Source organism: Ensifer adhaerens (genome assembly GCF_020035535.1).
Taxonomy (GTDB): Bacteria; Pseudomonadota; Alphaproteobacteria; order Rhizobiales; family Rhizobiaceae; genus Ensifer.
In genome coordinates this window covers 1,379,610-1,437,280 of sequence record NZ_CP083350.1, presented here as the reverse complement: position 1 = coordinate 1,437,280, position 57,671 = coordinate 1,379,610, and the positions used below count along the sequence as shown (strand labels likewise).

The window sequence follows — 57,671 nt, the reverse complement described above, 5'->3', positions numbered from 1 at the left end:
TCCTTTCGCTCTCTCCTGGTACAATATGATCCGCTGGTGTCGGATGGGCTGACGATAATCGATGCGATCGTAGTTCATATGGACACACCAGTCGAACTCGACACACAGCCCAGAACCTGGGAGCTGCCTGCATGCTATGACGAAACGCTTGCGCCCGACGTCACGGATGTCGCCGATCGCCTGAACATGTCTGTCTCACAAATCATCGATCTGCACAGCGCGCAGGACTATTCCGTCTATTTTCTCGGTTTTCTGCCCGGTTGCGCGCTGATAGGCGACCTGCCGAGCGAATTGGAATTGCCGCGCCGGACAACGCCAAGAGTTCGGGTGCCCGAGGGTTCCCTGGCCATCGCGATGCGACTAAGCATCGTCTATCCTCTGGTGAGCCCCGGTGGGTGGCACCTTATCGGCAATTGCCCGTTGCAATTCTTCGACCACCGTGCCACCCCGCCGAGCCTTCTTGCTCCCGGTGACAAGGTACGTTTCAAACCGATTTCGCTGAGCGAGCATGCCGCGTTATCGCAAGAGCGATCCACGGGACGCCTCTTCGCGGAAAGCGAAAGGTTCTTGAGAGCGTGAAGGCAAAGATCGTCATAGATGTGCCGGGGCTTTCCACCACTGTACAAGATCTCGGGCGATGGGGTCTTCAGGGGCTTGGCGTACCCTTGAGCGGCGCGATGGACCCACTCGCTCTTGCCGCGGCGAATAGCCTGGTCAGTAATCTTCCCGATGCCGCGGCGCTCGAGATCTCCTACGCAGGACCGACCTTTAAGGTTCAGGAAAACAGCGTTCGCTTGGCCCTTGTCGGCGCCGGCGCCTGTTTAAAATTTGATGACGGCAGGATCATTCAGGCCAATCAAAGCGTGACGGCCCATGCCGGCGACACAGTATTCGTGCAGGCTTCCCGCGCGATGCCCTTTACAATCCTCGCGGTCGCCGGCTGTCTAGACTTGCCTGAAACGCTGGGAAGCCGCTCGACCTACGCGCGCGGTGCATTTGGCGGATTTGAGGGCAGAGCGCTGAGATCCGGCGATATCATAACTGTCACCGGATCAATTCCGGATCCGACGGATATCGAACTCTCCGGCAACATTCCTTATGGCGAGGGTCCGATAGGTGTGTTGTTGGGTCCGCAGGCCGATTACTTCCATGCCGAAAGTATCGCGCAGTTCCTGTCGAGCGAGTACGAGGTCACCACAGATAGCGATCGTATGGGCATGCGACTGACGGGACAACCACTCCAACATGCGCGTGGGTATGACATTGTCACGGATGGCGTGGCCAACGGCTCCATTCAGGTCCCCGGTAATGGCCTGCCGATGATACTCTTGTCCGACCGGCAGACGGTTGGAGGCTATCCGAAGATCGGCACCGTGATATCGCGCGATCTTCCTCGTCTTGCTCAGATGCGCCCCGGCCGCAAGATCCGGTTTCAGGCCGTCTCTTTGGAAGAGGCAATTGCTGCGCGGCGGGCACAGGCGAGGAGCATGGATATGCTGGTGCAAGATACCAGGCCGGTTGGCCGTCCCGGAACGGTGAACATCCCGCGGCTGTATACGGACAACCTCATCAGCGGCGTTGCAAATCTCGATAGTGATTATCATCGCCTTGGCCACGTCGAATAAGCATGCGCGAGTGCAGGCATCGACCCTGGAATGACTTGAAGTTTTCAAACAGATCGGAATTGCAAAGCGATGACTGAAAACCCGGAAACCGAGACCGCCGGTCGCGTGAAGCGCCTAGAGGCAGCTGTCGAGGCGCTGGTGCGGAGGATCGAACCGGCGATCCTGAGGGCTCGCGAAAAGCAAGCTTCAACCGAGGGGCTCGGGCAAGCCGAAAGCCATGGCCTCGCCTGGTTTGCAACGTACGCGTCGGCACTGAGGGCGATCGTGCAATATGGTCTGGCGCTCGAGCGATGCACGCGTTTGACGGAAATCGAGAGCCTCCTCATAGCGATCGGCGGCGGAGAATATCTCGACCAAGTCCTTGGTGGTATTCCTATGAGCCAGAGCGAATTCGCGCGCACACGCGATCTGCTCTCTCCTGATATGTTTGAGGCGCTTCTTGCGGACGATGACATAAGGAATGCGATCCAGCACGGAAACACGCCAGCGAACAGATCACGTCTGGTGACAATATGGCGTGAGGCAAATACCGATCCTCACCTCGGTGATCCTGCCACGGACGATACTGTCGAGGCCATCCGATTAGAAATGCGCAAGTTCGTCGCCAACGAGATTTCCCCGCATGCGCATTTCTGGCATTTGAACAACTCCTATATTCCGCAAGACGTGCTAGATCAACTCGGGGCGCTTGGCGTATTCGGCCTCACCTTGCCGGAAGAGTATGGCGGCTCGGGTCTGTCGAAGGTCGCCATGTGTGTGGTGACCGAAGAACTGTCTAAAGGGTATCTCGGCGTCGGTTCACTCGGCACGCGGTCGGAAATTGCCGCTGAGCTGATATCGTCTGGCGGGACGGAAGAACAAAAAAGAAAATGGCTTCCGCTAATCGCATCCGGCGCATGTGTTCCGACCGCCGTATTCACCGAGCCGGATGTCGGGTCTGATCTCGCATCCCTGAAGACAAGGGCATCGCTCAAGGACGGCTTCTATGAAGTCACCGGAGCAAAAAGCTGGATCACCCACGCCGGCCGGGCGAACCTGATGACCCTGCTTGTTCGAACGGATCCGGACGACAAAGGTTATCGCGGGCTGTCGCTGCTGCTAGCGGAAAAGACCGCTGGAACAGTCGACGCGCATTTCCGGGACGAAGGCTTGTCTGGCAGTGAGATCGAGGTGCTCGGTTATCGGGGGATGAAGGAGTTCGAGTTGTCCTTCGATGCTTTCCGAGTGCCCATGGCCAATCTTTTGGGAGAAAGGGAGGGCCAAGGTTTTAAGCAACTGATGCGCACCTTCGAAGCCGCTCGAATACAGACGGCCGCACGTGCCGTGGGGGTCGCGGAGGCAGCGTTCTCGCTCTCCTGGCGATACGCAACGGACCGGGTGCAATTCGGACAACCTATTGTGCGTTTCGATCGTATTTCCGACAAGCTCGCGATGATGGCGGCAGAGATTTTGATCTGCCGCCAATTGGTCTACGCTTCCGCGCGACAAAAGGACGCGAACATTCGATGCGATGTGGAGGCCGGCATGGCGAAGCTTCTGGCCGCTAGGGTCGCATGGGCCTGCGCTGACAGTTGCGTCCAGATCCATGGCGGCAACGGCTTCGCTCTCGAATTCGAAGCCAGTAGACTTCTTTGTGACGCAAGAATCCTGTCCATATTTGAAGGCGCGGCGGAAATTCAGGCAGACATCATCTCACGTGGTCTTCTTTCGACTAAGTAAGCGCTTCGCGCCCTCGATATGCTGGTTTCCCTTCGCCGATGGTCACGACATTCGGCAGGGGTATCCGTCTGTCACCACTTGTAAGTGCGCGAAAGCGGACCTCGTCATTACCCGGCGGAAATTCCGGCTACGCTTTTCACTGGACCGCAAGCGCCAACCAGCCCTAGATCTCCTCGTGTTTCCGACTGTCAACCCATAGCCAAAAAGCGCTTCCATCCACAGCTCAGCAAAGCGTTCTGCGCTAATCACACCTTGCGTCACCAACTCGTCGGTAACCAGGTCCAGCAGCAACTGCTGATCACTCAACAGGCTGTTGAGGGGGTGCCCTTCGCCGGGGCGCGCGAGCCACCCGGCAACTACGGCCTACAAGGATTACCGCGATGTTTTATCAAGAGAGCGTGCAATGTTGAGAGACTAGCAAGCAACCACACTGGTAACTCACAACTAAGACAGGCGACACGCCACAGAATTTCGCCGCAAACTGCGTTGACCTCCAACTCTATTGCAACCCAACGCCCTTGGTTCATTTCGCGACGGGAACACTTCTGTCGTTAAGTCCGCGTTCGGCCGATCTAGCGCATGTCGTTACCAAGCAAAAGTGCCGGTCTCACCGTCTTTACGGAGCAATAGCGGTTTATTAGCCGTCAGACGTGGGCGGTCACACTGAACGCGTATCCGCCTCTTCAATATCCACCGGGCTCTCTGGATAGTACGTATTGTGAAGATCAATCAATGCTTTGCGGAGTCGTTTTTCATCAGCCTGAGTGCCGTATGCAAACAGCAGCGGCTGCAGCCAGTAGCCGATGGCCTCCCCGAACTCCAAGCGAGCGTTCTGCAGATGAATTTGATGACTCAGCTGGATACGGCTTAAGCGAAGAAAGAAGTGTGCGACCATAGAAATGTAGATCCACTGGTCCATTCCCTTTCGACTAGAAAGATTTTCCCGGACCTCCACAGCTTTTTCGCGGCATTCGCTGATTATAAGGTCGGCCCAGTTCCGCGCGGTGATAAACTCCTTTGAGTTCCATTCGTGCGAAAGCTCGATAAGTCGAGCCTGTAATACGTACTGCGCCTGAATTACATTATTCTCTTTATTAGTTTTATCAAGATGATCAAGATTCTTTCTTGTGAAACGAAGATTTTTTGACGTATACCACAGACCAGCTGCGACGAATACCGCCATAGCTATCTGACTCCAGAGGTAGGCTTCATTAAGAGGCATTATCACTCCCAATTTTTATAACTGCGACTAGGAGAATTTTCTCTTGATAATTTTCAGACAATAGGGGCGGTGATGAGTGAAAAACTGCACAAAGGAGATCACAACCATTTTACGTTGTAAATGAAAATCCAACTATGGAAGGTTCAATAATTGCGAATTTTCGCTTGCAGGTGTCGCGACCGAATTTTTAAATCGCAGCTGTAAACGTTTCAGGTAGAAATAAGACGGTCACTCAACTTGGCAATCATTGACTGCGCTCGGCGTTTTCCGAGACCGTCCAGAAAATTGAAGCCGGGGACGTCCAAAGTCGCGGGCGGGTGAGCAAGCGTCGGAAATGGCGACTTAGCTCACTAGAGACTCGCCTCAAAACGTTGGGCGAAGTTACCTCTTTTCCGAAACGCCGAGCCGCCTGCCTACAAAAGATAATTTTGCATGAGTATTTTTATTCGGCAAGCGATCGACAGTGTGCAGAGAAGTCCGGCAAAATCTAAGATCTTCTACCGCCTGCTCGCACGCAGTAGCGCGGCATACGTCGGGATCGGCCGGTCGAGCAAACGAATGTTTAAAATGTAGGAATGGATTTGTAGGCCGGTAAGGATGCCATTGGATTGAGAGCGTCCGGCAGATTAAGTTCGCCGGCCCAAGCGAGCGCCATTGAAGACGAGGGGTCTGCTGCAAGAAAGGATAGCCTCGACCAATGGGTCTTACGGCTCGGCGAACGGTTTCGAGAATTCTGCGAGAAACTCTTCCGCCCGGTACTGTGCTAGGAGCGCTAATAGGCGGACGTCAGTTTTGATTTTCGGCACTGTGGCGTTCAAGCTCAAAAGCGTCTGCACGGCAACCTCCTTCGAATAGGTTGGTACGCCCCTAGGGGAGAGCTCGCAAGCCGTCCTCAGGCTCTCGGTAACCGCGCTGAGGCGCTGATTGACATCGAACGGCAGGTTCCGCTTCATGTCCGGCTCATTAAATGGTTTCAAACTCTCATACAAAATGTGGAGGCCATTTAGTTTCCAGTTTCCGGCGCTCGTTAATTGAACCCGACCGTCGCTGAGCAATGTATACAACTCGCCGCTAGTATGCCGGTCTAGCATCGCAATATTTGGCTCCACACTCCTGGACCAATCGAGTAGTGCGCGTGCGGCACTAATTTCCAAGGCGCGCGCATCCCTGCGAGCCTCAATATGCAGCTGTCTTCCTTGCAAATCACTGTCGCGCATCTGCCGCACCGTCACCCAGGCCGCGCCGACGGCCAATACACCGGCAATCAGCGTTTGAAAGTCGTAGATCAGGTTGCGCAATGGATCCTCTCCGTCACGCTCGTGGGTCGCCGGTCGATCGCCAAACAGCACCGGAAACACTAGCAGGCCCCCTGTCACGCACATTGCCGCGCCGAGGAAAGCACCTTTCACCTTTTTCATAAGTTCCTCTCCAGTTCGGTTTTTCACGATGAACGGGCGCGCGCAGGCGCTATGATTGGGAGACGAATTTTGAATCGCAATAGCCAGGCACCCGAAGTGGATAATGTTTGGGTTTGCATAAGTTCTAGCTTCGGCTGTGAAATGGTCAGAACTTTCTCAGGAGAGAAAGGGCGATCCCGCCTCGGGTGAGCGGGCCTCCGTTACTGGTCTGCAACGTCACGACGTCTGATGCGTATCTCAATCCGTCTCCGGGTTTCGACATCGCCAGCTTCGCCGCGCGTCAGTGTGTCGCCGGGCAGGATCAGTTGGGCCGCCGAAAGGGGAAGCACAGTGATCCCATCTAGCGACTTGTTCGATTTGAGAACGTTCGCGACCGAGATCGCTCTCGCCAGACCTAGTCCCGCGTTGTCAGCTGGCTCTAGCGACGTTACGTTCTTGTGAGCCAGGAGCACGTCGATGGCGTTCTTATCCATGTTCGATCCTGCACGAGAAATCGGCTGTTCGTCCGTGTGGCCAATGATTTCCACGATATCCGCGCCGTAGGCCTGCAAGTTGCTCGCTATTTGGTCGGCGATGGAGCTGTTCAATTTGGTCGCGAACGCCACGGTCAACTCGGCACTGCCTGAGCGGAAGTAGTTGTTGTTAGCCTCGCTGAGTGTGATGATTGGCGGCCACTCGTGTGGCTTCGAAGGCTTTTCAAGCGACGCCAGTTCTTTCGCTTTGGAATCCAAGTCCTGTCGCAACCGAGAAATTTCAGCCAGTGCCTTCAGATGCTCGTCCTGCAGACGCTTTTGAGACGGAATGGCCGCCTGAAGTTCTCGGTAATCTTCGAGCATGTCAGTGACCTTGCGGACGATCTCCTTCGGGTTTTTGTCGGAAAACTTCACAGCCAACGCTTCGACGGCTTTTTTGGCGAGCACCAGCTCACGCCACTCGTCGTCGGACTGGTCTCGTCCGGCGGCGGCAAGCTGAACCTGCATCTCTTTGATCTGTTTCTGCAGCTCTTCGGCATCGTGGCTCTTGGCCAGAACCTGCTCCTCTGCACGGGTCGCTCGCTGCTCAGCCTCCGTCGCGCGCTGCCGTTCCTTCGAAATAATCGCGGCGGCCACAAGCAGCAGGCAGAACACGACGAGCAGCAACGATTCCGCCATTGTGAAGCCAAGGATGAGCCCACGATTGTAGCCGCGCCCTTCGGCACCTGCGATGGTGTTGCTCATCGGTTCCAGATGCTCCACCGCGACTTGTCAGGCTGCGGTTCTGCTGCCTCAATGGCGGCGGTGGTCATCTCCGGCACCGTGATGGCGTCCTCTCCAGCCGGCGCCGGCATGATCGGCCTGGTTTCCGTCGAATCCGCCGCGGGCTTCTCCAAGGCTTCTACAGGCTCATCCACTACTGACGCGGACTCTGCGACAGCAGGCACGGCGACAATGGCTTCGACCTTCGCCAGCGCTATTTCGATACGGTCGCTCTGAACTGCGCCCCGCTCGTCGCGTTCCGAGCTGCGAAGCTCGAGAGTGTTCACCACGCCGGCGAGATTCCTAACCTGCTCAGCCGTGTTGCGCTCCGCATCAAGCATGGAGCGGACTGCGTCCATTGCCTCCCGGATCTGTTCGGACGCCTTGCCCAACGCCTCGGCGGACGAACCCACTGCGGCGGTGGATCCCTTAATGTCCACGGACAGCGCGTTTAGCTGTGCTGCCACCTGCTTGAACGGACCGATGGCGGTGATCACCTTTTTGGCCGTATCGCGCGCTGCCACGGTGTTGGCTTCGATCGACTTCACGTTGCCGTCAACCAGGTCTTTCAGAGCTTCGATCGCGGGAGTGACGTCTACGCGCAGGATTTCGTCGGGAGACCTTGCGATCGAAAACTTTGCCGTCAGGCTTTCCATCGTACTCGAAAGGGCATCGGCGCGCTGGACGACTTGCCCGACCGACTTGTCCACCTGTTCCGCGACCCGCTCGACCGTCTTCACATTCTTGTCCGCGAGTTCGGCAAGTTGTGCGTGCGTCTTCTCGAGCGTTGCCAGCAATTTCTCCGAGGTCTCTTGAATAGTCTGCGTAGCCTTGACGGACATTGCTTCGATCGACGCCCTGACGGCTTCCCCGTTCCTTTGCGCCTGCCTGGCGATCTCCTCGAAGCCTTCCGACAGCATCTGGTTGCTGGTGCGGCGGTAGCTAGAAAACTCGAGTGCAGATGTGTCGAGCTCGGTCCTGACGCGCCGCGTCATCTCGGCAAGCTCGACGCGCACTGCCGTTTCGATGTCGGCCGGATCTCGCCGCATCTGGTTGTAGAAGATGCGAAGCGCGATGCCCGTGATCGTCGACACGATCGCAATGCCGAAGTTGCGCACGACGTCCTCGATCGAGGCCTCGCCCGTGAACTTGTAGAGCGAGATACCGAGGCTCGCGAGGGTGAAGATGAATCCCATGTAGTAGAGATTGTCACCGGCCTGTTCGCTGCGAACCCTGAGGCCGGGCAGCAGGTTGAGCACGAGATAGACGAGCATCAAGACGATCGGTATGGTGGTGACGATCGAAATGTCCAAGTCGTATAGTTTGCCAAACCAGATTACAGCCGCCCCTATGATCGTCATCAAGACGAAGAGACAAATCGGTCCGTGATCGCGGACGAACGTCCTCATGTCGATGTTACCCATCACTCAATCCCTGCAAGTCGCTCGTAGCCGATGAAGCCGCCGCCGTTCGCTTTCACCCAGGCCACCCAAAATTCCGGAAGGTCTTTCACTTTGGACGCTGCCTCCCGCTGAAATGCCCAAAACTTGACATCGATCCCGTCGAGCGGGGTCCTGAACCTGTCGCGCGCGGGGCTTTTACGGAACGCCTCATAATCGGCACCCGATTCGTAGATCGAGAACGCGTCCGTGTTTTCCATCATGTCGGAAGCCACATAAAGTTGCTTGGAGGTGCCTTCGAGCTTGGCAGCTGAGAAGCTCTCGATCACGATGCGCTGGATGCCTGCCAAGATCGGCGACGACTTCGACTCGCTGCCATTGCCAATGGTGTCGGACAGATCCCGCAGTGGCTTGTTGAAGGCCTCTTCCCAACGCTGCTGCTTCTTTCTCGGGTTGGATGTCCAAGGATCCGCGGTTGCACCGTCGCCCGGGTTGCATCCCCGGTAGGTCCGCTCGAGCTTCCCTTCCTTGTCTGTGAGAGCGTAGACCTCCAGCAGCCCGCCGACTTCGATCTCCGACACTGTCCGTTCGAACTGGCGCTTCAGGTCAACTTGCGTGATTTCCGAGATTGGATCGGTCAGGTCGAGCAGTATCGCTCTAACGGACACCGGTCCTGTCGCGGGGCATAGATCGTCGTCAAGCGCCACAGCTTCTCCAGCCCGGATCTTGAGCATCGCATAGCCTGCAACGCTCAGGAACACGAAGGCCATCAGGCCGATGATGCCGACTATCGCCCACGGCGACCCGTCTTTTCTTCTACGCCTGCGCCGGGCCATTGATCGTCTCCGGGAAAAGATTGTCCAGTTGGTGATAGGCGGTGACTGCGGCTTCGAATTCCGCGCTGATGCGCTTCATCTGGTCTGCCATTTCGGCTTGAGCTGCTTTGATGCGTTCGCCCAGTTCCTTGTCGCTCCAGTCGTCCGACTTATCGATGGCAGGCTTTCGCCGATCGAGGCTGTACTGCGTCGAAAACCGTTTGGGCTGATGTTCGGTGCGGGTGGCTCGGTTGGCCTCCCTATAGGTAGCGAACAGGCGCCGACCAGAGACTTCGAGATGGTTCTGGTGCTCCGAAAACTGCTTGATCATCCTCGTACGGCTGTCGATGATGGCAGCGCATTCCTTCCGGCGTTGAGAAAGAGCAAGGATGATGCCGTCGACCTTCTGATTGTGGTCGTCGCGGATGCCCTTCAGCTGATCGATCAGATCCGCCTTCCGATCGATGTAGTCGTCGCGCGCGTCGATGTACCGGGTGTAAGTGTCGGCATAGCCCGGATACGGGTCCTTCATCAGAAGAGAGTCGATCAACGCGATCGTAGAGAAGAGGACGCCGCTGGCAAACAGCACCCACGAGTCGATATCGTTCATGACCAGTGGCGCATTGGTCAGGCGCTCCATGACAATGCGGCCGACATCCTCGAACGCCGTGGCGGAGACTTCACGATAATGGGCCATCACCAGATTCAACCCCAACGCCACCGTCAGCCAGGCGGCGATGCCCAGCAGGCCCACCAGCTTCCACCAGAGCGATCGGTGCACGATCCGCGGCACGACGAAAAGACCCAGCACGACTGTCGAGACCACGTTCGCGAACGCGAACGCAAAGGCGTATCCGATGCCGCCGACAAGGCCTTGGTCGTTGCCCTTAGCGAGGTAGATGCCGTTCACCATCGTTTCGACGATCAAGAGGGCGAGAATGACGCACCACTTGAGGATGGTCGCCATCCGCCCTTTGGTGCGGGCAACCCTCAGCTCAAGACCGTTCAGCTTGCGGAAATTGGCAAGCTCGACATCCGACTCTCTCAGATCCTTCCGAAGGCCATGAAGCTCGTCGCGCCCCGTGGCCACGTCGGCACGGAAGTCATCGACGCTCGCATTGTTGACAACTTGGATTCTGTTGAAGTGGCCGTCGAAGTCGAGGTTGCGCAAACGCGTACCGTAGGTGCTTAGATGCCCCTCCAGTAACTGGTATGCGTCGTCCCGCAAGCTTTCGATCCGTTCGGCTATGCCCCTCTCGACTTCGTCCTGATCGCGCGAGTCCTCTTTCGGCGTGTTTGCTTTGCCGTTCCGCGTGCCTTTTTCTTCAAGCTCCAGGGTCCGTTCCAGCTTGTCGACGTCGAGCGGCGGGAACGGATCGGTGGTGACGCGGAAATCGTGGTTCGATTCCCGGACGCTTTCGAAGAGCTTGTTTAGCGAGTCAAATCGAGGTGCCATTATGTTAATCCTAAGATAGAGGTGCGGCTACCGCCCCCACATTGGAGGCCGCCAACCGGCTGAAACGGCCTCGTCCTCCGAGCAGAACCAGCGTTCGCCGCTGGCGGTATTGATCTTGGTTTTGGCGTAGTCCCGGGACCATGGCGCGTGATAGATGCGCTCGCCCTGACGATTGACGTTGCCTTTGATTGGGCACGCCTGGTTCGGCGACTGAGATACTGCAGAAGCCCACTTCGAAGCGCGATAGTCCCAAGGTGTCTCGGTTTCGGCCTGCCAGACGCCCACTTGGGCCTGCCGGGCCTCTTGCTCTATCTGAGCGTAGTCTTCGGAGTACTTCCGGAATGCCCAGGCCAATCCAGCGCGAACCATGGCGGAATTGATTTCGCTCCCGTCGGCGAAGCAGACGGCTATCACACGCCCGTAGGTATCGCGGCCTTTGGGTTCACATGTGACATCACGGCCCTGGACGAGATCTTCGATCTGGCGGATCGCGTCTCTGCCACATGGCCAAGTACCGCCGCCCGTGGCGCTGCAGGCTTGGCCTGCTTCCGGTGCATCAATTCCATGAAGCCTGTAGCGAATGCCACCGATGTCCAAGGTGTCCCCGTCAACAACCCTGGCGGCATCGCGTGATGCCGCGGTGGACGCGGCAAGTGCCCATATGGCGATCAGTAAGAATCTACAAATTTTTTCACGCCCCTATCCCTTAGAATTGGTGGTTACTGCAGGACGCGGGATTTTTCAACTATAAGTAAATTAAGATTTTGTTTACGGTAAACGAAAGGGCCAACGAGCCGAACGGGGCTGCTCCCTAGAGCGCGTAAGGATGCCCCCATGCCGAACCGACGCCCACGTCTTCAGAGGTCCGACAGGGAGTAGCCTTCCTGTGAGCTCGACCCGTCGCTGAAAATCTGCGAGATCGTCAAGGAGTTCCCGCTCAGACTGAAGCGGACAATCTCGTCGGCTGGATTGTCCCGCCACCTGCCCGTATCACTGGCCCAGATCACGCGATCTGCACTGAGCTTGCAGCGATACCGCCAAACCGAGCCGTCGTTCGAGCGGGTGTAACTCACCCCGACGACGCCAGTCTCGAGCGGTCGCGTCGAGATAATCGACGGCGGCCTACCCATGATGGCGGCGATGGATGCTTTGCATACCGCCTCGGTATGTTCAACCGTGATGACAGGCGCAGGCAGGATAGTTTCGGCGGCAGCAACCTTCACACTGGCGGGATGCACAACATTCCTGCGAACGTCCTGCGAATTTGTGTCCTTTCCAGTGAGATATCCGCCGACGATCATCAGACCGACAACTCCCGCGGCCACCCGCCACCAAGAAGGGAATGAATCCTTCCTGGGCATAGGCCTGCTGTTCGTCACAGGCACTTTTGCGAGGAGAGTACCATGCTTGAGCAGGTGCGATTTTGCAGCGACGTATTCGTTAGGGGAGAGTTCACCAGCCTCCCGCAACTCTAACAATTGCTCGAGTTCTGCGAGCGTCTGTCCGCTTCGCCTTACTCCTCCGTGTGAAGATCCAGCCATACGAATGTGGTCAGCGCCCTTAACGAGGGATCGCAGGTCTTCGGTATCGAACGACTTAAATTCTAGATGGTCATGGCTCGTGTGAAAAATCGCCACCGAGCGGGTCATTTTCGTTTGGAACTCAACCGAGTTGATGCGGTCGAGGTTTATTGCCTGAAAGAAGGACCCGACAAAGCCGCTTCGTACAAACGAAACTCGATGGTCTGTGAGTACGAGGATGCCGTGATGCGCGGGCCCCTTACCAAAAGTCGCCCCGATCCAGCCATCGACAAACCCGATCACTTCCTCGTTCGGCATTTTGTGGTGTTCTCGGAAAAAATCGATGTGCTTCATCGGGCGCTCCAGTGCAATCAGAAGATTGTAGAGTCCGAAACGAAGCAACTAGTTAACGGCTACACAGTACGCGGTGGAAAGCGACCTAAATGCCCCACGAACAACTGGCGTCATCGTTCATATAGTGGCTCAAACCAATGTAGCCAAACATCTGCGTTTTAGGGCGGCGAGGCTCGGATCACTGCGGTCTCGAGGCCGAGGCAGGCCGACCTCTACGACGTCGCGGATGCGACCAGGGTTGGCCTCCATGACGAGAACGCGATCCCCTAGGTAAAAGGCTTCTTCGACATCGTGCGTCACGATGACGATCGACACCTTGTTCTTTTCCCAGATCGACAGCAGTTCGTCCTGAAGCCGCATCCTCAGGATGGAATCCAGCGCGCCGAACGGCTCGTCCATGAGCAGGACTTCCGGCTCCTGTGCCAACGCACGGGCTATCGCCGCCCGCTGGGCCATACCGCCGGACAGCTGCCGGGGGTATGCCTTTGCGTAGTCAGCCAAGCCGACGAGGCGAAGATAGTGGTTCGTTCGATCTCGGCGCTCTGCAGCCGAGAGGCCGGAGTTGTCAAAGGCCAGGTCAACGTTTCCCTGGACCGTCAGCCATGGGTATAGACGGTGGTCTTGAAACACCATCCCAACTTTGGAGAAGGAAGTCGTGCTCTGGTCGCCCCAGGCGATGGTGCCTCGGTACTCAGCATCGAGGCCGACGACCAGCCGGAGGAGTGTGGACTTGCCGCACCCGGATGCGCCAACGATCGCGATGATCTCGTTGTGTTCGACCTGCAGATTGATGTCCTTGAGGACCTGACGCTCGGCGCCCTCAAAGAAGTAGCTTTTGCTGACATGCTCAAGCGCAAGGGCGTTCATCGGGCTTCTTGGCTCCATGGTGATACTTTGCCGGTTGCGAACCGGACTGCAGCAGATAGTGCGACGCCGCCTGCAGCGAGCGCAAAGACGCCAACGAGGACGATGTCCATCCTGAACTGATCGCGAGCGCTTGCGATGTAGCTGCCCAGCCCGAGGCCATTCCCGATAGCATATTCAGCACCGACGGTTCCTATCCACGCAGATAGGACAGCGATCTGCAGCCCAACATAGATGCTGGGCAGCGCGGCGGGCAGGTAAAGCTTGCGCGCCCGGGTCCATGGTTTGAGCCTGAGCGTGTACGCCGCTTCGACCAAGGGCACGGGAGCCTGCCTGACTCCGTGTTCCGTTGCCAGGAACAGGGGAAAGAACGTCGACAAAGCGGTGAAGACAAGCTTTGTGCTCTCGCCGTTTCCAAACCAAGCCGTAAGCAAAGGGATCCACGCAAATAAGGCGACCTGTCGGATCGTATGAACGGTTGGCGCCAGTGCGAGGGCGGCGGTCCTGTACATCCCCGCAACGTACCCCAGCACCAAACCAATAACGCCGCCAAGGATTCCTCCCGACAGCACACGGGCGATGCTCGCGATCAGAGCCATCCAGAGTTCCCGACCAGAGTGATCGACGAAAGGGGTGGCAACGACTTCGAGGGGGCTTACCGCCATGGGGCCGGACAGAATCCCGGTCGATGAAGCGATCGACCAGATGAGCGCAACGACCAAAGGCAGAACTGCGCCTCGAGGAAATTTGGCTATTCGTAGATAACGATCAGCCATTGGCGCCACTCCCTTGACGAATGAGGATTTCGGCTCGCTTTAGAAGAAAGTCCAATGCGAAGCCAACGACGCCGACGACAATCATGCCGACGATGACGATGTCGAGCTGAAACAAAGTTCTCCCCCAGACCATCATGTAGCCGAGGCCGTCGGTTCCCGCGAGCATCTCCACCACGACCAGTGAGACAAAAGCCTGGCTGAGCGATAGTCGGACACCGCTGGCAATGAAGGGCGCGATCGCTGGGATGGTTAGCTTGAAGAAGCGGGTACTTGCACGAAGACGCAGCACGTCGGCAACTTCGGTCAGGCCCTTGGGCACGTTTCTCGCGCCTTCGGCGGTACTGATTGCCATCGGCACGAAGCACGCCTTGGCGAGAATGACGATCTTCAGGCTCTCTTCGATGCCGAGAACGAGGATTAGTATCGGCAGCCACCCTAACGAAGGAACAGCGGCCAGAGCCCTGAAGGTTGGTCCGAGATAGGCGTCTGCCGTCTTCGACCTCCCAATGAGCAGCCCGAAAAGGAAACCAAGGGACGCCCCTATCAGGAATCCTTCGGCTATGCGCCGGAAGCTGACGATCGCCGCTGACAAGATCTCACCGCTGGCGACGAGATCGAGGAAGGTCTGAAGGACCCAGTTCGGCTGCGGCAACACTTGCGCGGACACCCAACCCTCCGTGGAGGCTACCCCCCAAAGTGCGAGCAGCCCCGCGGGCGCTATCAGAACGAGAGCGGCGCTGACGAAGAACGACTTGAGCCGAGCGAGCGGCAAGTCCGGTACGCCGCGAGCGACGCGGACATCATCTTCAGCACCGATCGTTGCCATCAACGTTCCAATCAGTTCTGAAGCGCGCCAGTGGCGGAACGATCAGGCCACAGCGCCTGGAGGTTCAGCGACTTGACGGCATTGTCGACATAGGAGCGATCTACCCATCCATCGAGATCGACGTCGCGGCGAATGAGCTTCTGCTCGCGGTCGAAGGCGATGCCACTCTGGTAGCGGGAGACGAAAAAATCGTCGAGACGAGGATTGTACTTCGGCCCGAGAGAACTCCCGGCATTCGACTTGCTGATGACTTCGACCGGCGATCCTGCCCGTGACCAGATCTTGAAGGCTTCGTCCCTATTCTTGTCGTCCGCAACCCACTGGGCAGCCTTGACGAAACCAGTCACAACCTTCTGAGTGGCTTCCGGGTATTCCTTGCGGAACCTGTCGGTCACAAGAAACGCGCCGAAGCCATCGCCGGAAGCTCCGGCGTCCGAAGACTTGTAGAAGATCTTGGCGACGCCCTTGTCCTCAAGAGGCAGCAGGAAGTCGGCGCCAAAGACAGCGTCCACGCTCTTAGCCGCGATCGCAGCAAGCTGATCGGCATTCTTGAGATCGACGATCGTGATGTCTTTTTCGGACAGCCCGGCATTCTTCAGCGCTGTGATGAGGCCCCAATGGATGATGGTCGCCTTCTGGATCGCGACCTTCTTGCCCTTGAGATCCGCGATCGACTTGATGTCGAGGTCCGGACGCGCAGCTCCGAAGATTGTCGTGCCGCCATAAGAGGCCAGGATCACTGTATCCAGGCCGTTCGCCTTGCCGATGATATTAGGCACCGCGCCATACGATGCGAAATCGAGCTGGTTGTTGGAGAGCGCCTCGTTGATGGCTGGACCGGTCCCAGTAAAGTAGGTGAACTCGACTTTCGTCGGCGTGCCCTTGAATTCATCAGCGATGAATCCCTTGGCGTCGGCAATGGCCTGAAGTCCGACGCCGAAGGGCGCGCCAAAGCCGAAGCCGACGTCGCCGAACCGGATGGTAGTGGGTGCCTCTTCCGCTCTGGCAGCCGCAGCGCCCAAAGCGATTGTCGCCGCCACTAGAAGGTTCGAAAGTAAGCGTTTCATAGGTCTCTCCATTAGGGTGTAATCGTTCCGGTCTCGAAGATTCGGTAGCTCATGTCGCCAGCGGTCCCCCGCGGCTTCGCATTCTTCCACCCCATCTCGCGCCGGAAGCTCCCCATGATGCCTCTCGCGACCAGATCGGCTTCGGTCGAGCCCTCGATCGCTTCCGAAAGGGGTGACACGTACAGGGCGTCCGTTGGGCAGAAGAGTTCGCACAAGAAGCAAGTCTGACAGTCGGATTGCCGGGCAATGACCGGAGCGCCATCAGCAACGGCGTCGAAGACATTGTCGGGGCATGCGTCGACACAAAGGTCACACTTGATGCAGCGATCCTCGCTGACGATCTCGATCATGATGCTGCACTCAATTGCTGCTGGGGTTGGAAGGATGCCCAGATGTCCTCGGTCCCGCCTGAGTCGATAGAGCGTACGAGCAGCGGATTGGGATCAGGAAAATCCTTACGCCGCTGGAGGCCTCTGCTTTCCGTGCGAAGGAGGGCGCTCTCTGTCACCCACCGCGAGGTAGCGATGAGCGCCTCGGTCTCACGGACCTTCGCCCGAACTCCTGAGCGCCACGCTTCGTCGTTCCAAAGATCTGCCAGGATGCCGGAAGCCTTCGACAGGGTCTCCTGGCTTCTGAAGTAGCCGCCGTCCAGCGGCAGGATCTGCTGTCTGGTTTGGTTGATCACGCAGTCGAGATTTGCACCACTGGGGGACGATGGTGGAGCTTCACGCTGGTTGGCTGAGCGAGCTTTCCTCGATGCCCAGTTCGCTCCCAGCGAGCGCACATAGGTCGCGGCGTCCTCACCAGCCCATGACCCGGTCGCCATCGCCCAGCTTGAATTCGGACCGCCGCCGCCAGTCGACGCTCCCGACATGCCCTGCCGGGTCGCCGCGTCTCCGGCAGCGAATAGGCCGGGCACGGTCGTCGTGGACCGGTCGTCAATCTTGAGGCCACCCGTTCCACGTACCGTGCCCTCGTGCCGAAGCGTGATCGGGAAGCGCTCCTTAAACGGATCGATGCCCATGCGGTCGAACGGTACGAAAATGTTCGGCTGGCCCCGACGGAACCCTTCCTGCAAACGTGGTGACGCCTTGTCGAGAATGGCGTAGACCGGGCCACGGATGAGTTCGGTCGCCACGGCGTTTTGCCGATCACCTGGCGCGGTAAGAACGTTGCCCTCCTCGTCGCTAAACGTTCCCCAGAAATAGACGACGCCCTTGGTTACGCTCGAATAAGCAGGTGATATCCCGTACTGCGCTGAGAACTCCATCCCCGAAAGAACGGCGCCAGCCTCGGCGGCAATCAGGTAGCCGTCCCCAGTCAGGTTGTTTGTGCCAAGCGCACCGCTGAGGAACGCGCAGCCACCCGTGGCGATGACAACAGCCCCGGACCGAATTTCCAAGGTCTCGCCAGTTCGTCGGAACCGGGCGATTGCTCCCGCGACGGCACCATCCGACACGAGTAGTTCCTCCACTGGACAGTGATCGATGACCTTCACACGCGCCTTGATGAGCTTCTGGCGCATGAACCGGAGGTAGTCGGGCCCGCGAAGCATGCCGCGATAGGGTCGCCCATCCTCATAGCTCGGGAAGTCGTAGCCCCACTCAGCAAGGAGATCGAGGTTCTCAAGCGTCCGATCGAGGACACGCTCCACACGCTCGGCCTCGGTGAAACCGTGCCCCAGACGAACCCGTTGTCCAACCGTTGCCGCACGCTCTGCAGTGCCGCGCCTTGTGTAGATGGTCGTCGTATTGCCTGCTGCCGTCGCGCCGCTGGTGCCGATATAGCCTTTGTCGATCAGCACCACACTGGCCCCGTTTTTGGCCGCGTTCCACGCAGCCCAGCAACCCGCGGGTCCGCCCCCAACCACTAGGACGTCGGTGTTAATTCTGTCTGCTGTCTCGCTCATGGACCCTCGCGTTTCCCGAAAAGACTACAAACCCCGTAGAAAATATCGAGAATTGGTTTGCTAGTTTGAATGACCTTGCGAGAAAATTTTTCCGTCCGGCTCCCTGCGCCGGAATAGTGAGGCTTCTCGGCATTCACCTTTATCTTTTGACTTGCGCTCAGGTGGCCGAGACGTGTCGTTTTCCATTAATCGCGAGACTCCGCGCCCAATGTTCTCAAGATACCGCGGTACGTAAATTCAGATTGAGCACTTAATTTGAGAAGCTGGCTCGGATCGGCAGTGAATGTGAGAACCGCCACCTTCGAAAACATGGCTGCCTGCGGCCAAGCTTCATCGGAAGATTCCAGCCAGATCGGCAATTGAAAACCGATCGAGATAGGTTTGGACTTCAGACAACCTCATGCGCTGCCACATCCGCTGAAATTTAGCGATGAGGCCGTTCGACCATACTCGCAGACGCCGTATAGTCTGCTGGTGCAAGTATTGTAAATAACAAACATAAACTGAAAGAAATCAACATAATTTGCTAGCTGCGTCATTTGATATTCTATCGCGTCGAATTCATCATAAATCTATAATACATAAATTTAAACAAACATATTAAATACAATATGAAATGTATGCATTGCAGTTCCGGCACATAACTTCGTAATTATTGACTCTATTAAAATTACTCTTTCGTCTATTACATATACATAGGAGAACGCAATCGTCGCGACTAGGGTAAACAATACTATTGATACCCCCCACAGAACCAAATATTTCTCCTTGCTAGACCATGATCGTCGGCATTTGGATTCCCACATTTCCTTGAGAGTCGCGCACCGGCTGAATTCAACACGTGTACATTGGGCGGACGATGCAAGTAGAGCCACTAATTTGGTGCAATAATAATATATGCAACCTAGTGTTATTTGTGGAGGCAGTGCACGCCGCCACTCGAAGCGTGCATATGCACTTCCCCGGGGAAGGCTAAGCGGCGACCTCCCACAGCACCTTCCGGCTGAACTGGCCGGAGTGCCGAACGATGGACTGAACATCGTCAAGGTCCCTAGACCGGTCCTCCGGCGACCGTCGCGTTCATGTTATCTGCGAGCTCGGTTCCTAGATCGCTTGCTAAGCTCGAATCCGGCTCAGCCAAGAGACCGACGAGATCGGCCAATGAAATAAGACACACGGCCGCATCGCGCTCGATTGAAAGCAGGTGTGGCGTTCCGGCAATCGCCCCCAAGGATAGAAGGAGCAGGCGCTTTCGAGCCTCGCGCAGTGGCAGCGGGGGACCAGCCTCAAGCGCAATTCTGATTCTTTTCCTGCGATCGTCTTGCATCGCTGCCCCCACTTCAACGATGAAAACGTCGGATGGTCGTGTCCGGCCCTAAGACGGCCTCGTCGAGGTCGACCCAAATAAAGCGGTTCAGCACAAGCCAGGAAATGCCTGTCATTGGCTGGACCTCCCTGAACAACGAGAAGGTATCTGAGATGGTCATCGTGCCGCTCTCCTCGAGCGCCGCCAGTAATCGGACGCGATCGTTCAACGGAGTGCGATACCTGGCGTACCGCAACATGTCCTTCGCGTTCTGGAGCCGGGAACCCCTCTCGATCTCGCAGCGAGGAATGAATCGGTAGTTGATCCCTAGACGCTCAGTCGCGGCCGCGACATCGGGATGGCCCTTCATTTCGACGGCGTCGACCACCGCCCAAGTGCCGTCCTCGTAGTGGACGATGAAGTCAGTGATGTGCGGGTGTCCGTTCACCGGAAATCCGAACCCAAGGCAAGACCACCCGACCACGCTATCATCGACGTCGAGCAGACACCCCAAGTCACGCGCGAGCTGGCTGCGAAAAGCCGAACCGCCCTTACATGACACGGTGGCGCGAGGAAAGAAAACATTGGCCGCGGCTTCGCAGAACGCAGCGTCGAGAGCAGAAGGGTCGATTGCGAGATTGTCCAACATCGCACGAATCCATGACACGAGAGTCCTTTGCCGCCGCGGCGGCGTTCAAGGTCAGCGTCTTGGGCGTATTCGTAGGGTCGGCACCATCCGGAACAAATACAGAACATATTCGTGGGCGTCAATGGCCCCTCATTCGATCCAGGCGCAAGTCGCAAGTGGCGTTCGAAATCCCAGCCAAGAGTGCGAAAAATCGAATGCCTTACAGACTCCCGCCAAAACGGCCACAGCTTACGCCTCCCAACGTTGTACGTAGCGGCACAAAAGAGGACGCTGGCGGCCTTTCAGCATTCGCCGAGGGCAATATGTTCGCTCAGCGGAGCGCACGCCCTTTCCGGTGTCGGAGACAGGCGCCGCCAAACGGCCGAATCCACTAGGCTTTGAGCTGGCTCTGTCGAACCGTTATCCGCGCGATGAGGCCCATAGGGTTGAAGTCGACTTCCACCGACCCCGCGTCCGGAGGAAGAGCTATTGAGAAGGCGGCTGCCAAAACCGCGACGCTGCGGGGATGGGTCGACCGGCGGCCCGCCCTTCTCACACCATTGGATCACCAATGTATCGCCCACTATGGAGGCCGCCACCGTCACGCTGCCTGTGGCCGTGCCAAGAGCTCCATGTTTGACAGCATTCGTGCCGAGTTCATTGAAAATCAGGGCGAGCTTCGCAGCAACTTCGGGCGTTACCCCGACACAGGGTCCGGTTACTTGGATGCGATTTCCAAAGGGGAGCAGAACCGTGCGAGCCATAGCCAGGACATCCTGGTGTCCATTCCCGTCCATTGGCGCCGTCAAAGCCGCCCCCAGAGCGACAAGTCGGGAGTCGAAAAGTCGTCTCTGTTCCTCAGGACTGCCGCCGTCTTTGAACGTCATGCTGGCAAGGGCTTGAACAAGCGTTACCACATTGGCGGTCCGGTGAACCATTTCGCGAGCGTAGAGCCTCGACGTCTCCTCCGCCGCTTTCGCGCGGCGAGCTGCTTCACCCAGTCTTTGTATCAGGACGATGAGCATCGTGGAGACGAGTCCATAGACCGCAGTTGTAAACCACCCGGCGCGACTGAGGGCCAGCGAGTGAAGCGGCGGAACCCATAAATAGGCAGCCACCAACCCGCCAACCAACATCGTCGCCGCGCCTGCAGACGGACCACCAAGGTAAGCGGCTAGAGCAACGGCCGGGAAGAAGGTTATGAAAGGCACACCATCCACCACCGGGTCGATCAGCATCCGAAGCAACGTCGCGAGAACAACACAGGCCAGCGCGACGAGCGCGCTATAGGAAGCGGGGCGTCTTTCTTCGAAGTGGGGACGCATGTGGACTTTTCTCATGGCTAGCCACCGATACTCAATCGCTCAGGCCGATCGAATCATTCTCAGAGTTCTCAGGAACCACGATCTCAGGGCCCTGGCCTTCTCGGTCAGTGGCTCGCGCGGGAACGTCCCAGATCCACCCAGACCCGCTTATTGCAACTTGAAGATACGCGCGCCGGGGCCGAAAACAAGCTGACAAAACGGGTGACTGATCCAACCGCGTGTGTACATCTCCCACGCCCGCGATATCGGAATCCTCGGAACCCAGCTACAAGGGCAACGCACTCTTCCGGATTCTTGGGAGGTGTTGCGCGGGCCGCGCCGACGTGCGCTAATTCGGCGAACTCGAACGGGTCGTAACTCGAACCTCGCAGCTGTTGTTCCGATTTGCCGAACGATTTCGATCTTTTTTCCGAACGACCGAACTATCGTTCGAAATCTCGAATGATCAGGAGTGTTTAGGTCGAAATCGTGAACGGAAGAGCTGCTTTTGACAACGAGAGCACGGCAATTCACGCTTCGTCTGAGCGACGTCGAATCATTGCAGGGTTCAAACGCAAGCCGAACCGCAGGTTTGAGTTCTGCACAGCGTTCACCAAGGATTCGTGGTTCCGCACCAAAAATCCAGATGGACAACAATCTTCGGGTTATTCCGCCTGGATATTGTTACACAACTTCTTGGAGAAGGATTACAATCCAATCAAAGACACGGTAAGTAGGGTCCAATGGGAATCTACGCCCTGGGAACCTGATGGCCAAACTACTCCAGATCTGTCGATCGGCCAGCGTCGGCGCTACCCTTTTGAGTGTCTGGGCGATTGTATGCGGCGAGCTGCCCCGGGCCCGGGCCCAGGCCATCGCGGGGCACGCGATAGGCGAAGATCGCTCAAGCCTCGGATCTGGACTGAGAGTTTCTTCGAACAAGCCGCTCGAGGGCCATACGACCGTGGAGTTCTCCACTCCGAGCGGCATAAAGCTCGCGGCAACGTATCAGGATAGCTCGAAGAGGGTCGTACAGATCGAAGTTGCGCGCCCCCCGATCATTCCTGGGGCATCTGGACAGTTCGGCAACTTCAAGTTCGGGGAAACTAGCCTGTCGGATATCCGCTATCGCTTCGGGAGCAAGGGCCTCTTGTTCACCAGTAGTCCGCCTGCCGCAGCGACTATCGATGGTGGCGTGGCAATCGTGAGTTCCTACGAGATCAGCGGATCTAACGTCATCGTCTCGTTCACCTCCAAGGTCTCGGCCACGTCGCTGGCTGACCTGAAGCAGCGGTTCGGCGACGATATGTACGCGGATGTCGACGCAGTGGCCACTCTCGAGTCCACCATCATCGCGGACGCCAACTACCTAAAGCTCGTTCGAGGCGGCAAGATCGTCTACGACGTGGGCTATACGCCTGTCGTCTGGGAAAATGCCACTGCGGCGGCTGACGGCGGCCGACAGATATCCTTGGCGCGCGTCTCTCCGGCACAACTCCCCGTCCAGAGGATTTACAAGGGACCTGTCAACGCACCGTACTTTACAGACGCCTCGGCACGAAACTTCCAAACGCGAATTTCGGAAGGCATGGCAGCCGGACCCGCGTTCGCAGGTGAATATGCAGTAATCCAGGTCGGCTGTGGCAACGGATGCTCAATCGCCTTTGCCGCGAGTGTCCGAACAGGAGAAGTCACCCGTATTCCCGTTGACGACGAGGCCGCCCTGTACCTTGACCTGCAATACCAGATCGACAGCCGGCTCTTGATCACCCAATCGGCAAGGGGGGAGGCTCGCACATGCCACCTGCAGTTCTTGACCTTGGATGATGGCGAATGGATCTCGCTGCTCGACCACGAGATCGGCCCCACCGATTCCTGCTACAAATCAATCGCCCAAAATCTTCAGAACTGACCGAGACCTGCACAGAATGCATAGCACAGAAACCGAGAGAATTCTGACCATCGAACCAGAACTGCGCCCATGGTTGGCGGACGCCATCGTCCGGTTCCGTTATCTCCATCCCGAGACGCACTTGCTCACAGACGACCAATCGGTGACGCTCACAGCGCCGAGCGACCAAATGGCCGGACTGGTTCAGGATCTCATGTTCTGTCTCTACCGACAGAAAATCTACAGCGAAACCCTCCCGCTTAGGACTATGCTGATTGAGGGAGTGACAGGATTTGTCGGTCGTTCCTCTTAAATTCCGACCCCATACTGACGGGCTTCTGATTTTTGCAGACGACGTTGGTGGATACTTCAAGTCGGACCATGCCTTCTTGCACCGCTACGCATGCGGTCAACTGACATCCAGCGACCGCGCCTTTTTGAGCACCAACGGCCACGCATACGACTCCGTTGGCGATCTCTCTTTTTCCGGGTACGAGCATCGTTTTGCCGAGCGGTTCTATCTTCCGCGTGAACTGGACTACGTAATCCTGGTCCCTTCCCTCAGATGCAATTTGGCCTGTGGGTACTGCCAGGTGTCGCGTGTCAACGAAAACACTCCTGGCTTCGACTGGGAAGACGTGACACTCGAGGCCGTCATCAACTTCCTAGACAGCCTGACTGCGAAAAAGATCAAGGTCGAGTTCCAGGGCGGCGAGCCGCTGCTGCGCCTCGACATCATTACGAAGGTTCGAGAGTTCTGCAGGCAGCGGTTCGAGGCATGCGAAATCGTGATCTGCACAAACCTGCAGGAGGTCAGCGGCCCTGCCTGGGATTTGTTAGCAGGGCCCGATATCTTCGTCAGCACGTCCTTGGACGGCGATCGGATCACTCATCAAAAGCAGCGGACGGTCACCGCGCCAGCAACCGATCAATTTTTCGCAAACTTAGAGTTTGCGGTGGGCCATCTGGGGCCGGAAAAGATCTCAGCCCTGCCAACGATCGATCCGCACAATGCGCCCTCCCCTCAAGAGGTCATCAATACATATCTCAGCTATGGCATCCGATCGATCTACCTGCGTCCCGTGAACCATCAGGGCTTTGCCAGAAAGAAGTTTGACGCACGCACGAGCGCTGCTACTTGGAATGCCTATCATGCCTCGTTCATCGATGCGCTCATCGAACACAATTGGTCCTCAGATGTCGCCATCGAAGAATACTATTTCGTGCACTGTCTGCGGCGAGTGCTGAGATCCGGCCACAACGGTCATGTGGATCTGCGCAATCCCAACATCGTCGGACACAGCTACGTCGTGATCGATTATGACGGAAAGATATACCCGACAGATGAAGCGCGAATGGTGACTCGTGTGGGGCAGTTCGATCTCTCTATGGGTGATGTTTTCGCAGGAATTTCTTCCAAAACGATCGACAGCCTGAATGCGGAAGCTCTCAACAACTTCCATCCGGACTGCGTGCACTGTCCATACCAGGCATTTTGCGGGGTCGACCTTGTCGATGATATTTCTCGTTACGGCCGGATCGATCTCCCGAAACACCTGACCGACTTCTGTCAGCGCCACATGTCGATTTTCGACAGGATATTCGCGATGATCTATTCCGACGATCCCAAGGTCCAGAAGACCCTGGCCCTCTGGTCAGGCGCCCCGCGCTTCGATCCCCTGCTCGCCAAGGTGCACAAATGATAGACCTGCGTTTGAAGGTCGACCCATTGCCGATCGACGAGCCATTGATTGTGCGGTTGCAAGCAGCGGGATCGCCTGCGCAATCTGAATCCGACGCGACCCTGACCGAAGTCGAGGGCGACCGCCGCGAGTACGAACTCAACGGCTTCGCATTTGCCGTCTATGGCACCGGTGACAGTGTCGACGGCGACGTCCTGATGATGCTGCCCGGCGAAACCACCGCGCATCGCCTTATACGGGCCGGGTCGGGACACAACACGTTTCTGGTGACCGAGCAATGCGATCAGCTATGCGTGATGTGCTCGCAACCGCCGAAGAAGTATCACACCGACCTATTCGAGCAATTCGCCCTTGCGGCGTCGCTTGCCCCCCAGGGCGCCATGATCGGTATGTCGGGCGGCGAGCCATTGCTGCACAAAGGGCGGCTCTTCCGCATGCTCGAGGACGTAAAATCTCAGCGACCCGACGTCGGGTTTCATATCCTTACAAACGCACAGCACCTTTCAACGGCTGACCTGGACACGCTTCAGCAATTCGACCACGAACGGGTGCTATGGGGCGTGCCGCTCTATTCGGCCACGCCTGAAAATCATGACCGCATCGTCGGCAAACCGGGGGCATTCGCCAACCTGGAACGTGGATTGGGTGTGTTGATGCGCGCGGGCGCGTCGCTAGAACTTCGCTCAGTCGTCATGCGCCAGAACTGGCACGATCTTCCTGCTCTGGCAGACTATGTGTCCACCCGCCTCAATTTCCTGACGGTCTGGGCCATCATGCAATTGGAGCGGATCGGGTACGCCCGCATGAACTGGAAAAAGACATTCCAGGACACCTCGACCGATTTCGAGCAGGTAGGCCGGGCGCTCGATATCGCGACCGCCCGCGGTCTCAAGGCGGCTCTCTATAATTTTCCACTCTGTTCGGTACCGTCCGCCTACCGGGAATTCGCACCCTCGACAATCTCTGACTGGAAGCGAAAATATTTAGACTTCTGCTTGAATTGCAGCAGTCAGGAAACTTGTGGTGGTTTCTTTGAATGGTATAGTGAGCCCGAGGGGTTCGCATCTCTGGGGCCATTATGAAGTCTAGACTGTTTCTAATCCCGTCGCTTCTCGTGGCGGGGTTCTTGCCTTCGAAATCCGATGCTATGCCGATCGGTGAAATCGTATCCAAGAAGGAACCTGGAAATTCGGTGCTGGAGCGCCTCAGGCTAAAGCATGTTTTCACGCTTGCCGGGCATCGATCGCACAGTTCGCACCGCTCTCACAGATCCCACTCCAGCCACCGTTCGAGCAGCGGTGGCGGCTATAACTACAAGCGATCCAGTTCGACGGTCTATTCTACGCCGTCCTCGGTCTACTCGGCCCCCTCCACTGTCTACTCGGCTCCCTCTAGTTCCGTTACGACCCAGCCTTCAGTTTCCGCAACGCCCGTTTATCCGCTCACGTCGGATCCCGCGACGGCTGCACCGCTCAAAACCCTCCCCGGGAACACTGCGAAGTTCAAGCGCATCGTGATGCAGGTCCAGACGGCGCTGACGGCCTATGGTTACTACAACGGCCTGATCGACGGGCAGGTCGGACCTGCCTGCAAGAAGGCACTGGCCGCGATGCAGACCGATTACAACCTGAAGGTCACCGGAACCATCACGCCGGATGTCCTCAACACCTTCGGCATCGCCGCGAACTGATAAAATCCCAACGAATTCTGGAGGCAGACCCATGACCAATCCCTTTGAACAGCAACCCTTCGAGGGCGCCGAATTCGTCGACAATCCGGAGCCGCGTTGTCCTTGCCTTCTGCTGCTCGACGTCTCCGGCTCGATGCGAGGCGATCCCCTGAAGGAGTTGAACGACGGACTCGTCCAATTCAGAGATGAACTTTACGCAGACTCCTTGGCAGCCAAGCGGGTGGAAGTGGGCATAGTCACATTCGGACCCGTTAGCGTCGTCAACGACTTCGAGGGCATTCACCACTGGAACCCGCCGGAGCTTTCGTCACAGGGCGACACTCCGATGGGTCGTGCGATCGAAACTGGACTGGAAATGCTGCGCAGGAGAAAAGACTCCTACAAGCAGAATGGGATTTCATACTACCGTCCGTGGGTTTTCCTCATCACCGACGGCGCGCCCACCGATGCCTGGCATGATGCCGCGAGTGCGGTGAAGGTCGGCGAAGGCGAGAAAGCATTTTCGTTCTTTGCCGTCGGCGTCGAGGGTGCCAACATGGAAGTGCTGTCACAGATTTCGGTACGTCAACCGCTGGCGCTGAAAGAGTTGCGCTTCCGGGACCTGTTTTCGTGGCTTTCGAGCTCCCTGGGTTCCGTTTCCCATTCGAACCCTGGGGATTCCGTTCCCCTCTCCAATCCGGCCACTCCGGATGGTTGGGCATCGATTGCATGACCACCAGCTGGCGATGGGCAGGTGCACGCTCCATCGGCACCTCGCATGTGAAGACTGAGACCGCGTGCCAGGACTTCGCATCCGCGAAGCTGTTCATCCGGCCCGAAGGTCAGATATTGGCCGCAGTGGTTTCGGATGGGGCCGGAAGCGCATCGCACGCAGAGACCGGATCCAAGCTCGTGTGTATCTCGTTCCTGCGAGCGTGCCGTGAGTTCTTGATTGCAAAGCCACTTGAAGAACTGACCGAAGACGACGTCTGGGATTGGCTCGATGAAGTCCGCGAGGCCATAAACACCAAGGCTACCTCCCTGGAATTGCGGCCGCGCGACTTCGCATCGACCTTGGTGGCGGTTCTCGCCGGACCCGAAGCCTCGATCGTGGTCCATATTGGCGACGGCGCGGCGGTTTGGCGAAAGCCAGGGGCCGAGGAATGGGAGGTGCCCTCGTGGCCTTACCATGGTGAATATGCGTCAACGACGGTATTCGTGACCGACGACCCACAACCGCAACTCAGCTATTTTCGAATGAACGAGCCAATTCATGAGTTCGCATTGTTCTCAGACGGTATCGAACGCCTCGTCCTCGAACAAGCTACGAGAACGGCTCATGCGCCGTTTTTCAACCGCATGCTGGCTCCCTTGAGGACTTCGGATGCCGTCGGCCTCGACAAGCATCTGTCCGCGGCATTGAAGGACTACCTCGACAGTGCAGCAGTTCGTGAGCGGACCGACGACGACAAGTCGCTAATTCTCGGCGTGCGAACATGACTACCGCTATCTCTTCCGATGGAAGGCGCCTGACGCTGGGCAACCTCATCGCAAAGGGTGGCGAAGGCGCCGTGCATCATGTCCTCGAGTCTCCCGACTTGGTCGCGAAGATCTATCTGCGCGGCAAGGCTGGAGAACGACGACAAAAGGTCGAGGCCATGGTGGCGGCCCGCCTGCATTTGAACTCCTCGTTCGTCGCGTTTCCGATCGACACCTTGAAATCGGAGCGCGGCGAATTCCTAGGTTTCACCATGAAGAAGGTGAACGGCTTCAAGAGCGTCCACGATCTTTACGGACCTGCGAGCCGGAAGACCGAGTTTCCGACCGCAGACGCGAAGTTCCTGGTCAGGGCCGCTCTCAATCTCGCCTCCGCCATAGCCAGCGTCCACGCGACTGGGTGTGTAATCGGCGACATCAACCACTCAGGCGTACTCGTTTCCGACAAGGCACTCGTAACGCTCATCGACAGCGACTCTTTCCAGTTCCGTTCGAGATCACAGGTTTACCGCTGCTTGGTTGGGGTTCCCGAGTACACGCCGCCAGAGCTTCAGGGCGTGTCGCTCGACAGAACTGACCGCATGCCCAATCATGACAATTTTGGGCTTGCGGTCCTACTTTTTCAATTGTTGTTCCTCGGCCGCCATCCCTTTGCCGGACGGTATCGTGGCAAAGGCGACATGGATATCCGGAAGGCTATTGGCGAAGGGCGGTTTGCTTACAGCGGGCGTCGCGCGGAAACCTTGATGGAACCACCGCCCTACGTCCCGACGCTCGATGACTATGGGACTGAGCTGGGTCGCGCATTCGAAACAGCCTTCCGGCTGCCTACCCAAAGCAGCAACGGTCGCCCGCTCGCGTCGGAATGGGTGAAACTGCTCACATCGGTCCAGTCCAATCTCAAAACCTGCGCGTCCGACACTGCGCATTCCTACTCCGCCAGCCTCTCCACCTGTCCATGGTGCTCGATCGAGCGGTCAATGGGCCGCTCGTTGTTCGTGGCACAGTATTCACCCAGCGCCCCGGTCATGGACATCGGCAAGCTGCTCAATGCCATCCGCGGCATACCAGCACCGCCTTCGCCCCCCGAGCCGGAAAAGTTGGTCGAGCCACTCTTGAGCCTGACGGTGTCACCTGACGGTCAGCAGGCTCGATCGGCAAGAACAATCACCGTCATGGCTGGCGTCGCGGCAATAGCAATCGGTCTCTACCTGATGACCGCCGTCCACGGTTTTTGGGGTGTCGCCCTCATGGCGGGGGCTGGCTTCATGACCCTCAGATCCCTTGACCTGGAACCGATGTTTGCCGCCGAACATGCCATCGCCAAGTCAATGTGGGACACGCAACGCAAGGAGTGGATGGCTCGGGCCGGATCGGCTAGGTTCGAGGTAAGCAAGACCCACTATCTCCGTTTGGCCGCCACTCATTCGGAGTTGCCGGCGCAGGAGCAAGCGCAACTGAAGGCGCTCGAGCAGAAGAAGCGGCAACTCCAGATGCAGAAGCATATGGAGTCGCATTTGATTGAACGCGCGAAAATCCCCCGCATCGGGGCTGGCCGCAAGACGACCCTTGCATCGTTCGGTATCGAAGATGCGTGGGACGTCATCCAGCGCCCGATTACGAATGTCCCGGGCTTCGGCCCGTCGCTCGCTGCTGAACTTACAACGTGGGCGCGTGCGGTGGAGCGCAAGTTCGTCTTCAACAACTCCGTACCAACGGACCCGCAAGCCATTCAACAGATTAAGAGCGAGATCGGCAGAAAGCGTGCCGAGCTCGAAAGGGAGCTTAACCGAGCGCCCGACGACCTTCGCCGCCTGGCAGATGAAGCCCGCGCGCTTGTGACGTCGCCGCCGCAAGAGCTCGTCGAAGCCTACCGACGGCTGAAGCAGCTTCAGCTCGACATGGGGACGGCGTGATCGATGGCCGCGTCCTACCGGAACCTCTGGATCATTGTGGGGATGACTGTCACGGCGACGGTGCTCGCGAACATGTCGGCAAAGCCCAAAAGCCGGACATCGCCCAACTTCGAAGTGAGCCAGCGAGAGCAGAACCTACCGTCGACTAGAACCACGAGCGAGACGTCAAACACGTCGCCTCTGCCTACGGTGAGGACCAGAAACCCAGGAACCGGAACTCAGCCAGCAAGCACGCAGCCTGGGAGCGTAAAGGAGTTCAGAGACATCGATGCCGAGTTCAAATCGTCGTTCGACACGGCGGCGCGCGTAGCGCTCGCTTCACCCACTGTCCAAACGCCCGTACCAATCGAACAGCCCGTCCCCGAGACCGCTCTACCGTCTCTGCAGACCCGAGAAATCCAATCGGACCCCAAGGTCTTCGACCTTGAGACGCAAACCCCGCTTGATGCTGGAACTTCTACATTGGGAACGGGGCTGACCAGTACGAATCTGAACATGCGTGAGGGCCCTGCGGCTAACTACCTGCTGGTCGACACCCTGCCAACTGGCGCTGTCGTATCGATCCTCGAGGAAGAGAACGGTTGGCTGCATGTCCGCGAAGTCTCAAGCGGACGGCAAGGATGGGTAAACGGAAGCTACATCGCGAGAACGCGCGATTGAACTTTGCGGCTATAAAAAAATTTGAATGGCGCGAACGTCCGTGTTCGCGTCAATAGATGGTTGCGCCGAAACGGGGACTTGGCGGCAATCGTTGCGTTTGAGCAGGTTTACTCGAATACTCTTAGAGCTGCCCACTGGCTTCGCGTAAATCAAGCAACTCTTCAATCTCTGCGAAGGCCCCACCAACACCAACGCATCCTCGGGCGATCGCATTTAAGCGGATGTGGTTGACACCGTTGACAAGAGAGCGCAGGTCGGTGGTGTTCAGCGAACTGAATACCAGATCCCGACGATAGCTCGTATGGAAAGTCGCGACGACCCGCATCATTCTTGACTGGAACTCAACCGATCTGATCCGGTCTAACTCTGTGGCTCGAAAGCAAGAGCCAACGAAGCCGTGGCGGACGAATGACACCCTGCAGTCCGTGAGGACTAGAATGCCGTGGTGCTTGGGATTGATGCCCGACGTTGCGCCATTCCAACCAGCGACAAACCCAATTACTTCCTCGTTCGGCAATTTATGGTGTTTACGGAAGAAATCGATGTGGTTCATTGGAGTCCTCGGGGGATGTGGACCTTGCAGATGTCCACTCGCGAGCAGCGGCTTGGTCGAACGCACGTGACAAGAAAGGCGGTGAGGGGTTCACCGCCTTTCCGTTTCTGAGCGGGCGAATTGCAGGGACGTCGCTCAGAAAACCTGCTTGCGACCGATTGAGCCGCGCCGGCAAAAAGCTACTCACGACGCACTGGGAGACGCGGATACAAGGTTTCACTCTCGGTGTCGGACTTCATGCGGCGGGGGGAAGAATGCTCGGAACCAGGATCCTGTTCGACTGATGCAACAACCACCCGGTCCGTCGAAGTGCATCGACATAGATGAGCCATTCGGAATTCGCCCAGAGTTCCGAGCGGAGCCTCGCTCTCGCTTCGATGCTCTCATAGGACCACATGTGAACGAGCTGATTAACATCGCCAATCTCTACGGTATAAAACCCGATCAGACCGCCCAGAATACGAGTTTGAACGGCCATTCCCATGTGCTTGTAGAGGTCGAGGTAGTCGTTAACCCGAGTCGGCTGAATGGTATACGTACGCTCATCGATAATCATGAAGTATGCCTTTCCGCTTCGTGGTCGGCCGCGAGTACGGCGCCTCGTTCGATATATCGCACCACGTCAACAAGACCGTGCAGGTGCGTTTCATAGGAATCAGAGATGAGAATGCTCGCTCCGCGACCCCTGAGCTTCGCGAGTATCTCCGCGAGCCGCTGGACGAGTACAGGCGCCAATCCCTCAAACGGTTCGTCGAGCAACAGGAGCCGTTGCCCGCCCATAATTGCGCGAGCGAGTGCGACGAGCTTCTGCTGGCCGCCCGAAAGCGCTAGACAAGGTCGATCCTTTGCCACCGCGAGTTCCGGAATGAGCGTGTATATTTCCTCGAGTCGCTCTGTGGTTGCCTCATCCCGTGTCGTCCACCCTGGAAGGGCTATATTCTCCCCCACGCTGAGTTCTGGAACAAGCTGCCGGTCACCCGGCATGTAGCCAATGCCGTGAAATACCCGCCTGTGCGGCGCCACCTTTGTGAGGTCGAAGTCACCAAACGTGACGCTTCCGGTCACCGGCAGAGCGCCCATCAGCCCTCGCATAAGGGTGGTCTTTCCGGCCCCGTTTGGGCCGACAAGCCCGCACACCACGCCGGACTTCACGCTGAATGATGCATCCTTTACCACAGCAAGCGGCCCAATATGTACCGTTAACCGTTCAACATTCAAAGTGGTCATGCGCATGCCGTCCGTTTGCTCGAACCGATGATGAACTCACGAATCTTCTCTCGCGATAGTACGTCGGCCGCGGTGCCATCGCCGATGATCTGTCCGTCGTAAAATGCCAAGACACGATCTGAATAGCTCCGAACGATATCCATATCGTGCTCAACGAATACAATCGTTGTCCCGCGCGACTTCAAAGCACTCACTGCTTGCTGCATTAAGCCATCCCGTTCGTCTAACGACACGCCTGCCGTGGGCTCATCGAGAAGCAGCAATCTTGGCCTGCTCGCGCACGCCATCGCGATATCTAGGATTTTGCGAACGCCCTGCGCCAACTCGCCCGCAGGAGAATTTTGATACTGATCAATCCCAAATGCCTCCAGTAGTTCCCGTCCCTCTGTCGCGATCTCTGGAGCGGCAAATCGCTTGCGCACAGCAGCGCCCAGTTTGGCTTTACTTTGAATCACGGCGGCAGCTGCGCACACATTCTCGAGCGCGGTTAACGCGGGGAATATTTGGGCAATCTGAAACGAGCGCGAAATCCCCAAACCCACCAACAAGCGCGACGGCACCCCGGCTATATCTGTACCACCGAACATAATCCGGCCCGCAGTGGGCCGAAGATGACCCGTTATCATGTTGACGAAAGTCGTTTTCCCAGCGCCGTTTGAGCCAATTACTCCGACGACCTCACCCTCGGCGAGGTCACAGTCAATCGAGCGAGCTGCCACAACGGCACCGAAAGATTTTTCCAGTCCCCGAACGGAAAGAAGATGCTGTGTCATGACTGCACTCTCCTCCGAAACATCCGAACCACGAGAGCGCCAATACCTTGCGGCATGAAAAGAATGGTTAGGAGCAGCACAGAGCCCAATATTAACTGCCACGCCTCTGGTACCAACGACATTGCGGTCGATCGCAGCAGAACAAACAAAAAGCTGCCGATAATGGCTCCCGGCACAGACGTTGTTCCTACAAGGATCGTGACAAAGACGAATTCGCCAGAAGTGGTCCAATAGGCAAATGACGGGTCTACGTGCCCTATAGAGAGCGCGGTCAAACCACCGCCTGCTCCCGCCAGAACTCCCGCGATAATGAGATTGAGGTGTACGAGCTTCCCGACCGAAAAGCGCATATACTCAATGCGAACCTCGTTTTGCCGTATCAACCCCGACAAGTTCCCGGCAACGGATTTTAGGAACCAAGTGATCCCCCGGGCAGCAAACACAGTCAGCACCCATGCAAGCAGGAACAGCAAAGTAACATAGCTGGAGCTCGTGGGAGCTGCCGTCAGGAACGTTGCGGTCCCGACATGAATGCCATCTGTGGAACCAAAATACTGCGACTGCACGAGAACGCCGTAGAGGATCATAGAAAGCGCTAGACTTAGCATCGCGAAAAAGATCTCGCGATAGCGTGACAGGAGGCATCCGGCGACTGCCGCCAAAGTGCCCGAGCTTATGGACGCTATGATTAGAAGCAGAAAGGCATCAGTCGTCAAACCAGCACGTACGGCCAGAGCCACGCTGTAAGCGCCTGTCGCAAAATAGAGAGCTTGGCCGAATGGGACTAGACCAGATCGCCACAGAACCAAAAGGCCCAGGACGACCAATCCAGTACCGGCGGCGACCGTTGCCAACGAAAGCAACCAGACTGGGGCCGCAACGGCAACAACGGACAAACCTAAAGTGGACATGAGAAGGAGGAAGAATTTGTCTCGCATAGCTAAATCACCCTCGGCTTCGATCGTGTGAAAAGCCCGTACGGGCGAACTGCAAGAACAGCGGCCATGACGAGATAGACGACAAACATCTCGATAGACGGTACAAGATGGACAGCGGCAGCGCGGAATACACCTACAAGCAGAGCTGCCGCCAGCGCTCCTTGGATTGACCCCATGCCACCAACAGCAACTATCGCAAACGCAATGACAATGACTTCGACCCCCATGCCCGGCGCCACTGAGATCTTTGGTGCTGTGAATGCCCCCCCGAGCGCAGCGAGGATAGATCCCGCCACAAACGTGGCGACAAAAACCTTCCGAACATCGACACCAAAAGCGGTTGCTGTCTCTCGGCTATAAATGACCACAAAAAGGATCCGACCGAACTTGGTTCGATGAAGAAACCACCACAGACCCGCAGCCATAACCGCGGCGAGAATGATCAAGGCCACGTCATACCGGGCGACGACCAAGTCTCCAATCTGCAACGACCCCAACGCCGTGTACGGCGCATAAGCGAATATCGTCTGCCGCCCAAAGACCATTAGCAGCAGGTCCTCAAGAATAAGAAAGATAGCGAAGGTCGCTAATACCGCGATGATTTCGTCGCGGCTATACAGCTGTCGCAGCACGATCCGTTCGAGCAAAAGACCAACGACGCCGCCGGTAAGGACGGCGGAAAGCGCCATGATCACGTAGACCCAGGCGGCCGGAAGCCCAGATTGGGCATAAGCCCCAATAGCTGCCGCAGCGGTATACGCGCCAATCGCATAAACCGCGCCATGAGCGACGTTCAAAATCTTCATGACGCCACAGATCAACGTCAGTCCAATAGAAATGATGAATAGCCAAGCGGCGTATACCAGCCCGTCGGCAAGAATGAGGCCCAGTGTCATTAGATATTCCCCTTGTCGGAGCGGCAGGAGCAGCTGTCGGAGGGCGCGTAACCCTTGCCCTCCGACCGAAATGATCGGCACTACGAGCTCAGCACTTCGCGCCGGGCATTCCCTTTTCAAGCCACTCCGATGCGGTCATCCCATCTGGCGGATTGACACACATCGCGGGAAAGACTTCGACGTCGGTGACTTTCGGTTGAGATGAAGCCCTGTCAAAGGTGTAGACGCCAACCGGAACATCCTGGACAGCTTGATGCCCGCCACCGATAGCCATTTTGATTGTTCCACCCGCTGCGTCATACTCCATGTACCGGAATGCGTTGGCGAGCGCCTCGACTGGCGGCTTTCCCTCCACGTTAGCCCCGGAAGCTTTCTCCCAAGCTGCCTTCACGCCAAGGATGCTCTGGAACATCTGGTATGCGGGGAAATTGGGCCGCACATTGTATTTCTCGTAGTAGGCCTGTTGAAACCAGTTACTTAGCTGATTGTCTGGAGCAAGATTCCCGTTTGCTCCTCTCGCACCTATGATCGTTCCATCCGGCATATTTTCAGGGTGGCCCGGGAGCATCTGCTCGCCAACAGTGAACACAAAGGGGCTTCTGAGTGGCAGCCCTCTGGCGGCACCCTGCATCGCCAACGTTTCGAGGTCACTGCCCCAGAAACTGGATTGGACAACGGTTGATCCGCTTGAAAGCAATGCGGAGATCTCTGCGCCGTAGTCACCCGCAAACAGCTTAGTGTATAGCTCTTTGCCAACAGCGGCTTGAGGGAGCAAGGTTTTCATCGCGAGATTGAAGTCACGCCAGTTTTCTTGGCCCCAAGAATAATTGTTGTTAATACCGGAGTAGACCTTCATCTCCGGGAAACGCTTGGCAAGGTAGCGAGCGGCCGCGACGTTATCCGATGTGGTGTGGGGTGCAGTCGCAAAGCTATATTTGTAGCTGTGCCCAGCGAACAAAGACGATGTTCCACAACCGTAGAGAACGGTAAGAGTGTTCAATTCGTCCGCGATCGGAGCCACCGCGTGGCAGTTCGCAGACGAAAAATATCCCAGGACAACGTCCACCTCGTCGCGCTGAACAAGGTTTCTGTATTCCGTAACGACTGATGCAAGGTTTCCTGACTCGTCGATGTATTTCGCGTCGATTACCGCCCCATTCAGGCCGACTTTGTTATAGGGGGCGGGCAAAGTCCCCGCATTCAACGCCTCGACGACCAATTCGGCAGCATTCCGACTGGGCTCACCCACTGAGGCCGCGCCCGGCCCACTCAAGAAAAGCGGGAAACCGATTTTGACGGCGTCTTGCGCCGAAGCGCTACCGAGAGAGCACCAAAGAAAAGCACCACCAACCAACAGTTTATAGGCTGGCCCTGCGAATGAGATGAAACCTGACTTCATGTTCCTAAATCCCTCCCAAGATTCTCGATTATCGGAATATGTTATCGATTATTGAAAACTATAAAGCTGTTCCGTCAATGTCAAGGGAAGTCACATTCGCGGATTGAAATAGAGCGCGCCTAGCTAGAGAGTTGTTGAACCCCGGAGCGAGGTGTTTTCGAATGGTGCCCATCGTTTCCATCAGGCGAAGTCAGCAATTGGCCCGGCGGACCGCGCAGGCGATGGAACTCGCGTAGCAACGCTCGCCGCTGGAGCGTCAGGGGTACCTTCTGAGGGCAGGGAGACGTAGCAAGTAGTTCAGCCGCTATGTGACTCTTGCACTAATCCGCATCCAAAAGCCCCGCGCGTGACGAAGCTTTTGGTGACGTTCCTTATACTCAGCTCGCAAAGTCGTTACGGAGTAGATAGAAACGGCATTCGGAATGTAAGCGAACGCATCAATCTCTACCGAATGTCCACTGCGACTCGTAGATGTTGAGACCGAAGCTCCAAAAAACGTTGGTCGCGCAGGATCCGAATCCTCCGCGATCCACTCTGTTCAATCTATGGATTTGTTGACGAACGGCACAGCGATCAATGACCCCAAACAACTGACTGCTCGTGTCGCTTGATCAAGGTCTTCAGGTTTCCGAATGCAACTTCGACATACTGAGCAAACTGATCGACCGCTGGCATGTGTAGTGCATCACCTCTGCTGAGCAAACCAAGGGCTCGTTCCGGGTGAGGTATCGAGACCGGGAGTGCTGAAACTGATCTGTCGTTCCTAAGTGCAAACACTACGCTGTGCGGCATTATAGCCAGCGCCTCGGAACCTCGAAGATAATGAGCGATGCTCATCAACGAACCGCCAGAGTAACGAATTTTGATGTCCGTCCCGCCGATAGACAGCAGCATACTCCGGAAATCGACCAGCAGAGGGCTCCCCGGCGGAGGGGATATCCAGGGATACTCCAGCATATGGGATGGCTCGAGATGCCGCTTCAACAGAAGCGGATGTGTGACGCTACAAGCAACTACATTCCGCCCCGGCATTATCGGGCGAAAGACTAGTCCAGACCCCTCACCCAGCAAGTCAAATGGACAGATTGCAAGGTCGATCTGATCCGCGTTTAACGCAGCCCGCAGATCGGAAAAGTAGCCGTACGTGAGGTCCACTCGTACATCTGGATGATTATTCTGAAATTCAGCTATCATCGGTGCAATAAGAGCATCCATAAAGAACGGCGTCCCGCCTACTCTCACGACACCGCTCTTCCCGATCCGAAAGCTCTCAATCGTGTCCGAGGCCTTGCGAGCGGCATTCAGGATCGCTTGACCATGCTCAGCCAGCGCTCTGCCGAGCGGTGTGGGCTGCAATGGTCTCTTCGACCGGACGAACAATGGTTCTCCGACCCGCTTTTCTAACAGTGAAAGGGTTCGAGAAACTCCTGGCTGTGCAAGACCCAGCAAGGCAGCACCTTCGGTAACGCCTCCGGCCTGAACAACAGCAGCGAGCTGCATAAGATGTCTCTCGTCGATCTTCATAACATAAAGCCATATAGTTTCTGAATAAAATGATCAATGCTGCCGAGATCCCGCCTTAGAGTGGCATGAAGTTGATCCCGGAGAAGCGAATGGTGTCAGGCCGTAATATGTCCCCGTTCACCGAAACCACCGCTTCCGCGGTGTTCGCTAGCCGGTTGCCGTTGAGTACACAGGACCGGTTACCGCTGCTGGTGGCGGCTGTCGCCAAGAGTGCACATGATCTAATAAGAGACTTCAGACCCACGAGGGCTGAATGGGCGAAGGCTATTGAATTCCTGACAGAAGTGGGCCACGCCGCTGACGAGCGCAGGCAAGAATGGGTGCTGCTTGCCGACCTGATTGGCGCTTCCGCCCTTGTAGAAGAGATTAATTCGCGACGCCCCAAAACGGCGACTCCAAACACAATCCGCGGACCGTTTTTCCGGACCGATGCACCACAACGAGCGATCGGCAGTGAAATTTCGCTCGATCGCATCGGAGACCCGCTTTGTGTCTCGCTTCGCGTTGTTGACCTCGACGGACAGCCAATTCCGTCCGCAATAATTATAACCTGGCAGGCGAACTCTCAAGGCTTCTACGAGAACCAGCAACCCGATCTGCAACCCGAGCACAATTTGCGAGGCAAGTTTTGCACGGATGGGGATGGTCGCATCAATTACCGAACAATTATGCCTCGGGGTTACCTTGTACCTCGTGACGGCCCGGCAGGACGGCTGTTGGCTGAAGCTGGATGCTCGCTGTTTCGGCCTGCACATATTCAATTCGTTGTAAGCGCCGAGGGGTTCGAGACTATTACCACACACATTTACGACAAGGATGATCCCAAACTTCATCTGGATGCACTGTTCGGCGTCAAACCCGAGCTAATTCGGGACTTTCGACCTAAGAGTGGTGACTGCAAATCGAAGCAACTCGACTTCACTTTCGTAATGGTACGCAAAAAGCCGGAGACTTTGTAATGAGCCTTTCATTCACCTACACCGGGAACCCGGCACATATTGTTTTTGGCGACGGCGCCGCAGCGAAGGTCGCAGACTGGGTCAAGCGCATCCAGTGCCAGCGAGCCTTAGTTTTGTCCACGCCCCACCAACGCGGTGACGCCCAATCGTTGGGAAGCGCTCTCGGAGAACTTGCCGTTGGACTGTTTTCAGGCGCTGTAATGCATACCCCCATCGACGTCACGGAAATGGCCCTGAAGGCGGTGACCGAAACGAATGCCGACTGCGTGGTATCTCTCGGCGGTGGCTCGACAACTGGCCTCGGCAAAGCAATTGCGTACCGCACAGGTTTGCCGCATATCGTTATTCCCACCACATACGCTGGATCTGAAGTGACACCAATCCTTGGTCAAACCGAAGCGGGGCGCAAAAGGACTGTAAAAGATCCCAAAATCCTGCCTCAGGTCGTGATATATGATCCATCACTCACCACCGGATTGCCAGTCGGGCTGTCAATGAGCTCCGGCCTTAACGCGATGGCGCACGCCGTCGAGGCTCTTTATGCGCAGGACCGCAATCCGATCTCAACGCTTATGGCAACAGAAGGCTTGCGGGCTTTTCGGTTCGGTCTTCCCGCAGTTATCGCAGACCCGTCCGACCTGACAGCACGAGCGAACGCTCTTTATGGCGCCTGGCTGTGCGGCACCGTACTGGGGACGGTGGGCATGGCGCTTCATCACAAGATTTGCCACACTCTCGGGGGTTCGTTCGACACGCCGCACGCGGAAACACACGCGATTATGCTACCGCACACCGCGGCATTCAACGCCGTCGCTGTACCAGAACTCCTTCAGCCTGTGGCCGAGATCTTTGGCAACTCGGTTGGTGGTGGTCTTTGGGACTTCGCAAAATCAATCGGTGCCCCATTGGCTCTTCGCGATCTTGGGCTGACAGAGTCAGATCTGGACAAAACTAGCCAGATTGCAATTGAGAATCCGTATTGGAATCCACGACCAATCGAGCGCTCCTCGATCCGAGAATTGCTGCAGCGAGCGTGGGATGGAGTTCGTCCCGAATAGCAAGGCGGACCACGTTCGCCGGAGAAGTAGACGGTCAATTCCTGGTTCCGGCTCAACACCGTCCAATAGCTGACGGCGGTGGGTCCACGGTTCGGGCTGCCTACCCGCGAAGCCACTTGCCCGTACTCGCGGTTCACTTCACGTGCGCTGCGGTTCGGGATCATGAATCGCCACCGGAAAACTACTTCATCAAGGAGGAGCAAATGCCTGATATCACAACAGATGTACTGATTGTCGGAACCGGCCCTGCCGGATCGGCCACTGCCGCCTTGTTGTCAACTTATGGCATCCGAAACCTTCTGATAAACCGCTATCACTGGCTTGCGAACACGCCCCGCGCACATATCACCAACCAACGTACAATGGAGGTGTTGCGGGATCTAGGAAGGGACGTCGAGAAGGAAGCCTACCTCTTCGCCACTGAACAGGATCTCATGGGCGAGAACGTATTCTGCACTTCCATCACGGGTGAAGAGATAGGCCGCATCAAAAGCTGGGGAACTCATCCAATTTCCCGCGCCGAGCACCAACTTGCCTCTCCCACCGAGATGAACGATCTCCCTCAAACCTATATGGAACCTCTACTCTTCAAGACGGCATGCGCGCGTGGCACGAACGCTCGAATGTCGACCGAATATGTTAGACACGAGCAAGATGGAGATGGCGTCACCACCACTTGCTTTGATAGATTGACGGGAAAAGAACTCACAGTTCGCTCAAAGTTCCTGGTGGGCGCGGATGGCGGCAATTCAAAAGTTGCGGAACACGCAAACCTCCCCTTCGAAGGAAAAATGGGTGTCGGAGGCTCCATCAACATACTCTTTGAGGCCGACCTTTCGCGTCACGTCGCGCATCGTCCTTCAGTGCTGTACTGGGTGTTGCAGCCGGGCGCTGACGTTGGAGGTATCGGCATGGGCCTCGTCCGCGTCGTAAGACCGTGGCACGAATGGCTGATCGTTTGGGGTTATGACATCAATGAGCCTGCTCCAGAGATCACAGACGACTTTGCGGTCAAGATTGTGCGAGACCTCATAGGCGACCAAGGGCTGCAACCGAAAATCAAATCTGTTTCGACTTGGACGGTCAACAACCAGTACGCGACACGGATGTCAAATGGACGCGTCTTCTGCATGGGCGATGCAACGCATAGGCATCCGCCATCGAATGGGCTCGGTTCCAACACCTCAATCCAAGATGCCTTCAACCTGGCTTGGAAGTTAGCAATGGTAATCAAGAACCAAGCCGACATCGGTTTGCTTGACAGCTACACCGAAGAACGAGCGCCAGTTGCCAAGCAAATTGTCAAACGAGCCAACAAGTCGATCGAGGAGTTTAGCCCCATATTCAAGGCTCTTGGCCTGCTCGATTCTATCGATCCTGTAAAAATGCAGGAGAACATGGATGCGCGTTGCAATGACACCCCTCACGCGGCTACCCAGCGATCAGAGATCCGGAACGCGATCGCGCATAAGGTCTACGAGTTCGGAGCGCATGGGGTCGAAATGAACCAACGCTACCGATCAAAAGCGATTGTAACCGACGGGCAGCCTGAACCTGTTTTCTCCCGCGATCCAGAATTGCATTATCAAGCTACATCATGGCCGGGCGCGCGGTTGCCACACGTCTGGCTATTCAATATCCGTGGCGAGAAGGCGTCAACTCTCGATCTATGCGGAAATGGCGTGTTCACGATCTTCACCGGTCTTGGTGGCGATAGCTGGATGGCCTCCGCGGAAACAGTGGCGGCCGAACTTGGTATTCAGATCGCTGTCCATAAAATTGGCCCTCGCCAAGAATGGCAGGACCTTACCGGAGATTGGTCGCGATCGAGCGAGATTCGGGATTCCGGCGCAATTGTGGTGCGACCGGACCACCATGTCGCGTGGCGTAGTGAAGCGGCAATCCCGCACCCAGAAGTTCAGCTTATGCGAGTTTTCAAAACGATCCTTAACAAGTGAGCATTCTAATGATTACGCAAGAGAACGGGTTCTTCACCGAAGAAGATTCAGTCGAGGTCGTCACCAGCCGAAACAGCAACGCGAAAAGCGAACGGTTGAAGCAAGCTATGGATGTTGTAATCCGTAAGCTGCACGAGGCTGTAAAGGAAATCGAGCCTAGTCAGGAAGAATGGATGGAGGCCATTCAGTTTCTTACGCAGACCGGCGCAACCTGCAATGACTGGCGACAGGAATTCATTCTTCTTTCTGACGTTCTTGGCGTATCGATGTTGGTGGATGCAATCAACAATCGAAAGCCATCGGGTGCGTCAGAGAGTACGGTTCTCGGTCCATTCCACGTAGCTGAGGCGCCAGAGTTGCCCATGGGCTCAAACATCTGCCTCGACCAAAAGGGTGAGGACATGTTTATCCAAGGGTTGATCCTCGATACTTCCGGTCAACCTATCGCCGATGCAGTAATCGACGTTTGGCAGGCCAATGACGAAGGCTTTTACGACGTCCAACAGAAAGGGATTCAGCCGGATTTTAATTTGCGAGGGGTATTTCGAACCGGAAAGGATGGACGCTACTGGTTTCGTGCAGTGAAGCCCAAATACTATCCAATTCCAGACGACGGGCCCGTCGGTCAGCTTTTGAGCGACCTGGGAAGACACCCCTATCGACCGGCTCACCTGCATTACATCATCAAGGCCGTTGGGTTCGAAACTCTAACCACCCATATTTTCGATCCCAAGGACCCTTATATAAACTCCGACGCCGTATTTGGAGTAAAGAGGAGCTTGCTTGCGGAATTTGTGAAGGTAGATGATCGGACGCGTTCGGTGGCATATGGCTTTGAAGGAGACTTCTGGGAAGTAGTGCATGACTTCGTGCTGGCGGAAGAGCGTTGACCGTCGGCGCGGTGGCAGCGGACATCGAGTGAGAAATGGCTTCCCCCGACGACGGTCGTAACCGATAGTAGACGGCAAGTTCCCGGCCCTTCAGAGCCGGGAGCATTCACTCGGCCCAACGATCAGGATCATAAACAACGGGTAGGTCAAACTCACGAGTGGCCAGGTTTCCGTCGGCGCGGCCTCGGGCTACCCTAGCGATCTCCCGTGCCCTCTCGGTATTTGCAAGGCCGAGGATTGCACCGAAGCTTTCAGCGTAGTCACCGATCGGTGGCGTCGGAGAGCGTTGATCGATCATCTGCTTGGTTTTCGCGATTGATACTGGATTGAATGAGGCGACGCGGCGCGCAAGGCGGTCGACATAGGCGTCGAGCTCAGCGTCCGGAATAGCACGATTGATCCAGCCGTACAGTTCCGCTGTCTTCGCATCGAAGTCTTCAGCGCCGAGTATGATTTCGAGTGCGCGGGCACGCCCGACATGCCTCGGTAGCCACTCGAGCCCGCCGCCTCCGGGGAGGAGCCCGAAGCCGACTTCAATTTGGCATAGCAGGGTGTTTTCGATGCTGGCGAAGCGCAGATCTGCCGAAATCGCCAGCTCGCTGCCAATGCCCCGAGCGCGGCCCCGAAGCTTTGCGATAGTCAGCGCGGGGGTCGATGACAGCCACTCCGCGAATTTCGGCCAGTTCTCGACGACGTTGGCAGCCCCGGGAATGTCAGGGATGATCGCAAGCTCGCTGAAGTCAACATGAGCTATGAAGAAGTCCGGATTGGCCGATTCGATGATCACTACTCGGACGTCATTGGCTGGATCGTCGACATATTGCTGCAGCAGCCTGAACCCGGCGAACACGGTAGGCGTGAAAAGATTGAACGGCGGATTGTCAATAACCGCACGCGCCACCCCAGGCCACGGGTTAGTCACGCGCACCGCTTGCGACTCCGTGAGGGAGGGTTGCCGACCAATCGTTGTCTCAGCGCTCTCGATTGATTTTGAGGTCATAACTGGCTCCTTATTTGCTATTTCTCGTGAATGCGGCGATATAGTCCGCACTTTCTTGCGGATACTGCTGATGCGGACCGTGCCCTGTTTCCGGGAAGGTCACGACCCGAAGCGTCGGTAGTTGCCCAGCTAAAGCGGACCAGTTCTCCACCGGAAAGATAATGTCGTGGTCACCACCAATATGAATGACCGGGATCTTTGTGGTCTTGAGAGCTCCCAACACTGCATCGGCCGGGAACATCGGATTGCGCGGCGCATCTCCTAATTGCGTACCGGCCCATTCCACTGGAATTGTCGGCGAAAGGTCAGTTGTCCGCTCTGCGATCCGTCGCTGGGACTGCTCTGCGGCCAGCCGGCTTGCAGCCGACCTTGGCTCGAAGAACAAGGCAACAATATCTTCTAGATCGTTTTCTCGCTTTGCCAGTTCATAGAACAGGGCTTCACCACTCTTAACGAGTTGCCCGGGTGGCGTACTCCCAATCAGCACCAAGTGACTGACGCGTTGCGGTGAAGTCGCAAACAAGATTTGCGCAGCAATCCCGCCTAATGACCAGCCACCAACGACGGCTTTCTCGATGTTCAGGGCCGTGAGCAGATCGCCCGCGTCCCGAGCGAGTGAAGCCGGATCATAGGTGCGATTTCCGGTGGAAGCGCCGAGCCCGCTATAGTCGAAGACGATAACCCGGAACCCGTTGCTGGCAAGACCATCGAGGAATGCAGGATCCCATGAATCCATGGTACCCCGGAACCGCACGCAGAGCAGTAAGGGTGTACCTGAACCAAAATCTCGATAAGCCAGGCGGCGATCTAACACCTCTACGTATTGGGTCGGAGCTGTTCTTGCTGCTGACACTTCATTTCCTTTCTCCCGTCGGCACGGGGCATGGTGATAGTTTACATGATGGCTATCATGTGACCTGCCACGGGTAATTTCCTCCAGATTGGATTAGAGTCCGGCCTGATTAAGGACGGACGCATGAAGAAGCAGAGATTTACGGAAGAGCAGATTATTGCGGTGCTGAAGGAGCAGGAGGCTGGCGCGAAGGTGGCTGAGCTCTGCCGCAAGCACGGGATTTCGGAAGCGACCTTTTATAACTGGAAAGCCAAATACGGCGGTATGGAGGTCTCCGAGGCGAAGCGTCTCAAGGCGCTCGAGGAGGAGAATGCTAAGCTGAAGAAGCTGTTGGCCGAGCAGATGCTGGACGCTGCCGCGCTCCGCGAGCTTCTGGCAAAAAAATGGTAGGGCCTGCCGCCAAGCGCGAAGCCGTCGCGCATCTGAAGACCGTGATGGGTCTTTCGGAACGGCGGGCCTGCCAGATCATATCCGCTGATCGGAAGATGGTGCGCTATCGGTCCTGCCGGCCGCCGGAGGTCGAACTGCGGGCAAGACTGCGCGACCTCGCCAACGAGCGACGGCGTTTCGGCTATCGGCGGCTGTTCGTCCTGCTCAAGCGAGACGGAGAGCCGTCCGGCGTCAATCGCATCTACCGGCTCTACCGCGAGGAAGGGCTGTCGGTCCGCAAGCGGAAAGCCAGACGGCGTGCCGTCGGCACGCGTGCGCCGATCCTGGTCGAAGCGAAGGCCAATGCCCGCTGGTCGCTGGATTTCGTCCACGACCAGTTTGCCTGCGGAAGGAGGTTTCGCGTGCTCAACATCGTCGATGACGTGACGCGCGAATGCCTGGCGGCAATCCCCGACACATCGATCTCCGGGCGTCGGGTCGCCCGCGAACTGACGGCGCTTATCGAACGGCGCGGCAAGCCCGGCATGATCGTCTCCGACCATGGCACGGAGTTCACGTCGAACGCGATCCTCGCCTGGTCAAAGGAGCACAAGGTCGAATGGCACTACATCGCGCCGGGAAAGCCGATGCAGAACGGCTACGTCGAATCCTTCAACGGCCGCATGCGCGACGAACTGCTGAACGAGAGCCTGTTCTTCGGTCTCGGCCACGCTCGCAGCGCCATTTCCGAATGGGCGGAGGATTACAACAATTTCCGGCCACACTCATCGCTCGGATATCAGACCCCGGCCAACTATGCCGGGACCATCGCCGCAACCGGCTCCAACGCTGCGCAAGATGAAGGCTACGCGTTTCCGCCGGTTGCTCCCACCGCGCCAAATGGCGTATCGAAAACCGCCGGGGCTCTAATCGCCGCTGGATGAAAGTTCAGTGGCAGGTCACATGTATTATAAATGTCACTCGACATATAACGAGTCAACTGAACAGCGGAGATAAAATGCGGGTTAGTCGGCAGCAGGCGGAAAAAAACCGAGAACACGTAATCGATGTCGCAAGCCGCTTATTTCGTGAACGGGGTTTTGACGGAATCGGGCTGTCCGACCTTATGAATGCGGCAGGACTTACGCGGGGAGCCTTTTATGGGCAGTTTCGATCCAAAGCTGACCTTGAGGTGAGATCGAGCGAAAGAGCTATCAATGAAAACCTCTATAAGCTTCGCCAGGCGGTTTCTGCCGATGCCGCGCGCCCTCTACTGGCCCTAGTGACCTACTACCTATCGACGACACACCGCGACGCGACAGCGGGCGGGTGCGCGCTGGCTGCTCTTGGCCCGGATGCTGCGCGAGAAGGCCAACACGTGCGCTCTGTCTTCACCTGTGGAATTGAGGCGCACCTGGAATTGTTCCGAGACGTTTTAGGTGCATCGGCGAAGCCGTCGGGCTTCGACGATGCCGTGGGGGTCCTTGCAACCCTGGTTGGCGCAATTGTGCTGGCGCGAACGATCAACGATGACGCCCTTTCAAGAGAGGTTCTCGCGGCAGCCACACGGACTCTCGTTACGCATTATTCTTCAGAGCTTGGATCGGACACGAATGCATAGTCTTGATCGAATACCTCAGATGCGTTCCGCACCAGTCATCTCGCCATGACCGCTCGACGCATTCCGAAGGTCGCCGCTTCGACCCGGTTCAGCTAACGATTGCGGCTCAAGCACACAATTAAGCTGCTCTCTGCTAAGAAGCCCCTGCTCGGACACCAGGTCAAACACACTTCGTCCCGTCCGGTGTGCCTCCATCGCAACCGACGTCGCATTCGCGTATCCGATGTACGGGTTGAGCGCCGTGGCGAGACCTATGGAATTTTCAACGGCCTGCCTGAGTTGATGGCGGTTCGCAGTGATCCCTTTCACACAATTCAGTTCTAATGTGCGACACGCGGCTTCCATATGATCGAGACTATTGAACAGACTGTATGCCATTACTGGCTCAAAAGCGTTGAGTTGGAGTTGTCCCGCCTCGGCAGCAAACGAAATCGTTACATCATTGCCAATCACTGCAAAAGCAACTTGATTGACGACTTCGGGGATCACCGGATTGATCTTGCCGGGCATGATAGATGACCCGGCCTGCCGTGGAGGGAGCGTTATTTCGTTCAGACCGGCACGAGGACCGCTTGAGAGGAGCCGAAGGTCGTTGCAAATCTTCGATATCTTGACCGCAGTTTTTTTCAAGGCTCCGGACAGCTCAACGAATGAGCCGCAGTCTTGCGTTGCCGCCACGAGATTAGGTGCGGTGAGAAGTTCAATGCCTGTAAGCGCGATAAGCTTTTCGCGAACGAGGCTAGCATAGCCGGCCGGAGCATTTATCCCTGTTCCGATAGCTGTTCCGCCCAGATTAATCTCGCAGAGATGATTGGCGGCTTGCTGAAGCCGCAAGCGATCCTCTTCAATCATATGTGCATGAGCGCCGAACTCTTGGCCCAGAGTCATCGGCACTGCATCCTGAAGCTGTGTTCTCCCGATCTTAACAACATCGGAAAACTCACCTGCTTTTTCTAAAAATGCTCGAGCTAAAGACGCAAGAGTTTCACCCAATCGTCGCGCTGCGAACCACGCCGCAATCTTCAGAGCAGTTGGGTAAACATCGTTCGTGCTCTGGCTCATGTTGACGTGCTCGTTGGGGTGAATGACGTCGTATTCACCTCGACTTCTGTTCATGAGTTCTAACGCGCGGTTGGCGATAACCTCATTGGCATTCATGTTCGTCGAAGTGCCCGCGCCACCTTGAATCAGGTCCACAACGAACTGGTCGTGCAGTTTACCTGAGCGGATTTCGCTGCAGGCCATGCATATTGCCCGCATTCTTACCTCATCCAGCCTGCCAAGTTCTCGATTGGCGAGCGCGGCGGCTTCCTTGATTGTGGCGAGTGCGACGACAAGATCCGGCAACGAAGCGATGGTTCTCCCCGTGATTGGGAAGTTCTCCATCGCGCGCAGTGTGTGAATGCCGTAGGAGGCAGACGACGGTACGTCTCGCCAGCCAAGAAGATCATGTTCTTGGCGCGTCACATTTGACATAAGAAGACTCCTCAACCGGAACATCGATTGACGTCATTGTTGAAGCGGCCCGCGTTCGTCTGGCGAGCTCACGAAACGTTCAGGCATCGGTGCAAGTTTCGAAACATGAAAAGCATCCATGTAGCAAACTCTGCAGGGGGCCTGTTCATTCTCGATTGATGCAGATGACCTTCGGCTGGGTCATTTCCTCAAAAGCGAATCGAACGCCTTCACGGCCCATGCTTCCGTATTTCGATCCGCCGAAAGGCATCGCGTCAAACCGATAGTCCGAAGAGTCATTGATCATTACGCCGCCGGCGTCGATGCGGGCCGCCGCATCAAGCGCGTCGGACAGATTGTTCGTGAAAATACCGGCGTGAAGACTGTATTCCGGCGCATTGGCCAACTCAATTGCCTGGTCGAGTGTGTCGAAGGACGCGATCATGACTACAGGAGCAAAAACCTCCTCGTGCCAGAGGCGGCAGGAGAGCGCCGTACCTTCCAGTACTGTCGGGTGGTAGAGCGAACCTTCACGGCGATTTCCACAGAGTAAAATCGCGCCGCCGGCAACAGCTTCATTCACTGCGAGCTCAGTTCGCTCGGCAGCCTGCTTCGAAATCATTGGACCAACGTCTGTGTCTTCGCGAGACGGATCGCCGGCCTTCAATTTTGCTGTCATCGCTACAAATGCATCGCGGAACCGCTCATAGATCGCGGATTGAACAAGGATCCGTTGGGTGCCGATACAGTTCTGACCGGCCGCCCAGAACGCACCCGACACGCAAGACTCGACCGCCGCGTCGATGTTACAGTCGGCCATGACGATGACTGGGGCATTGCCGCCGAGTTCCATGGCCATTTTCTTCAGGCCTGCCGAGCGCGTGATCGCCTCTCCCGTGGCAAACCCGCCGGTGAATGACACCATGCGAACATCACGCTCCGCGACGATCGCCTTACTCAGCTCTGAACTTCCGATTGCCAGTGTAATTATCTCTTCTGGCAATCCTGCCTCAATGAGAGCATCCACGAGGGCGGTTGCCGAAAGGGGGGTAAGCTCTGAAGGCTTCAATAGAATCGAATTGCCGCCTGCGATCGCCGGACCCAACTTGTGAGCAACCAAATTGAGTGGATCATTGTATGGCGTGATGGCGACGACGATACCGAGCGGTTCGCGCGTGAACCATCCCTGACGTTTTTCAGAACCTGCGTAGGCATCGAAAGGCACGACCTCGCCAACATTCCGCTTCGCCTCTTCCGCTGACAGCTTCAACGTGTTGACGCAACGCGACACTTCCTTGCGTGCTTGCACGATCGTTTTGCCGGCCTCCTTGACGATAGTTTGGGCGAAAGTGTCCGAGCGGCTGTCGATAATCTGCGCAGCCCGCTCGAGGATGCTGGAGCGAAGGTGCCGCGGAAGTTCGCGCGAACACGCGGCCCCCCGACGGGCTCGCCCCATGAGGTCGGCAATCTCATGCGCGCTGCTTACGTTGACCGAGCCAACGATAGTCCCATCGAAGGGGCTGAACACAGACATCGTCTCGGAACTTCTTACGCGGAGTTTGGCAGCAGTCATGGCGCTTCCTTCTGTTGCGCGTGAGTGCGCAATTGAATGGTGTCATTCAGTACGGATGGGGGCGTGACGAAGGCACGCAGTCATTGTGGTTCATAGGACCAAAGGGCGACCGGGTGTCGCCCGGCCGCCATCCATTCAGATCCTCTGACCTTCGGCGACCAATTCGTCCATGATCGCGCGAACTGCGCCTTCGGCGATCGAGACAATTTCGTCGATTTCAGCCTTGGTCGTTACAAGTGGCGGTGCAAAGCCGAGAATGTCGCCGTGCGGCATGGCACGGGCGATGAGACCGCCTTCTCGCGCAGCCTTGGAGACCCGTGCCCCCACTTTTAGGGACGGGTCAAAGCGTTTCTTGGCATCACGATCAGCGACAAACTCGATCGCACCCATCAACCCGACACCGCGGACTTCACCCACGATCGGTAGCTGAGCGAATTTCTCCTGCAGCTGGGCCTGGAAATAGGATCCCACCTCCCGTGCATTGCCGGGCAGATCTTCCTGTTCGACGATGTCCAGCACCGCATTCGCAGCCGCCGCGCCGATTGGGTGGCCTGAATAGGTGTAGCCATGCGAAAAGGCCCCCACTCGATCGGCGCCGTCCTCGAGCACTTGATAGACTTTCTCACCGACGATCGAGGCGGATAGCGGGAAGTATGCGGAAGTTAGCCCCTTTGCGATCGTGATCAGGTCCGGTTCTATACCATAGTGTAGTGAACCGAACATCGATCCAGTGCGCCCGAAACCCGTGATTACCTCGTCGGCAATTAGAAGCACATCATGCTTCTTCAGAACCGCTTGAATCGCTGACCAATAGCCTTCCGGAGGCGGCGTAATGCCGCCCGTACCGAGAACAGGTTCTGCAATGAAGGCGCCGACGTTGTCCGGACCGAGCGTCTCGATTAGTTGATCGAGCTCAGCCGCGCGGCGAGCCGAAAATTCGCCTTCCGTCTCACCGGGGGTAGCGCCCCAGTAATGGTGCGGAACACCCGTGTGGACGATTTGCTGAACCGGCAGGTCCATATGGTCGTGGTAAAAGCTCATGCCAGTCATCGAACCGGAGATGACGCTGCAACCATGATAGCCGCGCTCACGGGAGATGATTTTCTTCTTGGTCGGATTTCCGCGAAGATTGTTATAGTACCAGACGAGCTTGGCGTTCGTCTCGTTGGCGTCGGAGCCCGACATGCCATAGAAAATCTTGCTCATCTTACCAGGCGCCATCTTCACGAGGCGGTCAGAGAGGATTGCCAGTTCGTCCGTCGTGTGTGCCGCATAGGAATGATAGTAGGCGAGACGGAACGCCTGACGCGAGATAGCTTCTGCCACTTCGGTTCGCCCGTACCCGACGTTGACGCAATAGAGCCCCGCAAATCCGTCGATTAGCTGGTGGCCATTCGCGTCCTGGATACGAATGCCTTTGCCTGTCTCGACAATAGTGGGATCGCCAAGTTTGCCCGTTGCAAAATCCTTCAGCTGCGTGAACGGGTGCAGGACGGAGTTCCTGTCCTTGTTACTAATTTCAGATACATTGATGGTCATGGCACTTCCTCTCGAATTTCGGGTCTCTGCAACGAGTTTGGGATCAAGTGATCAACGCACGCAAAGGCGCGCTTGCGGCGTGGCACGAGCTTCTTGGCGTCGGTTGGTTTCTTCCGGTGCTGGGATAGTATGAGCAACCTAACGTTTTGGAGTTGCGAATTTGACCCGGAGCGCGCATTAATCCTGCAATTTTTGTTCATTATCGCAGGTTTTCGCCATGGAATTGGACCGCATTGATATCGCCCTCCTAGAGGCAGTACAGAAAAACAATCGCCTCACGTCCGAGGAGCTTGCCGAAATGGTGAACCTGTCCACGACGGCGTGCCAACGGCGCCTCAAGCGTTTAAGAGCCGAAGGCGTGATTGAGGCAGATGTGTCAATCGTTTCACCGAAAGCGGTGGGCCGTTACGTCACAATGATCGTTCTGGTGTCGTTGGAACGGGAACGGGCCGACATCGTGGATCGCTTTAAGACGGCCATTCGCAACACGCGCGAAGTGATGATCGGTTACTACGTGACGGGTGACGCTGACTTCATTCTCGTAATCACCGCGAAGGACATGGAGGACTACGAACAATTCACTCGACGCTTCTTCTACGAGAACAACGACATTAAGGGCTTCAAAACTATGGTGGTGATGGATCGGGTCAAAGCAAGTTTCGCCTTCCCCATCGACGGCTAGGTCGACCACAGTTCGGAACTCTGTGTGCTCCAAATCGCGTTCTAGAATTTGGGTTCGACTTCTCCTACTGATCGGTAAGCAGCGATCACTGTGTTCGCCATTAACATCGCGATCGTCATCGGACCGACACCTCCGGGAACGGGTGTAATAGCGCCAGCGACCTGCGCAATCTCATCATAGCATATGTCACCGACCAAGCGGCTCTTTCCTGAGTCGCTATCCGACACAAGAACACGGTTGATGCCGACATCGATGACCGTCGCACCTCGCTTGACCCAATCAGCCTTAACCATCTGAGGGCGTCCGACGGCGACCACAAGAATGTCGGCATCTCGACAGACTGAAGCAAGATTCTTTGTCTTCGAGTGCGCAACCGTCACGGTCGCGTTCGCTGCAAGAAGCAGCAGCGCCATCGGCTTGCCGAAAAGGTTGGAACGGCCGATGACGGTGGCGTTGAGCCCCGACAGATCCTTGCCATGAATGCGTTTCACCAGAAGCATCGCGCCAGCCGGGGTGCAGGAAACGAGTCCGGTCGATAAGTCGCCAGTGGCTATCTTGCCGGCGTTCACAATGTGCAGGCCATCAACGTCTTTCGCTGGAGAGATCGCCGATATGACCGGCTCGGCGTCGAGGTGCTTCGGCAGCGGTAGTTGCACAAGAATTCCGTGAACTGTAGAATCGGCATTCAGCCTCGCTACCAATTCCTCCAACTGATCCTGGGTTGTTTCTCTCGGTAGACTGTGTTGGAACGAGTTGAATCCGCACTGTTTGGCCATCTTGCTCTTGGCTTTTACATAGGCGTGACTTGCAGGGTCGTTGCCCACGATGACCACAGCCAAGCCCGGCGTGACGTGTGTCTGTAGTTTCAAGGCGACCGTCGCTTCGGATACCCCCGCGGTAACGCATGCGGCCACTTGCTTACCATCGATCACTTGCGCCATTGTGGCCTCGCTCTTTGCGTAGATGAGTTGTTTGGGACTGCTCGCGACATCGGCACGTTGCTTCGTGTCTCACAATTGAAGATCACAGTCGCGGGCTTGGTGATGCGCGGGGCCGCACATCACAGGTTTGAAGCAGGCTGACGCGCTCTTTTGGCCCCAGTATAACTCACTGACGACTGGCAGGAGCACGTCCTGTTTGCCGCAAGGCCGTGCCTGCGGCCCACGCTTTCAAGACGCCATTGGGCAGTAGACTCTTAAGTCATGCGGTGATCGCACCGCTGAGTGATTGCCGGTATTCCTGGATATGTCGCCACGCTTCAGCCCATGCGCTCGGAAGCGTAGGAACCCGGGCTCGGCGGGAAGACGACGACGCGGTTGCCGTTGATGAAGCAGCGGTTGTGGATATGGGCGTGCACGGCGCGGGCGAGCACCTGGCTCTCGACGTCGCGGCCGATCGAGACATAGTCTTCGGCGCTCTGGGCGTGGGTGATGCGGGCGATGTCCTGCTCGATGATCGGGCCTTCGTCGAGGTCGGCGGTGACGTAGTGCGCCGTCGCACCAATCAGCTTCACGCCACGCTCATAGGCCTGCTTGTAGGGGTTGGCGCCCTTGAATGACGGCAGGAACGAGTGGTGGATGTTGATGATCCGGCCCGACATCTTCTTGCAGAGCGCGTCCGACAGCACCTGCATGTAGCGGGCGAGCACGATCAGCTCGGCGCCGGTCTGGTCGACGAGCTCGAGCAGTTGGGCCTCGGCCTTCGGCTTGTTCTCCTTCGTCACCTTGATGCAGTGGAAGGGAATGTCGTGGTTGACGACCACCTTCTGGTAATCGAAGTGGTTGGAGACGACGCCGACGATATCGATCGGCAGCGCGCCGATCTTCCAGCGATAGAGCAGGTCGTTGAGGCAATGGCCGAAACGCGACACCATCAGCAGCACCTTCATGCGCTCTTCACCGTCGCGGATTTCAGCATTCATATCGAAGCGCTTGACCACCGGTTCGAAGCCGGCCTTCAGCTCGTCGAGCGTCACGCCTTCCTGGCTGATGAAGGTAAGTCGCATGAAGAACAGGCCGGTTTCGAGGTCATCGAACTGCGAACTGTCTGAAATGTAACAGCCCTTTTCGGCGAGATAGCCTGTCACCGCAGCAACGATGCCACGTGACGATTTGCAGGTAATATTAAGAGTAAGAGATTTCACCATACGCTCCTCGCCTAGTCGACTGAACGGCTGATCGCCAGCACGCTGACACAATCTCCGGATTTGACGAGACCGGGGAAATGGCGAGCGACAAGGATGCCGTCCATCTTAGCATGCACGTCCAATGGTTCAACGCCGGTGCGGCCTAGCGGATAGATACGGGCGACAACCTGGCCGCTCTTCACCTGGTCGCCGAGATCGACGAACGGCTCGATAAGGCCGCTGTCCTCCGCAAAGCAAAAGCAATTTCCATCCGGCATGTCGAGCCACGTGGTTTCTGCGCTTTCGACAGTGCCTTTCAAGATGCCCGCCGCCTTCAGCACGTTGGAAACGCCCGTCTTGGCGATGGCAGCACTCCTCGCCGTCGCCGTCCCGCCACCGCCAAGCTCGGTGGTGATGAAGACCTTGCCCATCTCCTCCGCGGCCGTGTCGTACATGCCGACGGCATCGATCTCCAGCATCTTCATAGACCATGGGGCGCCGAATGCCCTGACGAGGTCAAAGGATTTTTCCTCCTGTGCCTTATCCAGCAGGATGTGGGCCGCGCAGAAGGGCAGGAAATCGAGCGTCTTTCCGCCGGAATGAAAGTCGAGCACGATATCGGCAAGCGGTAGCAGCGTGCGCTGGAAATAGTCGGCAATCTTCTGGGTCACCGTGCCGTCCGGCGCGCCCGGGAAACTGCGGTTCATGTTTCCCTTGTCGATCGGCGAGGTGCGGGCGCCGGCCAAAAAGGCCGGATAGTTCATCGCTGGCACGATGATCACGCGACCCGTGACGTCGTCGGCCTTCAGCGTGCGGGCGAGATCGAAGAGCGCAATCGGCCCCTCATATTCGTCGCCGTGGTTGCCGCCGGTGAGAAGGGCCGTCGGCCCCTCCCCGTTCTTCACGACCGTCACCGGGATCATTACCGAGCCCCAGGCGGAATCGTCGCGGCTATAAGGCAGACGCAGGAAACCGTGCTGAACGCCTTCGGCTGAAAAATCCACATTGGCGGAAATGGGCGATGGCCTTAGATCAGACTTAGTCATCAGATCAATCCTTCACATGGAGCTTGCGCGGCACGTTGGCGAGGCACTCGACGCCGCTCTCGGTGATCAGAATGCTCTCGGTCGTCTCGAAGCCCATGTCCTCGAGCCAGAGCCCGGTCATGAAGTGGAAGGTCATGCCCGGCTTCAGTTCGCTGCGGTCGCCGGGACGCAGGCTCATCGTGCGCTCGCCCCAGTCCGGCGGATAGGACACGCCGATGCCATAGCCCGTGCGGTTGTCCTTCACGATCCCGTACTTCTTGAGCACGGCGAAGAAGGCGTTGGCGATATCCTCGCAGGTATTGCCGGGTCGCGCTTTTTCGAGGCCTGCCTCCATGCCCTCCAGCGTGGCCTTTTCCGCGTCGATGAAGGCCTGCGTCGGTTTACCGAGGAAGACGGTGCGCGAGAGCGGCACGTGGTAACGGTGATAGCAGCCGGCAATCTCGAAGAAGGTGCCCTCGCCTGTCTTCATCGGCCGGTCGTCCCAGGTGAGGTGCGGTGCAGAGGCCTCCACGCCCGAGGGCAGTAGCGGCACGATCGCCGGATAATCGCCGCCGATGCCGTCAACGCCACGGGTTCCGGCATCATAGATTTCCGCGACCAGATCGCATTTGCGCATGCCGGCCTCGATCTTGTCGAAGATGCGCTCATGCATCTTTTCGACGATCCTTGCGGCGTTGCGCATGTAGCCGATTTCCGCCTCGCTCTTGACCGCGCGCTGCCAATTGACGAGGGCGGTCGCGTCGATAAAGCGGGCGTTCGGCAGGTGCTTCACAAGCGACGCGAAGGCGGCGGCGGAGAACCAGTAATTGTCCATCTCCACGCCGATCGTCAGCTTGTCGAGACCGCGTTCGGCAAGCTTGGCCGATAAGTAATCCATCGGGTGGCGCTCGGTCGACTGCACATAGTGGTCCGGATAGCCGATGATGTTTTCGTGCTTGAGGTAGGCGGTGAACTTGGCGCCGTTGGCATCCTGGCCGCGGCCATACCAGATCGGTTCACCCGCCGGCGGCACGACGACGCATTGGTGCACGTAGAAGGACCAGCCGTCATAGCCGGTCAGCCAGTTCATGTTCGACGGATCGCTGACGATCAGCACGTCGATGCCCTTGGCCTCCATGGCTTTCCGCGTTTTTTGAAGACGCGTTTCATACTCCGGAAGTGAGAACTTCAGGTTCGCTTGTTTCATCGGTTTTTCCTCTATACCCGGCGAAAAGCCGGTCTCAACTCTCGAAGAACGTGCCGGTGCCCGTCGCAGCCGCGCGGGCGGCAGCAAGCGTTGCGATGGCCGTGTCCTGAATGCCCGTGCCGGTCAGGTCCGCCACGGTGATCTGCTCGGGGCCGCTACGGCCCGGCTTGCGCCCGGCGACGATCTCGCCGAGTTCGGGGAAGATCGTGCCCTCCGCCACCAGACCCGCTTCGATGGCATGGTGGAGTTCACCGAGCCTGCGCGTCTGCTTGAGGCTGTCGGCGACGTAGAGGCCGACGCCGGTGACAATGGCGGGCTCGATCTCGTTTTTGTGCTCGGCGTCCGACCCCATGGCCGTGACATGCTGGCCAGGCTGGAGCCAGTCGGTCCGAAGTACCGGTGTTCCGGACGGCGTGGTGGTAACGATGATGTCGGCGCCATCGACAGCGGCGCGGCCGTCGGCCTCGGCACGAACCGGAAAGCCGAGCTTCACCGTCATGTCCGCTGCGGCGGCCTTAGCCTTTGCAACGTCTCTTGCCCAGACGCGTGCTTCGCGGATCGGCCGCACGAGGCTTAAGGCCTCGAGCTGCAACCTTGCCTGCATGCCGGCGCCGAAGATGGCGGCGACCTTGGCATCCGGGCGCGAAAGGTGCCGAGCCGCAACGGCGCCGGCCGCGGCGGTCCGCACATCCGTCAGGTAGCCGTTGTCGAGCAGCACGGCCTCTACCAGGCCAGTTTTCGTGGAAAGCAGCACCATCAGGCCGTTGGTGCTCGGCAGGCCGATCTTCGGATTGTCGAAGAAGCCAGGACTGATCTTGATGGCGAAACCATCGAGACCGGGCACGTAAGCCGTCTTAACATCGACCTCGCCGCGCGCTTCGGGAATGTCGAGCCTCAGGATCGGCGGCATGGCGACCGCCTTGGTAGCAAGCGCGCGGAACGCGTCTTCCACGCAGGCAATAGCTTCAAGATCGAGCGGAACGATGCGCCTTAAATCTGCCTCGGTTAGAATTTTCATCGTCGTCATACTTCTTCCTCCTTAAACGGATCGATCGCGCCGTTGATGACCCGTCGGTGCAGGTCCATATCGACATTGCGACCGGACAGGATGACTGCCACAGGCCCGTCCAGCCGGCCCAGCCGACCGGAAAGCAAGGCCGCAATGCCGACGGCCCCTGCCCCCTCGATCACCTCGCGCTCTTGGGAATAAGCATGCCGCATGCCGGCCGCGATCTCGGCTTCAGACAGCAAGATCACGTCGTCGAGC

The 57,671-nt window shown here is 57.1% G+C and carries 54 protein-coding genes (2 of these 54 cut by a window edge); 18 read left to right on the top strand and 36 right to left on the bottom strand.

Translation table 11 applies throughout. The features are described from left to right. From pxpB to LAC81_RS26895, 3 genes are all read left to right on the top strand, one after another. Positions 1–579, top strand: the 3' portion of a protein-coding gene (pxpB, locus tag LAC81_RS26905) for a 5-oxoprolinase subunit PxpB (protein WP_223730176.1). It extends 180 nt beyond the left edge of the window; the window shows 579 of its 759 coding nt (coding positions 181–759); its start codon lies off the left edge, out of view; the stop codon is at positions 577–579. After that, a complete protein-coding gene (locus tag LAC81_RS26900; RefSeq protein WP_223730175.1) occupies positions 576–1,625 on the top strand; it encodes a biotin-dependent carboxyltransferase family protein in 1,050 nt (349 codons plus the stop codon). Before pxpB ends, LAC81_RS26900 begins: the two co-directional genes overlap by 4 nt. 69 nt (positions 1,626–1,694) lie before the next feature. Next, complete coding sequence (locus LAC81_RS26895) at positions 1,695–3,344, top strand: acyl-CoA dehydrogenase family protein (protein WP_223730174.1); 1,650 nt, start codon at positions 1,695–1,697, stop codon at positions 3,342–3,344. A 658-nt stretch (positions 3,345–4,002) separates the two neighbouring features. On the opposite strand, the gene LAC81_RS26890 is transcribed toward LAC81_RS26895, so the two are convergent. The 17 genes from LAC81_RS26890 to LAC81_RS26810 all read right to left on the bottom strand — a co-directional run bounded on the left by LAC81_RS26890 (position 4,003) and on the right by LAC81_RS26810 (position 21,480). Further along, complete coding sequence (locus LAC81_RS26890) at positions 4,003–4,527, bottom strand: hypothetical protein (RefSeq protein WP_223730173.1); 525 nt, start codon at positions 4,525–4,527, stop codon at positions 4,003–4,005. 743 nt (positions 4,528–5,270) lie between these two features. Continuing rightward, positions 5,271–5,984, bottom strand: coding sequence for a hypothetical protein (locus tag LAC81_RS26885; RefSeq protein WP_223730172.1), 714 nt, complete (start codon positions 5,982–5,984; stop codon positions 5,271–5,273). 200 nt (positions 5,985–6,184) lie between these two features. After that, positions 6,185–7,201 (bottom strand): OmpA family protein, encoded by a 1,017-nt coding sequence (locus tag LAC81_RS26880; RefSeq protein ID WP_223730171.1) that lies wholly within the window; start codon positions 7,199–7,201, stop codon positions 6,185–6,187. Beyond that, positions 7,198–8,643, bottom strand: coding sequence for a methyl-accepting chemotaxis protein (locus LAC81_RS26875; protein WP_223730170.1), 1,446 nt, complete (start codon positions 8,641–8,643; stop codon positions 7,198–7,200). Before LAC81_RS26875 ends, LAC81_RS26880 begins: the two co-directional genes overlap by 4 nt. Next, positions 8,643–9,455, bottom strand: coding sequence for a hypothetical protein (locus LAC81_RS26870; RefSeq protein WP_223730169.1), 813 nt, complete (start codon positions 9,453–9,455; stop codon positions 8,643–8,645). Before LAC81_RS26870 ends, LAC81_RS26875 begins: the two co-directional genes overlap by 1 nt. After that, entirely contained in the window at positions 9,436–10,890 is a 1,455-nt protein-coding gene (locus tag LAC81_RS26865; protein ID WP_223730168.1) for a hypothetical protein, read from the bottom strand. Before LAC81_RS26865 ends, LAC81_RS26870 begins: the two co-directional genes overlap by 20 nt. Before the next feature lie 27 nt (positions 10,891–10,917). Beyond that, the gene (locus LAC81_RS26860) at positions 10,918–11,487 is read right to left on the bottom strand and encodes a thermonuclease family protein (RefSeq protein WP_223730167.1); all 570 of its coding nucleotides are present in this window, start codon (positions 11,485–11,487) and stop codon (positions 10,918–10,920) included. Between the two features lie 260 nt (positions 11,488–11,747). Further along, positions 11,748–12,764: a PH domain-containing protein gene (locus LAC81_RS26855; protein WP_223730166.1), complete on the bottom strand. Its 1,017-nt coding sequence runs from the start codon at positions 12,762–12,764 to the stop codon at positions 11,748–11,750. Between the two features lie 129 nt (positions 12,765–12,893). Further along, positions 12,894–13,631: an ABC transporter ATP-binding protein gene (locus LAC81_RS26850; protein ID WP_223730165.1), complete on the bottom strand. Its 738-nt coding sequence runs from the start codon at positions 13,629–13,631 to the stop codon at positions 12,894–12,896. Continuing rightward, a complete protein-coding gene (locus tag LAC81_RS26845; RefSeq protein ID WP_223730164.1) occupies positions 13,628–14,404 on the bottom strand; it encodes an ABC transporter permease in 777 nt (258 codons plus the stop codon). The genes LAC81_RS26850 and LAC81_RS26845 overlap by 4 nt, the downstream gene beginning before the upstream one ends. Next, positions 14,397–15,230: an ABC transporter permease gene (locus LAC81_RS26840; protein WP_223730163.1), complete on the bottom strand. Its 834-nt coding sequence runs from the start codon at positions 15,228–15,230 to the stop codon at positions 14,397–14,399. The genes LAC81_RS26845 and LAC81_RS26840 overlap by 8 nt, the downstream gene beginning before the upstream one ends. An 11-nt stretch (positions 15,231–15,241) precedes the next feature. Then, on the bottom strand, positions 15,242–16,297 hold the full coding sequence (locus tag LAC81_RS26835) for an ABC transporter substrate-binding protein (protein ID WP_223730162.1): 1,056 nt from the start codon (positions 16,295–16,297) through the stop codon (positions 15,242–15,244). Between the two features lie 11 nt (positions 16,298–16,308). Continuing rightward, a complete protein-coding gene (locus LAC81_RS26830; protein ID WP_223730161.1) occupies positions 16,309–16,647 on the bottom strand; it encodes a 4Fe-4S dicluster domain-containing protein in 339 nt (112 codons plus the stop codon). Further along, positions 16,644–18,206: an FAD-dependent oxidoreductase gene (locus LAC81_RS26825; RefSeq protein ID WP_223730160.1), complete on the bottom strand. Its 1,563-nt coding sequence runs from the start codon at positions 18,204–18,206 to the stop codon at positions 16,644–16,646. Before LAC81_RS26825 ends, LAC81_RS26830 begins: the two co-directional genes overlap by 4 nt. A 1,051-nt stretch (positions 18,207–19,257) precedes the next feature. Continuing rightward, the gene (locus tag LAC81_RS26820) at positions 19,258–19,533 is read right to left on the bottom strand and encodes a hypothetical protein (RefSeq protein WP_223730159.1); all 276 of its coding nucleotides are present in this window, start codon (positions 19,531–19,533) and stop codon (positions 19,258–19,260) included. Positions 19,534–19,546: 13 nt separating this feature from the next. After that, positions 19,547–20,161, bottom strand: coding sequence for a hypothetical protein (locus tag LAC81_RS26815; protein ID WP_223730158.1), 615 nt, complete (start codon positions 20,159–20,161; stop codon positions 19,547–19,549). A 281-nt stretch (positions 20,162–20,442) separates the two neighbouring features. Beyond that, positions 20,443–21,480: a DUF4118 domain-containing protein gene (locus LAC81_RS26810; RefSeq protein ID WP_223730157.1), complete on the bottom strand. Its 1,038-nt coding sequence runs from the start codon at positions 21,478–21,480 to the stop codon at positions 20,443–20,445. Between the two features lie 733 nt (positions 21,481–22,213). Here LAC81_RS26810 and LAC81_RS26805 point away from each other — a divergent pair. From LAC81_RS26805 to LAC81_RS26770, 8 genes are all read left to right on the top strand, one after another. Next, positions 22,214–23,356: a hypothetical protein gene (locus LAC81_RS26805; RefSeq protein ID WP_223730156.1), complete on the top strand. Its 1,143-nt coding sequence runs from the start codon at positions 22,214–22,216 to the stop codon at positions 23,354–23,356. Between the two features lie 272 nt (positions 23,357–23,628). Further along, complete coding sequence (gene hxsB / locus LAC81_RS26800) at positions 23,629–25,038, top strand: His-Xaa-Ser system radical SAM maturase HxsB (protein WP_223730155.1); 1,410 nt, start codon at positions 23,629–23,631, stop codon at positions 25,036–25,038. Then, the gene (gene hxsC, locus LAC81_RS26795) at positions 25,035–26,120 is read left to right on the top strand and encodes a His-Xaa-Ser system radical SAM maturase HxsC (protein WP_223730154.1); all 1,086 of its coding nucleotides are present in this window, start codon (positions 25,035–25,037) and stop codon (positions 26,118–26,120) included. Before hxsB ends, hxsC begins: the two co-directional genes overlap by 4 nt. Then, positions 26,117–26,728, top strand: a complete 612-nt coding sequence (gene hxsA / locus LAC81_RS26790) for a His-Xaa-Ser repeat protein HxsA (protein WP_223730153.1) — start codon at positions 26,117–26,119, stop codon at positions 26,726–26,728. Before hxsC ends, hxsA begins: the two co-directional genes overlap by 4 nt. Before the next feature lie 31 nt (positions 26,729–26,759). Next, on the top strand, positions 26,760–27,440 hold the full coding sequence (locus LAC81_RS26785) for a vWA domain-containing protein (protein WP_223730152.1): 681 nt from the start codon (positions 26,760–26,762) through the stop codon (positions 27,438–27,440). Next, positions 27,437–28,207, top strand: coding sequence for a PP2C family serine/threonine-protein phosphatase (locus LAC81_RS26780; RefSeq protein ID WP_223730151.1), 771 nt, complete (start codon positions 27,437–27,439; stop codon positions 28,205–28,207). The genes LAC81_RS26785 and LAC81_RS26780 overlap by 4 nt, the downstream gene beginning before the upstream one ends. Continuing rightward, the gene (locus LAC81_RS26775; protein WP_223730150.1) at positions 28,204–30,120 is read left to right on the top strand and encodes a protein kinase domain-containing protein; all 1,917 of its coding nucleotides are present in this window, start codon (positions 28,204–28,206) and stop codon (positions 30,118–30,120) included. Before LAC81_RS26780 ends, LAC81_RS26775 begins: the two co-directional genes overlap by 4 nt. A gap of 3 nt (positions 30,121–30,123) precedes the next feature. Then, positions 30,124–30,780, top strand: coding sequence for an SH3 domain-containing protein (locus LAC81_RS26770; RefSeq protein ID WP_223730149.1), 657 nt, complete (start codon positions 30,124–30,126; stop codon positions 30,778–30,780). Between the two features lie 121 nt (positions 30,781–30,901). Here LAC81_RS26770 and LAC81_RS26765 read toward each other — a convergent pair whose 3' ends face one another. The 8 genes from LAC81_RS26765 to LAC81_RS26730 form a co-directional block, all read right to left on the bottom strand. Continuing rightward, on the bottom strand, positions 30,902–31,333 hold the full coding sequence (locus LAC81_RS26765) for a hypothetical protein (RefSeq protein WP_223730148.1): 432 nt from the start codon (positions 31,331–31,333) through the stop codon (positions 30,902–30,904). 235 nt (positions 31,334–31,568) lie between these two features. Continuing rightward, complete coding sequence (locus LAC81_RS26760; protein WP_223730147.1) at positions 31,569–31,889, bottom strand: NIPSNAP family protein; 321 nt, start codon at positions 31,887–31,889, stop codon at positions 31,569–31,571. After that, a complete protein-coding gene (locus LAC81_RS26755; RefSeq protein WP_223730146.1) occupies positions 31,886–32,560 on the bottom strand; it encodes an ABC transporter ATP-binding protein in 675 nt (224 codons plus the stop codon). Before LAC81_RS26755 ends, LAC81_RS26760 begins: the two co-directional genes overlap by 4 nt. Next, positions 32,557–33,333 carry an ABC transporter ATP-binding protein gene (locus tag LAC81_RS26750; RefSeq protein WP_223730145.1) on the bottom strand — a complete coding sequence of 259 codons (777 nt, stop codon included), beginning with the start codon at positions 33,331–33,333 and terminating at the stop codon, positions 32,557–32,559. The genes LAC81_RS26755 and LAC81_RS26750 overlap by 4 nt, the downstream gene beginning before the upstream one ends. Then, entirely contained in the window at positions 33,330–34,271 is a 942-nt protein-coding gene (locus tag LAC81_RS26745; RefSeq protein WP_223730144.1) for a branched-chain amino acid ABC transporter permease, read from the bottom strand. The genes LAC81_RS26750 and LAC81_RS26745 overlap by 4 nt, the downstream gene beginning before the upstream one ends. Before the next feature lie 2 nt (positions 34,272–34,273). Further along, entirely contained in the window at positions 34,274–35,167 is an 894-nt protein-coding gene (locus LAC81_RS26740) for a branched-chain amino acid ABC transporter permease (RefSeq protein WP_223730143.1), read from the bottom strand. A gap of 88 nt (positions 35,168–35,255) precedes the next feature. After that, a complete protein-coding gene (locus tag LAC81_RS26735) occupies positions 35,256–36,566 on the bottom strand; it encodes an ABC transporter substrate-binding protein (RefSeq protein ID WP_223730142.1) in 1,311 nt (436 codons plus the stop codon). Between the two features lie 573 nt (positions 36,567–37,139). Beyond that, positions 37,140–38,090 carry a LysR family transcriptional regulator gene (locus LAC81_RS26730; protein WP_223730141.1) on the bottom strand — a complete coding sequence of 317 codons (951 nt, stop codon included), beginning with the start codon at positions 38,088–38,090 and terminating at the stop codon, positions 37,140–37,142. 89 nt (positions 38,091–38,179) lie between these two features. Here LAC81_RS26730 and LAC81_RS26725 point away from each other — a divergent pair, with 89 nt between their 5' ends. The 4 genes from LAC81_RS26725 (at position 38,180) to LAC81_RS26710 (ending at position 42,955) form a co-directional block, all read left to right on the top strand. Beyond that, a complete protein-coding gene (locus LAC81_RS26725; RefSeq protein ID WP_223730140.1) occupies positions 38,180–39,049 on the top strand; it encodes a dioxygenase in 870 nt (289 codons plus the stop codon). After that, entirely contained in the window at positions 39,049–40,107 is a 1,059-nt protein-coding gene (locus LAC81_RS26720; protein WP_223730139.1) for a maleylacetate reductase, read from the top strand. The genes LAC81_RS26725 and LAC81_RS26720 overlap by 1 nt, the downstream gene beginning before the upstream one ends. Positions 40,108–40,310: 203 nt before the next feature. Continuing rightward, complete coding sequence (locus LAC81_RS26715) at positions 40,311–42,065, top strand: FAD-dependent oxidoreductase (RefSeq protein WP_223730138.1); 1,755 nt, start codon at positions 40,311–40,313, stop codon at positions 42,063–42,065. An 8-nt stretch (positions 42,066–42,073) separates the two neighbouring features. Continuing rightward, positions 42,074–42,955, top strand: a complete 882-nt coding sequence (locus LAC81_RS26710; protein WP_223730137.1) for an intradiol ring-cleavage dioxygenase — start codon at positions 42,074–42,076, stop codon at positions 42,953–42,955. A 106-nt stretch (positions 42,956–43,061) separates the two neighbouring features. Here LAC81_RS26710 and LAC81_RS26705 read toward each other — a convergent pair whose 3' ends face one another. Both LAC81_RS26705 and LAC81_RS26700 read right to left on the bottom strand, forming a co-directional pair. Beyond that, positions 43,062–43,955 carry an enoyl-CoA hydratase/isomerase family protein gene (locus LAC81_RS26705; RefSeq protein WP_223730136.1) on the bottom strand — a complete coding sequence of 298 codons (894 nt, stop codon included), beginning with the start codon at positions 43,953–43,955 and terminating at the stop codon, positions 43,062–43,064. A gap of 10 nt (positions 43,956–43,965) precedes the next feature. Then, positions 43,966–44,769 (bottom strand): alpha/beta fold hydrolase, encoded by an 804-nt coding sequence (locus LAC81_RS26700; RefSeq protein WP_273700251.1) that lies wholly within the window; start codon positions 44,767–44,769, stop codon positions 43,966–43,968. Positions 44,770–44,931: 162 nt separating this feature from the next. Between LAC81_RS26700 and LAC81_RS26695 the strand changes: the two genes are divergently transcribed. Both LAC81_RS26695 and LAC81_RS26690 read left to right on the top strand, forming a co-directional pair. Then, positions 44,932–46,121 (top strand): IS3 family transposase gene (locus LAC81_RS26695; RefSeq protein ID WP_223725348.1). Its coding sequence is split into 2 segments (ribosomal slippage): positions 44,932–45,184 and positions 45,184–46,121, totalling 1,191 coding nucleotides; the frame shifts between segments, so codons are not numbered across the junction. Positions 46,122–46,195: 74 nt separating this feature from the next. Further along, positions 46,196–46,798 carry a TetR family transcriptional regulator gene (locus LAC81_RS26690; RefSeq protein WP_223730135.1) on the top strand — a complete coding sequence of 201 codons (603 nt, stop codon included), beginning with the start codon at positions 46,196–46,198 and terminating at the stop codon, positions 46,796–46,798. 15 nt (positions 46,799–46,813) lie between these two features. On the opposite strand, the gene LAC81_RS26685 is transcribed toward LAC81_RS26690, so the two are convergent. From LAC81_RS26685 to LAC81_RS26675, 3 genes are all read right to left on the bottom strand, one after another. Further along, positions 46,814–48,274, bottom strand: coding sequence for an aspartate ammonia-lyase (locus LAC81_RS26685; protein WP_223730134.1), 1,461 nt, complete (start codon positions 48,272–48,274; stop codon positions 46,814–46,816). 145 nt (positions 48,275–48,419) lie between these two features. Then, a complete protein-coding gene (locus LAC81_RS26680; RefSeq protein ID WP_223730133.1) occupies positions 48,420–49,826 on the bottom strand; it encodes an aldehyde dehydrogenase family protein in 1,407 nt (468 codons plus the stop codon). Positions 49,827–49,961: 135 nt separating this feature from the next. Next, positions 49,962–51,365, bottom strand: a complete 1,404-nt coding sequence (locus LAC81_RS26675) for an aspartate aminotransferase family protein (protein ID WP_223730132.1) — start codon at positions 51,363–51,365, stop codon at positions 49,962–49,964. A 217-nt stretch (positions 51,366–51,582) separates the two neighbouring features. Between LAC81_RS26675 and LAC81_RS26670 the strand changes: the two genes are divergently transcribed. Further along, on the top strand, positions 51,583–52,047 hold the full coding sequence (locus tag LAC81_RS26670; RefSeq protein WP_223730131.1) for an Lrp/AsnC family transcriptional regulator: 465 nt from the start codon (positions 51,583–51,585) through the stop codon (positions 52,045–52,047). A gap of 41 nt (positions 52,048–52,088) precedes the next feature. On the opposite strand, the gene folD is transcribed toward LAC81_RS26670, so the two are convergent. The 6 genes from folD to eutB form a co-directional block, all read right to left on the bottom strand. Further along, on the bottom strand, positions 52,089–52,988 hold the full coding sequence (gene folD, locus LAC81_RS26665; protein ID WP_223730130.1) for a bifunctional methylenetetrahydrofolate dehydrogenase/methenyltetrahydrofolate cyclohydrolase FolD: 900 nt from the start codon (positions 52,986–52,988) through the stop codon (positions 52,089–52,091). 317 nt (positions 52,989–53,305) lie between these two features. Next, entirely contained in the window at positions 53,306–54,193 is an 888-nt protein-coding gene (gene purU / locus LAC81_RS26660; RefSeq protein WP_419196089.1) for a formyltetrahydrofolate deformylase, read from the bottom strand. An 11-nt stretch (positions 54,194–54,204) separates the two neighbouring features. Next, positions 54,205–55,218, bottom strand: a complete 1,014-nt coding sequence (doeB, locus tag LAC81_RS26655; protein WP_223730128.1) for a N(2)-acetyl-L-2,4-diaminobutanoate deacetylase DoeB — start codon at positions 55,216–55,218, stop codon at positions 54,205–54,207. Between the two features lie 4 nt (positions 55,219–55,222). Continuing rightward, positions 55,223–56,404: an ectoine hydrolase DoeA gene (gene doeA, locus LAC81_RS26650; protein ID WP_223730127.1), complete on the bottom strand. Its 1,182-nt coding sequence runs from the start codon at positions 56,402–56,404 to the stop codon at positions 55,223–55,225. A gap of 34 nt (positions 56,405–56,438) precedes the next feature. Next, positions 56,439–57,431: an ectoine utilization protein EutC gene (gene eutC, locus LAC81_RS26645; protein ID WP_223730126.1), complete on the bottom strand. Its 993-nt coding sequence runs from the start codon at positions 57,429–57,431 to the stop codon at positions 56,439–56,441. Then, positions 57,428–57,671, bottom strand: partial view of a hydroxyectoine utilization dehydratase EutB gene (gene eutB, locus LAC81_RS26640; RefSeq protein WP_223730125.1) — the final stretch only. Its footprint extends 764 nt past the window's final position; 244 of the gene's 1,008 nt are visible here — the last part of the coding sequence; the start codon falls outside the window, past its right edge — the gene reads right to left on this strand; it ends in the stop codon at positions 57,428–57,430. The genes eutC and eutB overlap by 4 nt, the downstream gene beginning before the upstream one ends.

Bases quoted from the DNA above. Each gene is read 5' to 3' on its own strand.
- LAC81_RS26895 (WP_223730174.1), top strand. From the start codon at position 1,695: ATGACTGAAAACCCGGAAACCGAGACCGCCGGTCGCGTGAAGCGCCTA.
- LAC81_RS26890 (WP_223730173.1), bottom strand. From the start codon at position 4,527: ATGGCGGTATTCGTCGCAGCTGGTCTGTGGTATACGTCAAAAAATCTT.
- LAC81_RS26885 (WP_223730172.1), bottom strand. From the start codon at position 5,984: ATGAAAAAGGTGAAAGGTGCTTTCCTCGGCGCGGCAATGTGCGTGACA.
- LAC81_RS26880 (WP_223730171.1), bottom strand. From the start codon at position 7,201: ATGAGCAACACCATCGCAGGTGCCGAAGGGCGCGGCTACAATCGTGGG.
- LAC81_RS26875 (WP_223730170.1), bottom strand. From the start codon at position 8,643: ATGGGTAACATCGACATGAGGACGTTCGTCCGCGATCACGGACCGATT.
- LAC81_RS26870 (WP_223730169.1), bottom strand. From the start codon at position 9,455: ATGGCCCGGCGCAGGCGTAGAAGAAAAGACGGGTCGCCGTGGGCGATA.
- LAC81_RS26865 (WP_223730168.1), bottom strand. From the start codon at position 10,890: ATGGCACCTCGATTTGACTCGCTAAACAAGCTCTTCGAAAGCGTCCGG.
- LAC81_RS26855 (WP_223730166.1), bottom strand. From the start codon at position 12,764: ATGAAGCACATCGATTTTTTCCGAGAACACCACAAAATGCCGAACGAG.
- LAC81_RS26850 (WP_223730165.1), bottom strand. From the start codon at position 13,631: ATGAACGCCCTTGCGCTTGAGCATGTCAGCAAAAGCTACTTCTTTGAG.
- LAC81_RS26845 (WP_223730164.1), bottom strand. From the start codon at position 14,404: ATGGCTGATCGTTATCTACGAATAGCCAAATTTCCTCGAGGCGCAGTT.
- LAC81_RS26840 (WP_223730163.1), bottom strand. From the start codon at position 15,230: ATGGCAACGATCGGTGCTGAAGATGATGTCCGCGTCGCTCGCGGCGTA.
- LAC81_RS26835 (WP_223730162.1), bottom strand. From the start codon at position 16,297: ATGAAACGCTTACTTTCGAACCTTCTAGTGGCGGCGACAATCGCTTTG.
- LAC81_RS26830 (WP_223730161.1), bottom strand. From the start codon at position 16,647: ATGATCGAGATCGTCAGCGAGGATCGCTGCATCAAGTGTGACCTTTGT.
- LAC81_RS26825 (WP_223730160.1), bottom strand. From the start codon at position 18,206: ATGAGCGAGACAGCAGACAGAATTAACACCGACGTCCTAGTGGTTGGG.
- LAC81_RS26820 (WP_223730159.1), bottom strand. From the start codon at position 19,533: ATGCAAGACGATCGCAGGAAAAGAATCAGAATTGCGCTTGAGGCTGGT.
- LAC81_RS26815 (WP_223730158.1), bottom strand. From the start codon at position 20,161: ATGTTGGACAATCTCGCAATCGACCCTTCTGCTCTCGACGCTGCGTTC.
- LAC81_RS26810 (WP_223730157.1), bottom strand. From the start codon at position 21,480: ATGAGAAAAGTCCACATGCGTCCCCACTTCGAAGAAAGACGCCCCGCT.
- LAC81_RS26805 (WP_223730156.1), top strand. From the start codon at position 22,214: ATGGCCAAACTACTCCAGATCTGTCGATCGGCCAGCGTCGGCGCTACC.
- hxsC (WP_223730154.1), top strand. From the start codon at position 25,035: ATGATAGACCTGCGTTTGAAGGTCGACCCATTGCCGATCGACGAGCCA.
- hxsA (WP_223730153.1), top strand. From the start codon at position 26,117: ATGAAGTCTAGACTGTTTCTAATCCCGTCGCTTCTCGTGGCGGGGTTC.
- LAC81_RS26785 (WP_223730152.1), top strand. From the start codon at position 26,760: ATGACCAATCCCTTTGAACAGCAACCCTTCGAGGGCGCCGAATTCGTC.
- LAC81_RS26780 (WP_223730151.1), top strand. From the start codon at position 27,437: ATGACCACCAGCTGGCGATGGGCAGGTGCACGCTCCATCGGCACCTCG.
- LAC81_RS26775 (WP_223730150.1), top strand. From the start codon at position 28,204: ATGACTACCGCTATCTCTTCCGATGGAAGGCGCCTGACGCTGGGCAAC.
- LAC81_RS26770 (WP_223730149.1), top strand. From the start codon at position 30,124: ATGGCCGCGTCCTACCGGAACCTCTGGATCATTGTGGGGATGACTGTC.
- LAC81_RS26765 (WP_223730148.1), bottom strand. From the start codon at position 31,333: ATGAACCACATCGATTTCTTCCGTAAACACCATAAATTGCCGAACGAG.
- LAC81_RS26760 (WP_223730147.1), bottom strand. From the start codon at position 31,889: ATGATTATCGATGAGCGTACGTATACCATTCAGCCGACTCGGGTTAAC.
- LAC81_RS26755 (WP_223730146.1), bottom strand. From the start codon at position 32,560: ATGACCACTTTGAATGTTGAACGGTTAACGGTACATATTGGGCCGCTT.
- LAC81_RS26750 (WP_223730145.1), bottom strand. From the start codon at position 33,333: ATGACACAGCATCTTCTTTCCGTTCGGGGACTGGAAAAATCTTTCGGT.
- LAC81_RS26745 (WP_223730144.1), bottom strand. From the start codon at position 34,271: ATGCGAGACAAATTCTTCCTCCTTCTCATGTCCACTTTAGGTTTGTCC.
- LAC81_RS26740 (WP_223730143.1), bottom strand. From the start codon at position 35,167: ATGACACTGGGCCTCATTCTTGCCGACGGGCTGGTATACGCCGCTTGG.
- LAC81_RS26735 (WP_223730142.1), bottom strand. From the start codon at position 36,566: ATGAAGTCAGGTTTCATCTCATTCGCAGGGCCAGCCTATAAACTGTTG.
- LAC81_RS26730 (WP_223730141.1), bottom strand. From the start codon at position 38,090: ATGAAGATCGACGAGAGACATCTTATGCAGCTCGCTGCTGTTGTTCAG.
- LAC81_RS26725 (WP_223730140.1), top strand. From the start codon at position 38,180: ATGGTGTCAGGCCGTAATATGTCCCCGTTCACCGAAACCACCGCTTCC.
- LAC81_RS26720 (WP_223730139.1), top strand. From the start codon at position 39,049: ATGAGCCTTTCATTCACCTACACCGGGAACCCGGCACATATTGTTTTT.
- LAC81_RS26715 (WP_223730138.1), top strand. From the start codon at position 40,311: ATGCCTGATATCACAACAGATGTACTGATTGTCGGAACCGGCCCTGCC.
- LAC81_RS26710 (WP_223730137.1), top strand. From the start codon at position 42,074: ATGATTACGCAAGAGAACGGGTTCTTCACCGAAGAAGATTCAGTCGAG.
- LAC81_RS26705 (WP_223730136.1), bottom strand. From the start codon at position 43,955: ATGACCTCAAAATCAATCGAGAGCGCTGAGACAACGATTGGTCGGCAA.
- LAC81_RS26690 (WP_223730135.1), top strand. From the start codon at position 46,196: ATGCGGGTTAGTCGGCAGCAGGCGGAAAAAAACCGAGAACACGTAATC.
- LAC81_RS26685 (WP_223730134.1), bottom strand. From the start codon at position 48,274: ATGTCAAATGTGACGCGCCAAGAACATGATCTTCTTGGCTGGCGAGAC.
- LAC81_RS26680 (WP_223730133.1), bottom strand. From the start codon at position 49,826: ATGACTGCTGCCAAACTCCGCGTAAGAAGTTCCGAGACGATGTCTGTG.
- LAC81_RS26675 (WP_223730132.1), bottom strand. From the start codon at position 51,365: ATGACCATCAATGTATCTGAAATTAGTAACAAGGACAGGAACTCCGTC.
- LAC81_RS26670 (WP_223730131.1), top strand. From the start codon at position 51,583: ATGGAATTGGACCGCATTGATATCGCCCTCCTAGAGGCAGTACAGAAA.
- folD (WP_223730130.1), bottom strand. From the start codon at position 52,988: ATGGCGCAAGTGATCGATGGTAAGCAAGTGGCCGCATGCGTTACCGCG.
- purU (WP_419196089.1), bottom strand. From the start codon at position 54,193: ATGGTGAAATCTCTTACTCTTAATATTACCTGCAAATCGTCACGTGGC.
- doeB (WP_223730128.1), bottom strand. From the start codon at position 55,218: ATGACTAAGTCTGATCTAAGGCCATCGCCCATTTCCGCCAATGTGGAT.
- doeA (WP_223730127.1), bottom strand. From the start codon at position 56,404: ATGAAACAAGCGAACCTGAAGTTCTCACTTCCGGAGTATGAAACGCGT.
- eutC (WP_223730126.1), bottom strand. From the start codon at position 57,431: ATGACGACGATGAAAATTCTAACCGAGGCAGATTTAAGGCGCATCGTT.